Annotated in this window: 52 protein-coding genes and 1 pseudogene (2 of these 53 cut by a window edge); 28 read left to right on the forward strand and 25 right to left on the reverse strand. The window is 48.8% G+C overall.

Annotation, left to right across the window (positions count from 1 at the left end; all coding sequences use genetic code 11):
• The 5 genes from ET33_RS07275 to ET33_RS07295 form a co-directional block, all read left to right on the forward strand.
• Positions 1 to 442 carry the final stretch of a sensor histidine kinase gene (locus tag ET33_RS07275; protein WP_036678684.1) on the forward strand. The gene continues 926 nt to the left of window position 1, outside the view, so only the last 442 of its 1,368 coding nucleotides appear in the window; its start codon lies off the left edge, out of view; its stop codon occupies positions 440 to 442.
• A gap of 61 nt (positions 443 to 503) precedes the next feature.
• Positions 504 to 1,424 carry an ABC transporter ATP-binding protein gene (locus ET33_RS07280; protein ID WP_407668086.1) on the forward strand — a complete coding sequence of 307 codons (921 nt, stop codon included), beginning with the start codon at positions 504 to 506 and terminating at the stop codon, positions 1,422 to 1,424.
• Positions 1,421 to 2,134 (forward strand): ABC transporter permease, encoded by a 714-nt coding sequence (locus tag ET33_RS07285; RefSeq protein ID WP_036678688.1) that lies wholly within the window; start codon positions 1,421 to 1,423, stop codon positions 2,132 to 2,134. The genes ET33_RS07280 and ET33_RS07285 overlap by 4 nt, the downstream gene beginning before the upstream one ends.
• On the forward strand, positions 2,135 to 2,869 hold the full coding sequence (locus tag ET33_RS07290; RefSeq protein WP_036678690.1) for an ABC transporter permease: 735 nt from the start codon (positions 2,135 to 2,137) through the stop codon (positions 2,867 to 2,869).
• Positions 2,870 to 3,127: 258 nt separating this feature from the next.
• The gene (locus ET33_RS07295) at positions 3,128 to 4,609 is read left to right on the forward strand and encodes a DHA2 family efflux MFS transporter permease subunit (RefSeq protein WP_051775164.1); all 1,482 of its coding nucleotides are present in this window, start codon (positions 3,128 to 3,130) and stop codon (positions 4,607 to 4,609) included.
• A 106-nt stretch (positions 4,610 to 4,715) separates the two neighbouring features.
• Here the strand turns inward: ET33_RS07295 and ET33_RS07300 are convergent, their stop codons facing one another.
• From ET33_RS07300 to galU, 3 genes are read right to left on the reverse strand one after another with little or no spacing between them, the layout of a single operon-like run.
• Positions 4,716 to 6,089, reverse strand: coding sequence for a UDP-glucose dehydrogenase family protein (locus ET33_RS07300; protein WP_036678694.1), 1,374 nt, complete (start codon positions 6,087 to 6,089; stop codon positions 4,716 to 4,718).
• Positions 6,086 to 7,063 (reverse strand): UDP-glucuronic acid decarboxylase family protein, encoded by a 978-nt coding sequence (locus tag ET33_RS07305; protein WP_036678696.1) that lies wholly within the window; start codon positions 7,061 to 7,063, stop codon positions 6,086 to 6,088. Before ET33_RS07305 ends, ET33_RS07300 begins: the two co-directional genes overlap by 4 nt.
• A gap of 18 nt (positions 7,064 to 7,081) precedes the next feature.
• Positions 7,082 to 7,996 carry a UTP--glucose-1-phosphate uridylyltransferase GalU gene (galU, locus tag ET33_RS07310; RefSeq protein WP_051775165.1) on the reverse strand — a complete coding sequence of 305 codons (915 nt, stop codon included), beginning with the start codon at positions 7,994 to 7,996 and terminating at the stop codon, positions 7,082 to 7,084.
• A gap of 145 nt (positions 7,997 to 8,141) precedes the next feature.
• On the opposite strand from galU, the gene ET33_RS07315 reads away from it, so the two are divergent.
• Positions 8,142 to 9,332 (forward strand): glycosyltransferase family 2 protein, encoded by a 1,191-nt coding sequence (locus tag ET33_RS07315; protein ID WP_036678698.1) that lies wholly within the window; start codon positions 8,142 to 8,144, stop codon positions 9,330 to 9,332.
• Positions 9,333 to 9,345: 13 nt separating this feature from the next.
• Positions 9,346 to 10,335, forward strand: a complete 990-nt coding sequence (locus ET33_RS07320) for a glycosyltransferase family 2 protein (RefSeq protein WP_081890234.1) — start codon at positions 9,346 to 9,348, stop codon at positions 10,333 to 10,335.
• A 53-nt stretch (positions 10,336 to 10,388) separates the two neighbouring features.
• Here ET33_RS07320 and ET33_RS07325 read toward each other — a convergent pair whose 3' ends face one another.
• Both ET33_RS07325 and ET33_RS07330 read right to left on the reverse strand, forming a co-directional pair.
• Positions 10,389 to 11,459 carry an NAD-dependent epimerase/dehydratase family protein gene (locus tag ET33_RS07325; protein ID WP_036678702.1) on the reverse strand — a complete coding sequence of 357 codons (1,071 nt, stop codon included), beginning with the start codon at positions 11,457 to 11,459 and terminating at the stop codon, positions 10,389 to 10,391.
• Complete coding sequence (locus ET33_RS07330; protein ID WP_036678704.1) at positions 11,444 to 12,508, reverse strand: glycosyltransferase family 61 protein; 1,065 nt, start codon at positions 12,506 to 12,508, stop codon at positions 11,444 to 11,446. Before ET33_RS07330 ends, ET33_RS07325 begins: the two co-directional genes overlap by 16 nt.
• Before the next feature lie 182 nt (positions 12,509 to 12,690).
• Between ET33_RS07330 and ET33_RS07335 the strand changes: the two genes are divergently transcribed.
• Positions 12,691 to 13,389, forward strand: coding sequence for a class I SAM-dependent methyltransferase (locus tag ET33_RS07335; RefSeq protein WP_036678706.1), 699 nt, complete (start codon positions 12,691 to 12,693; stop codon positions 13,387 to 13,389).
• A 33-nt stretch (positions 13,390 to 13,422) separates the two neighbouring features.
• On the opposite strand, the gene ET33_RS07340 is transcribed toward ET33_RS07335, so the two are convergent.
• From ET33_RS07340 to ET33_RS07360, 5 genes are all read right to left on the reverse strand, one after another.
• A complete protein-coding gene (locus tag ET33_RS07340; RefSeq protein ID WP_036678709.1) occupies positions 13,423 to 14,343 on the reverse strand; it encodes an NAD-dependent epimerase/dehydratase family protein in 921 nt (306 codons plus the stop codon).
• 20 nt (positions 14,344 to 14,363) lie between these two features.
• Positions 14,364 to 15,515, reverse strand: a complete 1,152-nt coding sequence (locus ET33_RS07345; protein ID WP_051775166.1) for a glycosyltransferase family 61 protein — start codon at positions 15,513 to 15,515, stop codon at positions 14,364 to 14,366.
• Positions 15,516 to 15,688: 173 nt separating this feature from the next.
• Entirely contained in the window at positions 15,689 to 16,486 is a 798-nt protein-coding gene (locus ET33_RS37285; protein WP_051775167.1) for a copper amine oxidase N-terminal domain-containing protein, read from the reverse strand.
• Between the two features lie 56 nt (positions 16,487 to 16,542).
• Positions 16,543 to 18,561 (reverse strand): M56 family metallopeptidase, encoded by a 2,019-nt coding sequence (locus ET33_RS36270; RefSeq protein ID WP_051775168.1) that lies wholly within the window; start codon positions 18,559 to 18,561, stop codon positions 16,543 to 16,545.
• A gap of 62 nt (positions 18,562 to 18,623) precedes the next feature.
• Positions 18,624 to 19,031, reverse strand: coding sequence for a BlaI/MecI/CopY family transcriptional regulator (locus tag ET33_RS07360; RefSeq protein ID WP_036678711.1), 408 nt, complete (start codon positions 19,029 to 19,031; stop codon positions 18,624 to 18,626).
• Between the two features lie 891 nt (positions 19,032 to 19,922).
• Here ET33_RS07360 and ET33_RS37290 point away from each other — a divergent pair.
• Positions 19,923 to 20,519 carry an exosporium glycoprotein BclB-related protein gene (locus ET33_RS37290; RefSeq protein ID WP_200879190.1) on the forward strand — a complete coding sequence of 199 codons (597 nt, stop codon included), beginning with the start codon at positions 19,923 to 19,925 and terminating at the stop codon, positions 20,517 to 20,519.
• Between the two features lie 121 nt (positions 20,520 to 20,640).
• Here the strand turns inward: ET33_RS37290 and ET33_RS07375 are convergent, their stop codons facing one another.
• The 3 genes from ET33_RS07375 to ET33_RS07385 all read right to left on the reverse strand — a co-directional run bounded on the left by ET33_RS07375 (position 20,641) and on the right by ET33_RS07385 (position 22,958).
• A complete protein-coding gene (locus tag ET33_RS07375) occupies positions 20,641 to 21,093 on the reverse strand; it encodes an AbrB/MazE/SpoVT family DNA-binding domain-containing protein (RefSeq protein ID WP_036678714.1) in 453 nt (150 codons plus the stop codon).
• 24 nt (positions 21,094 to 21,117) lie between these two features.
• On the reverse strand, positions 21,118 to 21,339 hold the full coding sequence (locus ET33_RS07380; RefSeq protein ID WP_036678716.1) for a Spo0E family sporulation regulatory protein-aspartic acid phosphatase: 222 nt from the start codon (positions 21,337 to 21,339) through the stop codon (positions 21,118 to 21,120).
• 350 nt (positions 21,340 to 21,689) lie between these two features.
• The gene (locus ET33_RS07385; RefSeq protein ID WP_036678718.1) at positions 21,690 to 22,958 is read right to left on the reverse strand and encodes a helix-turn-helix domain-containing protein; all 1,269 of its coding nucleotides are present in this window, start codon (positions 22,956 to 22,958) and stop codon (positions 21,690 to 21,692) included.
• 332 nt (positions 22,959 to 23,290) lie between these two features.
• Between ET33_RS07385 and ET33_RS07390 the strand changes: the two genes are divergently transcribed.
• The 10 genes from ET33_RS07390 to ET33_RS07440 all read left to right on the forward strand — a co-directional run bounded on the left by ET33_RS07390 (position 23,291) and on the right by ET33_RS07440 (position 33,243).
• Positions 23,291 to 24,622 carry a tetratricopeptide repeat protein gene (locus tag ET33_RS07390; RefSeq protein ID WP_036678721.1) on the forward strand — a complete coding sequence of 444 codons (1,332 nt, stop codon included), beginning with the start codon at positions 23,291 to 23,293 and terminating at the stop codon, positions 24,620 to 24,622.
• 5 nt (positions 24,623 to 24,627) lie between these two features.
• Positions 24,628 to 24,753 (forward strand): hypothetical protein, encoded by a 126-nt coding sequence (locus tag ET33_RS40245; protein WP_268808313.1) that lies wholly within the window; start codon positions 24,628 to 24,630, stop codon positions 24,751 to 24,753.
• A 142-nt stretch (positions 24,754 to 24,895) separates the two neighbouring features.
• On the forward strand, positions 24,896 to 25,072 hold the full coding sequence (locus ET33_RS37295; protein ID WP_081890238.1) for an aspartyl-phosphate phosphatase Spo0E family protein: 177 nt from the start codon (positions 24,896 to 24,898) through the stop codon (positions 25,070 to 25,072).
• A complete protein-coding gene (locus ET33_RS07395) occupies positions 25,069 to 25,314 on the forward strand; it encodes a hypothetical protein (RefSeq protein ID WP_036678724.1) in 246 nt (81 codons plus the stop codon). Before ET33_RS37295 ends, ET33_RS07395 begins: the two co-directional genes overlap by 4 nt.
• Before the next feature lie 64 nt (positions 25,315 to 25,378).
• Positions 25,379 to 26,008, forward strand: a complete 630-nt coding sequence (locus ET33_RS07400) for a hypothetical protein (RefSeq protein WP_036678727.1) — start codon at positions 25,379 to 25,381, stop codon at positions 26,006 to 26,008.
• A 756-nt stretch (positions 26,009 to 26,764) separates the two neighbouring features.
• Complete coding sequence (locus ET33_RS07405; protein WP_036678730.1) at positions 26,765 to 27,238, forward strand: hypothetical protein; 474 nt, start codon at positions 26,765 to 26,767, stop codon at positions 27,236 to 27,238.
• Positions 27,239 to 28,822: 1,584 nt separating this feature from the next.
• A complete protein-coding gene (locus tag ET33_RS07420) occupies positions 28,823 to 29,173 on the forward strand; it encodes a hypothetical protein (protein WP_036678739.1) in 351 nt (116 codons plus the stop codon).
• Positions 29,174 to 30,909: 1,736 nt separating this feature from the next.
• Positions 30,910 to 31,920, forward strand: a complete 1,011-nt coding sequence (locus ET33_RS36275; RefSeq protein WP_051775169.1) for an S-layer homology domain-containing protein — start codon at positions 30,910 to 30,912, stop codon at positions 31,918 to 31,920.
• Between the two features lie 340 nt (positions 31,921 to 32,260).
• On the forward strand, positions 32,261 to 32,713 hold the full coding sequence (locus tag ET33_RS38355; RefSeq protein WP_152570602.1) for a hypothetical protein: 453 nt from the start codon (positions 32,261 to 32,263) through the stop codon (positions 32,711 to 32,713).
• 26 nt (positions 32,714 to 32,739) lie between these two features.
• The gene (locus ET33_RS07440; RefSeq protein ID WP_036678748.1) at positions 32,740 to 33,243 is read left to right on the forward strand and encodes a hypothetical protein; all 504 of its coding nucleotides are present in this window, start codon (positions 32,740 to 32,742) and stop codon (positions 33,241 to 33,243) included.
• 725 nt (positions 33,244 to 33,968) lie between these two features.
• Here the strand turns inward: ET33_RS07440 and ET33_RS07445 are convergent.
• The 5 genes from ET33_RS07445 to ET33_RS07465 all read right to left on the reverse strand — a co-directional run bounded on the left by ET33_RS07445 (position 33,969) and on the right by ET33_RS07465 (position 44,388).
• Positions 33,969 to 35,171 carry an MFS transporter gene (locus tag ET33_RS07445; RefSeq protein ID WP_036678749.1) on the reverse strand — a complete coding sequence of 401 codons (1,203 nt, stop codon included), beginning with the start codon at positions 35,169 to 35,171 and terminating at the stop codon, positions 33,969 to 33,971.
• On the reverse strand, positions 35,164 to 35,940 hold the full coding sequence (locus ET33_RS07450; protein ID WP_036678752.1) for a DeoR/GlpR family DNA-binding transcription regulator: 777 nt from the start codon (positions 35,938 to 35,940) through the stop codon (positions 35,164 to 35,166). Before ET33_RS07450 ends, ET33_RS07445 begins: the two co-directional genes overlap by 8 nt.
• A 214-nt stretch (positions 35,941 to 36,154) precedes the next feature.
• Entirely contained in the window at positions 36,155 to 36,424 is a 270-nt protein-coding gene (locus ET33_RS07455) for a DUF3951 domain-containing protein (RefSeq protein WP_235206661.1), read from the reverse strand.
• Between the two features lie 155 nt (positions 36,425 to 36,579).
• Positions 36,580 to 43,047 carry a WIAG-tail domain gene (locus ET33_RS07460; protein ID WP_036678758.1) on the reverse strand — a complete coding sequence of 2,156 codons (6,468 nt, stop codon included), beginning with the start codon at positions 43,045 to 43,047 and terminating at the stop codon, positions 36,580 to 36,582.
• 183 nt (positions 43,048 to 43,230) lie between these two features.
• Entirely contained in the window at positions 43,231 to 44,388 is a 1,158-nt protein-coding gene (locus ET33_RS07465; RefSeq protein WP_036678760.1) for a glycosyltransferase family 4 protein, read from the reverse strand.
• 154 nt (positions 44,389 to 44,542) lie between these two features.
• On the opposite strand from ET33_RS07465, the gene ET33_RS07470 reads away from it, so the two are divergent.
• The gene (locus tag ET33_RS07470) at positions 44,543 to 45,775 is read left to right on the forward strand and encodes an aminopeptidase (protein WP_036678763.1); all 1,233 of its coding nucleotides are present in this window, start codon (positions 44,543 to 44,545) and stop codon (positions 45,773 to 45,775) included.
• Here ET33_RS07470 and ET33_RS07475 read toward each other — a convergent pair.
• Positions 45,772 to 46,350 carry a DNA-3-methyladenine glycosylase I gene (locus tag ET33_RS07475; protein WP_036678767.1) on the reverse strand — a complete coding sequence of 193 codons (579 nt, stop codon included), beginning with the start codon at positions 46,348 to 46,350 and terminating at the stop codon, positions 45,772 to 45,774. The genes ET33_RS07470 and ET33_RS07475 overlap by 4 nt on opposite strands.
• Positions 46,351 to 46,557: 207 nt before the next feature.
• On the opposite strand from ET33_RS07475, the gene ET33_RS07480 reads away from it, so the two are divergent.
• From ET33_RS07480 to ET33_RS07490, 3 genes are all read left to right on the forward strand, one after another.
• Entirely contained in the window at positions 46,558 to 47,325 is a 768-nt protein-coding gene (locus tag ET33_RS07480; RefSeq protein WP_036678770.1) for an EcsC family protein, read from the forward strand.
• Positions 47,326 to 47,348: 23 nt separating this feature from the next.
• Positions 47,349 to 47,714 carry a cupin domain-containing protein gene (locus tag ET33_RS07485; protein ID WP_036678774.1) on the forward strand — a complete coding sequence of 122 codons (366 nt, stop codon included), beginning with the start codon at positions 47,349 to 47,351 and terminating at the stop codon, positions 47,712 to 47,714.
• Positions 47,715 to 47,802: 88 nt separating this feature from the next.
• Positions 47,803 to 48,567 carry a lipase family protein gene (locus ET33_RS07490; protein WP_036678777.1) on the forward strand — a complete coding sequence of 255 codons (765 nt, stop codon included), beginning with the start codon at positions 47,803 to 47,805 and terminating at the stop codon, positions 48,565 to 48,567.
• Positions 48,568 to 48,600: 33 nt separating this feature from the next.
• Here ET33_RS07490 and ET33_RS37305 read toward each other — a convergent pair whose 3' ends face one another.
• The 5 genes and pseudogenes from ET33_RS37305 to ET33_RS07510 all read right to left on the reverse strand — a co-directional run bounded on the left by ET33_RS37305 (position 48,601) and on the right by ET33_RS07510 (position 52,608).
• Positions 48,601 to 48,888: a VOC family protein gene (locus tag ET33_RS37305; RefSeq protein WP_327204054.1), complete on the reverse strand. Its 288-nt coding sequence runs from the start codon at positions 48,886 to 48,888 to the stop codon at positions 48,601 to 48,603.
• Between the two features lie 124 nt (positions 48,889 to 49,012).
• Positions 49,013 to 50,125: pseudogene (locus ET33_RS07495) on the reverse strand (RNA-guided endonuclease TnpB family protein).
• A gap of 5 nt (positions 50,126 to 50,130) precedes the next feature.
• The gene (gene tnpA / locus ET33_RS07500) at positions 50,131 to 50,529 is read right to left on the reverse strand and encodes an IS200/IS605 family transposase (RefSeq protein WP_036678781.1); all 399 of its coding nucleotides are present in this window, start codon (positions 50,527 to 50,529) and stop codon (positions 50,131 to 50,133) included.
• Positions 50,530 to 50,763: 234 nt separating this feature from the next.
• Complete coding sequence (locus ET33_RS07505) at positions 50,764 to 51,966, reverse strand: macrolide family glycosyltransferase (protein WP_036678786.1); 1,203 nt, start codon at positions 51,964 to 51,966, stop codon at positions 50,764 to 50,766.
• A 39-nt stretch (positions 51,967 to 52,005) separates the two neighbouring features.
• Positions 52,006 to 52,608 (reverse strand): PadR family transcriptional regulator, encoded by a 603-nt coding sequence (locus ET33_RS07510; RefSeq protein WP_036678790.1) that lies wholly within the window; start codon positions 52,606 to 52,608, stop codon positions 52,006 to 52,008.
• Between the two features lie 176 nt (positions 52,609 to 52,784).
• Here ET33_RS07510 and ET33_RS07515 point away from each other — a divergent pair, with 176 nt between their 5' ends.
• The 5 genes from ET33_RS07515 to ET33_RS07530 all read left to right on the forward strand — a co-directional run bounded on the left by ET33_RS07515 (position 52,785) and on the right by ET33_RS07530 (position 56,331).
• Entirely contained in the window at positions 52,785 to 53,411 is a 627-nt protein-coding gene (locus ET33_RS07515; RefSeq protein ID WP_036678793.1) for a nitroreductase family protein, read from the forward strand.
• A gap of 89 nt (positions 53,412 to 53,500) precedes the next feature.
• Positions 53,501 to 53,950 carry a MarR family winged helix-turn-helix transcriptional regulator gene (locus ET33_RS07520; protein ID WP_036678795.1) on the forward strand — a complete coding sequence of 150 codons (450 nt, stop codon included), beginning with the start codon at positions 53,501 to 53,503 and terminating at the stop codon, positions 53,948 to 53,950.
• 87 nt (positions 53,951 to 54,037) lie between these two features.
• The gene (locus ET33_RS07525) at positions 54,038 to 54,814 is read left to right on the forward strand and encodes a pirin family protein (RefSeq protein ID WP_036678798.1); all 777 of its coding nucleotides are present in this window, start codon (positions 54,038 to 54,040) and stop codon (positions 54,812 to 54,814) included.
• Positions 54,815 to 54,999: 185 nt separating this feature from the next.
• Positions 55,000 to 55,311 carry an ArsR/SmtB family transcription factor gene (locus ET33_RS37310; protein WP_081890241.1) on the forward strand — a complete coding sequence of 104 codons (312 nt, stop codon included), beginning with the start codon at positions 55,000 to 55,002 and terminating at the stop codon, positions 55,309 to 55,311.
• A 78-nt stretch (positions 55,312 to 55,389) separates the two neighbouring features.
• Positions 55,390 to 56,331 (forward strand): alpha/beta hydrolase, encoded by a 942-nt coding sequence (locus ET33_RS07530; protein WP_036678801.1) that lies wholly within the window; start codon positions 55,390 to 55,392, stop codon positions 56,329 to 56,331.
• 81 nt (positions 56,332 to 56,412) lie between these two features.
• On the opposite strand, the gene ET33_RS07535 is transcribed toward ET33_RS07530, so the two are convergent.
• Positions 56,413 to 57,671, reverse strand: partial view of a b(o/a)3-type cytochrome-c oxidase subunit 1 gene (locus ET33_RS07535; protein ID WP_036678802.1) — the 3' portion only. The gene runs 391 nt beyond the window's last position; 1,259 of the gene's 1,650 nt are visible here — the last part of the coding sequence; its start codon lies beyond the right edge, outside the window; the stop codon is at positions 56,413 to 56,415.

The following is a 57,671-nucleotide window of genomic DNA, read 5'->3' on the forward strand; positions in this document are numbered from 1 at the left end:
GTCCTATACCTTGCTGTCGGCGGGCAAATACCCGCTGCAGACCGCCCGGACGGACGTGCTCAGGCTGTGCCGGACTTCCGTCGCCTCCTGGTATCCGGTCTTCGAGAAAGAAGGCTTTGCCGTCGATGTTCGGCTGCCGGAATCGGCCTTGTATTGGGATGTCGACCCGCAATGGTTTACCCGCATTCTGGACAACCTGTTCCAGAACATCGTCCGCCATGCCAGTTCGGGAAAATACGTCTGCGTCCGGACCGAGGAGCGGAACGGAACCGCTGCCGTCGTCATCGCGGACAAGGGCCCGGGTATCCATGCGGAGTCGGACAACAAAGGGGCTGGCATCGGCTTGACCATCGTCGCTTTAATGATCAAGGAAATGAGCCTGAAGCAGGATATCGTCAGCTCCCGCGACGGAACGGCCATCTATATGTATCCGAAAATTTAAACGAATTTTAAACGAAAGCTCCCTTTCGTTTTAACCTTCGGCGTCTATCATGGAGGCTGAGGTGATTGAAGTGGAATCCATCATAACTACGCATAATTTATCCAAGCATTACCGTTCACGCAAAGCGGTCGACAAGGTCGATCTGGATATCCGCAAAGGCGATATCTACGGCTTCCTCGGCCCGAACGGCGCGGGGAAAACGACGACCATCCGCATGCTCCTCGGACTCATCAGGCCGACGGAAGGCACGATTCACATCTTCGGGAAGGACCTGAGAAAAGAGCAGCGGGCCATTCTCCACAAGGTCGGCTCACTGGTCGAGTATCCTTCCTATTACGGCCATTTGACCGCTTATGAAAATCTGGAGACGATCCGCCGTATTCTGGACGTGCCGAAATCGCGAATCGACGAAGTGCTCGCCATCGTCCGGCTGACCAAGGAAGCGAAGCGCCCGGTCAAGGGCTTCTCCCTCGGCATGAAGCAGCGGCTCGGCATCGCCTCCGCCCTGCTCGGCCGCCCGGAGCTGCTCATTCTGGACGAACCGACCAACGGCCTCGATCCGACGGGGATCTTGGAAATTCGCGAGCTGATCAAAGCGATGCCGAAGGAGCATGGCATTACCGTGCTCGTCTCCAGCCACCTGCTCAGCGAAATCGAGCTGATGGCTACCCGCGTCGGCATCATTCAGCAAGGCGCGATGATGTTCGAGGATACGATCGACAGGCTGCGCGAGCGGGCCCAGAGCAGCATCCGCATCGCGCTGTCGAACCCCGAGAGCGCCCAGCGCACGGTCGCACTGACCGGATGCCATGCCGAGCTCCGCGATTCCTCTCTGCTGATAGAGCATCTCTCTGACGATACGCTTGCGGAAATCGTCGTGCTGCTCGTTCAGTCAGGACACTCGATTTACCGCGTGGAGGAAGTGAAGAAATCGCTGGAAAATATTTTCCTTGAGATGGTCGGGGAGGGAACCAGCTTATGATGTTCCGGGTGCTGGCTGCCGACTTTCTGAAAATTCGCCGGAAAGCGATCTGGTTTCTGATCTTCCTCGGTCCGATCGGCGTCATTGCGCTGCAGGCGGCCAATTACGGACTGCGTTACGATTACTTGATGGAAAAATACGCGGCCAACCCCTGGGGCGCTTTCCTGGGCAACATTCAATTTCTCCTTCCCGTGACGATCCTGCTCGGCATCGCCATCATTGCGTCGATGATCGCGAGCATCGAGCACCAGATGAATTCGTGGAAGCAACTGCTGGCGCTGCCGATCACGAGAACTGCCGTATTCAGCGCCAAATTTACGTTATGCGTGCTAATGCTGCTCGTCTCGTGCATCCTGCTGGGCATCGGCATCGTCGGGCTGGGGCTCGGTCTGAAGCTCGGAACGGACATACCGCTGATTAACATCGTCAAACTGAGCTTCTATCCGGTGATTGCCGCCTTTCCGGCGTTGGCGCTGCAGCTGTGGCTGTCGGTGACATTAAGGAACCAAGCTCTTCCCTTGACGGTCGGCATTCTCGGAGGCGTCCTGTCGCTATATGCCGTCAAGATGCCCGACTGGTTTTTGTGGAAGCTTCCTTCGCTCATGAACGAAGCGGGCAAACCGGAATATTCGGTCTTTACCGGTCTTGCGGTCGGCATCGTCATTTTCACCATCGGATTACTTCACTTTACGAGACGGGATGTGAATTGAATGAGAACGTTTCTGAATGTGCTGCGCTCCGAGTGGCTCAAAATGCGCAAGACCAACATTTGGCTTCTCGTCTTCGTCAGTCCGGTCCTGGCAGGCCTCGCCGGCTTTGTACAGCCCATGGTTGCGGGCACGCCCGAATGGGAGTTGCTGTTTTCCATGGCGACCGCCGTGCACGCCCTGCTGTTCCTGCCGCTGCTGACCGGGGTGTTCGCCGCCTTCGTCTGCCGTTACGAGCATGCAGGAGGAGGCTGGAAGCAGGTGCTGGCGCTGCCCATTTCCCGCACGCAGCTTTACTTGGCCAAATTTGCGATCGTCCTCGCGCTGCTTGCCGTTACCCAGTTGCTGCTGCTCGCCGTCGTTCTGGGTGTCGGGACGGTCCGGGGCTTTACTTCGGCCGTGCCATGGGACGTTTTTTTGCGAAGCGTACTGGGAGGTTGGGTGGCGACCATGCCGCTGGCCTCCCTTCAAATGCTCGTATCGGTCGCTTGGTCCAGCTTTGCCGCGCCGCTTGCGATCAATGTCATCTTCACGGTTCCGAATCTGCTTATCGTCAATTCGAGCGACTACGGTCCGTATTACCCTTGGGCACAGCCCATCCTGTCCATGATGCCGAAGGGACAGGCGGACTACGGCGCATTTAACGTCCCGCTGGAGACGCTGCTGTTCGTTATTTTAGGAAGCTTCCTCGTCTTCTTCGCCGGCGGGCTTACTTATTTCCGCAGGAAAGAAATTTAATCGGAAGTGTAATAATAAGTAGACCGATCTTCTCATTGGAGGATTCGGTCTCTTCGCCGTTGCGATAGGTATTTTTTAGTTTTAATAGAAAAATCGCAATCGATAAGAAACAACGGCGTGTGATCCATGTTACAATAGAATGGCTGCTGAACATTCTTTTGCCCCTACTTACCGCAATGCAATTCGATGTCGCACGGGAGGAATTAGAGAGAAGTCGTCTAACAGACACCATGCTTTTACAAAGAGAGGAGTAACAACGTGGAGAACCATACAAAACCAAACGACAGCGGAGGGACATTCGGGAGCAGAGCCAACTTAATGGTCGTTTTGGTTATGATTCTTGGGGTATTTGTAGCTATCTTGAATGAGACGCTCCTTAATGTCGCTTTGTCCAAAATTATGGCGGATATCGGAATTTTGCCGAGCACCGCTCAATGGTTAACAACCGGATATTTGCTGGTTATCGGGGTGCTGATCCCGGTCACCGCTTTCTTAATTCAAAAGTTTACGACAAGAACCTTGTTCCTCACGGCCATGAGCTTGTTCACGTTGGGTACGCTGGCGGCGGCCGTCTCGTCGGGATTCGGCATGCTTCTGCTCGGCAGGATGTTGCAAGCGTCGGGAACCGGCCTGCTGTTTCCGCTGCTGACCAATGTCGTGCTGGCTACGGTCCCTCTGGAAAAAAGAGGCTCGGCCATGGGAACGATCGGCATCGTCATCACCTTTGCCCCGGCGATCGGACCGACGCTGTCCGGGATCATCGTCGAGCATTTCAGCTGGCGGGTGCTCTTTTACAGCGTCATCCCGATTGCGCTGGCGGTCATCGCCATCGCTTATCTGAAGCTTAAGAACGTCACCGAGACGAGAAATCCGAAAATCGACGTCTTGTCGCTTCTGCTCTCCACCTGTGGATTCGGAGGAATCGTATACGGCTTCAGCAGCGCCGGCGAAGGGCACGGGGGCTGGTCAAGCAGCGCAGTCCTGATTCCGGTGATCATCGGCGCCGTCGCTTTAGGCTTGTTCGTTTGGAGACAATTGACCTTGGCGGAACCGCTGCTGGATCTGAGAACGTTCAAATTCAACGTGTTCAGATTGTCGACGCTGATCATGATGATCGTTATGATGGCGATGTTCTCCGCCATGATGCTGCTGCCGATTTTCCTTCAGGGCGCGCTCGGTTACAGCCCGCTGCAAGCCGGTCTGGTCATGCTGCCGGGCGGGGTTCTGATGGGCATTATGTCGCCGATTACGGGGCGGCTGTTCGATAAATTCGGCGCCAAATGGCTGGCGGTCGTCGGGCTGGCGCTGATCGCCAATACGCTGTGGCAGTTTTCCTCGATCTCCCTGTCGACGCCGTACGCGATGATCATGATTTTGAATACGCTGTTGATGCTGGGGATTTCGATGCTGATGATGCCGGTCATGACCAACGCGTTGAACGAGCTTCCGCCGCGGTTATATCCGCACGGCACGGCCATTATCAGCACGCTTCAGCAGGTGTCGGGCGCGGTCGGAACGGCGCTGCTGGTCACGGTGATGACCAACGGCTCCAAGCATTTCCTGGAAAGCGCCGCGGGTACCAAAGCGGATGCCCCGCTGCCTATCCTCGCGATGATGGCCGGGATGAAGAGCGCGTTTCTGCTGGCCTTCGGCCTGGTCGTCGCCGCTTGGATCGTTTCGTTCTTCCTGAAACGGGCGCAGCCTTCGGGAGGCGGAGGCGAGCGGGTTTCCGCACATTAACAAGATTTAACTCCAGATTCGCTTTAAGCGATTGCGGACGCAAGAAGACAGCTCCTGCCGCATGCAGGGGCTGTCTTCTTTCATCAACAAGGAAGTTCAAACAACACTAGCTCGTACCAATACCTTCATAATCAAATCCAATATCGCGCAATTCGGTCGCCGGTAAAAAATTGCGTGTGTCCAAAATATAAGGATTTTTCATTGAATCGTACATTCGTTTCCAATCTAATTGCCGATAGTCCTTCCAATGCGTTAACAATATAAGCGCGTTTGCGCGATCAGCAGTCTCTTCGGCATGATTGCAGAAGTAAACCGGAAGTTCACCGTGCAAAGTCTGAAACATGTTCATCCCCTTCGGATCGTGGACTTTTATTCTGGCACCAAACTGTAGCAGTTTGTGAATGATCGGTATGGCTTGAGTTTGACGCGCGTCATCCGTATCCGGTTTGAACGTCAGTCCTAGAATCCCAATGGTCTTTCCGTTTAAGCTTTTTAATTTTTGTTGAATCTTGTGTATACAAAATTGGTACATCCGTTGGTTGGATTCGACAGCCGCTTTAACGATGGAGAGTTCCTCCCCATACTTTTGGCTAGTCGCCAATAACTCCCCCGTATCTTTTGGAAAACAGCTGCCGCTCCATCCGCTTGAAACCTGTAAAAACTTCTCTCCGATTCGGGAATCGAGTCCCATCCCTTTTGCAATATCCGAAACATTCGAACCAAGTGCTTCTGATAATCTTGCGATTTCATTAATATAGCTGATTTTAACCGCTAAAAAAGCATTTGAAGCATACTTGATCAATTCCGCGCTTTTTGCATCGGTTTCAAAATAGACGGTTTTCTGACGTTTCGTATTATGTTCATTCGGTAATATATCCCAAATTTTCCCATCGTCAACTAGCTGCTCCACGATCGGTCTATACAATTCCCTCATGATCGTTCTTGCTTTAAGATTTAGCGTGCCAATGACAATGCGGTCCGGGAAAAAAATATCTTCTAACGCAAAGCCTTCCCTCAAAAATTCAGGGTTACTGATGACGGCAAATTGTTCCTCAGATTTTAATCCTGACGCTTCCTCCAAGATCATGGCGACCAACTCGGCAGTGCCAACCGGAACCGTGGACTTGTTGACGATGACTGTGAACCGTTCAGCGTTCAGATTCTCTCCAATAGAACGGGCGGCAGCCTTCACAAAGCGCAAATCTGCCGTACCATCGGTGAGTGATGGCGTACCAACGCAAATAAAAACGACATCCGCATCGTGCACATCATGAAAAGAGACGGAAGCCTTCAATGATGTGCCCGCCTTATGCTGTATAAGCGAATCAAGGCCTGGTTCAAAGATTGGACTTTTCCCTGCGTTTATACAATTAACCTTGTGCAGATCAACGTCAATAACGGTTGTAGCGTGTCCTACCATCGCCAATGCGGCAGCCGTTACACTTCCGACATAGCCAGAACCAACGCATACCACATTCATGCCCCATCCCCTCCGGCGAGTTCGCTCAACTGCGAACGGTAGATCTCAATCGTTCGTAAAAGTCCTTCCTCTAACGTAATTTGAGGTTCCCACCCCAGTAGTTTTTTCGCTTTAACAATGACCGGACAACGCAGTTTGGGGTCATCCTTCGGGAGGTCATGAAACGTGATGCGGCTATTCGACTTCGTCAGCTTCTTTACAAGCTCCGCAACTTGCAATACCGTGTACTCCAGGGGGTTTCCAAGGTTAATGATTTCTCCGGTTGCCGCTTCCTTTTCCATCATGCGCATAAGTCCTTGTATCGTATCATCCACATAGCAAAAAGACCTCGTTTGACTCCCGTCCCCGTAGACGGTAATATCTTGTCCCCGTATGGCCTGGTTCACAAAATTCGATATTACTCGTCCGTCGTCGTTCCGCAGGTTTGCCGAATACGTGTTAAAAATACGCGCAACTTTGACTCGCACTTGAAATTGACGGTAATACTCATAACAGTATACTTCACCGAGTCGTTTGGCTTCATCATAACAAGCTCGGGGTCCCCATGTATTGACGTTACCCCGGTACATTTCTTGCTGCGGATGAACTTCCGGATCTCCATAGGCTTCGCTTGTACTGGTGTAAACCAATCTCGCTCCATTCGATTTCGCCAGCTCTAACATATTCTTAGTTCCAATGGTGTTGACAGCCATCGTATCAAGAGCGGCAGATTGATAAAATTTAGGGGAAGCCGGAGATGCTAAATGATAGATTTCATCAACCCCAGCCAACGGTTTCATACTAAGAATATGTTCCGATACGACATCCATTTGGATAAACATGAAGTTGGCATGGTTTCGTATTTCTGCAAGATTGCTTACTCTGCCGGTCATTAAATTATCGAGCCCGATGACCTGGTTTCCCTCAACCAACAGCTTTTTGGTCAGACACGAACCGAGAAATCCGGCGGCACCAGTCACAACGACTTTTTTCAATGAATACACTCCAATCGATCATTCTTCGGTACTTCCCATAAATTTGTGCAAAAAAAGTTTAAATTTCTCGCTTAAATTATCGTTTTTAACGGCAAATTCAACGTTTGCCTGAAGAAAACCTAATTTATCGCCAACATCATATAATTTTCCTTCGTACTGATATGCCCCTAACGGCTGTTCCTGTATGAGTTGCTGAAGGGCATCCGTCAGTTGAATCTCCCCGCCTATTCCGATCCGCATTTCCTCTAAAAATTCAAAAATCTTGGGTTCTAAAATATATCTTCCAATGATCGCCATATTTGAAGGAGGAGCCTCTTGAGGTTTTTCAACCAAATCCGTAACAAGGGTCAGCTTTTCGCTTACTTGCTTCCCTTGTACAATGCCGAACTTGCTTGTCTCCGACCAATCCACCCTTTGGACAGCGATAACCGACGACTGTGTTTCGTTGTATACATGGATTAATTGTTGTAAACAAGGCACTTGACTATCGATTACCATATCCCCTAGTAGGACTGCGAAAGGCTCATTGCCAATAAACTTGCGAGTGCACCAAATCGCATGACCGAGGCCGAGTGCCTGCTTCTGCACGACATAATGAATAGTGGCCAGTGAGCTAATCTCCTCGATGAGCCTTAACGATTCCAGCTTATGCCGCTCTCTCAAGATGATTTCAATCTCACTGTTTTTATCGAAATGTTGCTGAATCGATCGTTTGTTGTCTCCGATCACAATGTAAATGTCACGAATTCCCGATTGAACGGCTTCTTCCACGATATACTGAATCGCAGGTTTATCGACGATCGGCAGCATCTCTTTCGGTATTGCTTTCGTAGCGGGAAGAAATCGGGTTCCAAGCCCGGCTGCAGGAATGACGGCTTTGCGAATGGTTTTTATTTGAAACCCCCTCCTTTCTCGAGGCTCGGCTAATAACATCGTATGTAGGTAAGCAACGCTTCGCTATCAGCTAATGTACGCTCAAATATTGTTTAGATGAAATTGATGCATTTGCCGTGCCACGTCATATTGGCTAAGCATATATCTTGAATTAGCCTGATGTTGAGAAGGGAGATGACCTCCAATGAGTATTCAAGTAAGCGTCATTATGATTACCCACAATAAATATCCTCAAAATTTATATTCCTTATATGCATTGGAAAACCAAACCTTTGACCCGAAAAGAATGGAAGTTATTTTGGTAGACGATGCCTCAACGGATAAAACGCCAAAACTGCAAAAATATCGTCCTCCTTTTCATTTTCGATATATCCGTTGCGAACAAAATGTTGGAAGATCAAAGGCTAAAAATATCGGGATACAAGCAGCTACCGGGGAGGTCCTGATCATCATAGATGCCGAGATGATTCTGGACCCTACTTACGTGGGGCAGCATTATCATCTCCATCAAGCCAATCCCAATTTAGTGGTAACGGGCTGCTTAAGACATTACAATACGTTCACGGTATTGGATAAAAAATTTAATACGGAACAGTTCAAGCTGTTCAGACAGTTGAATCGTAAAAAAAACCCCCGCATCAGAAGATTGAGGATTCTGCGCATTTTCAAGAAATACTCGAAGATGAGGCTTTTTAAGAAGAGGAGCATTTTCAAGCAAAGATACAAGAAATATGCTTACCCCGCTCCCTTCTTTCAAGAGATCATTGACCGCCATGGCGTGCACTATGAAGGATTTCATATGCCGTATATTTTTGTCGTTACCCATAATATATCCGTCAGGAGAAGCACATTCGACGAAGTTGGACCGTTTGACGAAGGATTCCAAGGTTGGGGATGCGAAGATTGGGAGTTTGGCTACCGCCTATATAAACATGGGGCAACCATCATGGATAACCCCCATGTTAAGGTTTACCACCAAGAACATCCCCGTAGTATCGGTAACCAAAATAAGGAAGGCTTAATCAATTATAAATATTTCTTTACTCGGCACCCTGAATTTGAAGTGGGCGTCCAATCCTTGTGCTGGCTCGGTAAAAACTTGCTTGAAGCCAACGAACTGGTTGACGAATATAAAGCGATGGTTCATCACTATCCGCATCAATACCTACATCTTGTCCAAGCATTTCCTATTTTGTTTGACCAAATTTATACCTTACTGATTCACGACATGCCCGTAGTAAACCTGATGAACGAATCCGAGACCATGCGGGACGAACAGTGGAACAATGCTTTTCTATCGGAATTGAATCTTCTGAAATCTTCAGGGGAATATCCAAAATTGGCGGCTCACTTAGAGTGGCTGATAAGCAAATAAACAAGGAGGATTCATGATGTTCATCTCTGTTGTTATGGCCGTATACAACGGCGAGAAGTATATTGAGGAAGCTGTCCAAAGCATATTGCATCAAACGTATCCGCAATTTGAGCTTATTATCATCAATGATGGTTCTATGGATCGAACGCGTGAGATCCTGGACACGATTGAGGATGATCGAGTAAAAATCATTCATGCGGAAACGAATCAAGGGGCAGCTGCTTCTCTTAATTTAGGTATTTCGCATGCCGCGGGCGATTGGATCGCAATACATGACGCGGACGATATCAGCGAACCTACCCGGTTGGAGGAACAGGTAAATTATTTGCGGTCGCACCCTGAAAGTATTGGCGTAGGTTCTTTGATATTAGGCCGAATCGGAGATGAGACTGTAAGCAACAATTCTGAAGTCGAATATTATAATCAAATACTGGAAAAAGATCAAATCTATAAAAATCGGTTATTCATGTGCTATTTATGCCACGGCTCGGTTATGTTCTCGAAAAAAGCTTTCTACGCTGCCGGAAGGTATAATCCAAAATATAAGATTTCTTATGATTACGATCTATGGCTACGAATGTTTGAAATTTCCCCTATTCAGAAAATCCCTAAAGTCCTTTATCACTACAGGCTTCGCGAAGACTCCTTAGGAAAACAAAATACCGCCAATACGATTTCCGAATTAATGACGATATCATCTCTTCATATCTATAAAAAGCTTATTCGGAAGAAGAGAAGACAGCCTATCCTAACCGTTGTAGGCTCAAAAAAAGGATGTTTATTCTTTAAGACACATGTAGGGAAGAAGTACAAAAAATTAAATTATGTCTATGTCAGAACGATAAAAGACTCTAGAAAAATACGTTTACTGAATAAAAGAGGAAAGATTCATGCAGCAGTGGTATTAAACAACCGGCTATCAAACGCATTAACTCATCGTCTCTTACGTCGAGGTCCACGCTGGAGAAGAAAAGTATTTAAAATATGGAATTATCAATTTTAAACGATGATACTTTCCCGAACCACTAGTAAAGGGGTCCGGGACTTTTTATGAGTTCAGATATTCCAACGATCTTTATTTTCGTTATAAATCAATTCCATAATTTGAGCTACAGGGGTTTGAATGCTCCAATTCGGATAATGCTTCCGAAACTTTGATGTATCGGTAATATACCAAATGTGATCGCCCGTCCTGGGTTGATCACAATAGGAGAAGCTTAACTTTTTACCGGTAATTTGCCGAACCATTTCAATGGCTTCAAGAATGGATATGTTGGAATCGCGACCCCCGCCAAGATTGTAAACTTCCCCTCCCCGCTTTGGATTCTGAAAAAATTCATGAAAAGCAGAGATAACGTCACTCGCATGAATAATATCCCGAACTTGCTTTCCTTTGTATCCGAAGATGGTATATGGACTGTTTGTTATAGCGCATTTTAACAGGTAATTGATGAATCCATGCAGCTGCACCCCGGCTTGTTTAGAGCCGCTTAATACACCTCCGCGAAAACAAACCGTCTTCAACTGAAAATACCGGCCGTATTCCTGTACAATGATATCCGCCGCTAGTTTTGATGCTCCGAACAATGAATGCAAACATTGGTCTACGCTGAGCGTTTCCGGTATTCCATTATAGTAGGGATGGCCCGTATCAAGCTCCCAGCGGCTTTCTTGTTCCAAATATGGCAGATCGTTTGGACGGTCGCCATAAACTTTATTCGTTGAGGTAAAAATAAACACAGCTTCCGGACAATGCTGACGCATCATTTCAAGCAGATTCAATGTCCCGCTAGCATTAATATGGAAATCAGTGAGCGGCTCGCGGGCAGCCCAATCATGAGACGGCTGTGCTGCGGTATGAATGATGAGCTCAATATCCGGTCCGTAGTTTTGAAAGATTCTGCTGAGCGCGCTGTTATCCCGTATGTCCATGTCATAATGCACATAGTTCGTTCCTAAGTTGTTCTCAAGCCGGCTTCGGTTCCACCGTGTTGTTCCCTCCGCGCCAAAAAAGTCTTGGCGCATATCGTTATCAATGCCAATGACACGATAGCCCAGACTCGCATAATATTCGGTCGCTTCGGATCCGATCAGCCCCGCAGAACCTGTTATTACGACAACAGACATGACAGCACCTCCTCTAATTGTTTCGGATCAATTGACATATCGTCGAAACCACTCCAGTAATGATGCGGATTTTCTCTATTTCCAATAATCATGTTGTAATCTAAATGCATTAATCTGCTGAGCAACCAATAATGCGGCTCCATAAAGCTTGGTGTGAATAATTCGATTACGCTTGTATCCGGATTACAAAAAACGAGATTGGCGAGCCCGGCTCCATGCGGTGCAACGATCATTTTTGCGGAATAAAACAAACTGATTTGTCGATCCAACGGCAGCGATTCCAGCTCGACGCTTTTAAAACCGTACTTTTCTAGCAGACCGAATATTTCCTGTTCATTTATAACTCTTCGATAGGAATTCCGTCTGATGTAGATCCGCTCATACCCTGTTTCATTTTGAATGGCCCTACGTGGCAAAAGTAAATTTCTAACATAATGACAAGACCACGAATTTGGCAAATTAACATAGGATGGAACGATTAGCTGTCGTGCTTGCAGATGAAAAAGGTCATACGGTTGAATTATTTTTTCTGCAGGTATTCCGCATGCAACAAGCGTTTGAAGCTGAAATGGCAACCAGCGATGGTTAACGATATATTTGTCTATTTTGATATGGGTCATTTGCAGCAGATGAACGCGAGCTATCGCTTCTAATAACCAATGATAGTAATTTTTAGAGGCCGGATGGGTAAGCAAAGCCACTGTTTTATCGGTTCTGATCAGTGGCGGCAGCTTATTTTCCTGAAATACGGAATGTTCCGGCGGCATTTTCGCCCATTCCACCGAAACATCCCATAATAGTTTATGATCGGGTGAGATGACAGCCCGCTCTCCCAAGACCCGTCCGTTTGGCACAATGGCAACAAATGCCTTGTTGCTGAATCTGGGTTTATCGACGAGCAATTGCCATTCTTCATTTTTATTAACGTCGGGAATAGGAATTTCCGGATAAATAGAATATAACAATTGTTCGTTCTGTGACTGTTTGATCCAATCTAATGTTGATTCGTAAAAACCTGAAGGAGGCATCAATTCGCTTGAATCTGTCATGGTTTCTAGCAGCTCCTTTGGCGGTCAACAGCGTTTTCCTACATTTTATGAACACACCGTTTCAAGGACACGGCTATGGCATAACAGCGCTAGTTTGGGGAGTAAAATAGGTTCACCAAAAGATTGGAAGCATCATAAAGTACTACTACATTGTCCACCAAATTGGAGGGAGGAACAGAGTAATGAGGTTTACGAAATATATAAACGGGATCTCGTTCTCATGGCTGCAGCCGAACATGCATCCCAGCTCTCCTATTGACAACATGATTGATTTTGAGTTAGCGAATACGAAATTGCCAGAAGCAGATCAACAAACAAAAGAGAGTTTATACGAGCTGTGCAAAATACCAAGAATGTCAACCCTCGCCTTGGGGGCTATCATCAATAAAGGCGTATCTCAAATGGACAACCATCATGCTTTTGTCAACGTGGGGGTTTGGCATGGTTTCACATTTATTGCCGGAATAGTAAATAATCCGAATAAAACATGTATCGGTGTAGATAACTTCTCGGAATTTGGAGGGCCGCAGGAGGAATTCTCATCACGATTTTCAGATTATAAAAGCGAATCTCATTCCTTCAATAACATGGATTATGTTGACTATTTCATTCATACTCACACCGATCCGATTGGTTTTTACATTTATGATGGTGCTCACGACTACGACAATCAATTAAAAGGACTGCAGTTAGCTGAACCTTATTTCGCCAACAATTGCATGATTATGGTAGACGATACAAACTGGGAACAACCTCGCCGAGCTACGCTTGATTTTATGGCTAATAGTGTAAATGATTATAAAATACTCTTTGATGCGTCTACCGCTTATAACGGGCATCCTACCTTTTGGAATGGTGTGATCATTTTCCAAAAAATATAATGAAAAACAAACCACTTGACTTGCTTCAAGCAGTCAAGTGGTTTGTTCATTTCGGAACAGCTTTTCAATTCCCAATTCCAGTGTAATTTTTGGTGACCACCCTAATTTTTTTAACTTTTTATTACCAAGCACATTCCATCTCAAATCGCCGTCTTTCGCGGATACATATTCAGGCGGGATTGAACTGTGAGCAGCCTCCATCATGATTTGTAAAAGATCATTTAATGAAGTGCCGCACTGTGTTCCAACATTGAATATCTCATTCGCTATACTGTCCGGCTGCAGAAACAGCATATTGGCTTCGACGATATCGTCTACGTGAATGTAATCGCGCACCTGCTCCCCATCTCCGAATATAACGGGTCGCTCCCCTTTTCTTATTTGGTCCATAATAATCGAGACAATACCTGACTCGCCAAGCGGATTTTGACGGGGACCATAGACATTGGAGTAACGTAAAATGATCCATTCATATCCGCATATGTCCGAGTACATGCGAACGTATTGTTCGGCTGCAAGTTTATTAATTCCGTAGGGGGAGATCGGCTTGCAGGAATAAGATTCTGAGATGGCTTTTCGTGGCTTATCCCCATATATCGCTCCGCCGGAGGAAGCAAAAATTATTTTTTTCACTTTGGCACTACCGGCCGCGCGAAGTAAACGAACGGTATTCGTTACATTCGTTTCGATATCCATATAGGGTTCTTTTACAGACCATCTGACATTTGCTTGTGCAGCGTGGTGATTAATGAGATCAGGCCTCATATCGCAAAGGATCGCTTCTAACCGGGGATCGGAGAGGCTGAGCAAAATATATTCAGCACCGGGATTTCTGTAATCTTTGTTTCCTGTGGACAGATCATCCAAAACAATGACTTCATGGCCGTTATCTACATAGCGATCTACTAGATGCGAACCAATAAAGCCCGCTCCTCCAGTAACCAAAATTTTCAATCTCAGCCCTCCTACACACACTATAGACCGGCATAATGAACCAGCTCCAGCAATTGGCCTATGTTCACCTTATAATCGGATGCTGCCGAATTTAATTGCTCTGCTTCGTTAACTAAGTAATAATAATCCAAATGAACAAGATTGCTGATCATCCAGTAGTAGGAGGGCATATAATACGGGTTAAAGAGCTCGATTACCTTCGTCCCCGGTTTGCAGAATACCAGATTCGTAAGGCCGGCGCCATGTGGAGCAATGATCAATTTGGCACAAGAAAATAGTTGTACTTGCTGAGTAACCTTCATAGATTCCAACGTAACCTTTTTAAATCCAAATCCATTTAAATGATTGATAATTTCTTCCTCATTTATGACTTTACGGTACTTCGCATTTTCTCGGCTAATGTAGATATATTCGTTGTTCTCCGAACGATCGTTATCCTGTGGCAGAAGAAATTCTTTTCTTAGAAAATCGCAAGCCCATTTGGGAATGACGTCTGGTCTTACATTCGTGTGAGGATTTAAAGTGTAACGGGTAATTGACGAAGGAACTACGAGCTTTCTGGCTTGCAGGTCAATCGGACTATCGATTATTTTTTTGTTGGGGATCCCTAGAATAGCAAGCGTTTCCTCTTGGAACGGAAAAATTTCTTGACGATTCAAGACATATTTATCGATCCGTATACCGCTTAGCCGCAGCAAATGAATTCTTGGTAACACATCGAACATCCAATGATAAAAGTTGTCAGACGAGCAAAAAATAAGCACAGCGACAGTTTTGGGGTAATATTTTGAAGGGCGAGATTTCCATTCTCGGTAGGCGTCCTGTCTTTTTATTGGTTTAAGATGTTCTGCATTAAATTCAAAGGAAACGTCTTGCAGCAGTTTATATTTGGCGGTAAGAACGAAAGCGTTCTGCCTGCAAACACGACCGTTTGTCAGTACAGCGACAAATGAGGCAGGCGTCTCCACCGTGCGGGACCGAAAATTCTCGTGAACGTCATCATCTAATCGTCTCGCTTCATAATAATAATTGATTTCATTGCGATAATAAGTTTTATATTTTTCACGTACTCGCCGCAACTTTGAATACTTGACGGTAAGATATCTCCATGTTGTACGAAAAAACCAATATGGATTTCTCTTCTTGATTTTTTTTCTACGAATACCCACCACCCCACTAATCCCTTGCAGGCTGCTAAGATCATATGCAAATGGTTCTTAGGTTATTACAAATGAGAAGGCTTGCAGTTCGTGGCAGATTCAGAATATATTCTTGGCCTAAACGGTAAAAGGAACAAATTCTTGACGCTAAGACAAGAATCTGTTCCTTCCACAAGAAATTTTGATTATTGTTTGTCCACGATCACAATCGTCATCGATTTGGCGTCGTGCATGCGGACAAAAAGGGCGCAACCCAGAGCCTCCGACGCGTCGCGGAGCGGAATGAAGCTGGAGCCGTCCACGATTTGCGCGGGAACGCCAAATTGGATCGTTTGTCCGTTGATCGTCGAGGATTTCTGACCGATCTTAAAGGTCATGACATCGCTGCCTTTCGTCGCCTTCACCGTTTGGGTTTCGGGGTTCCATTCTACTTTCGCTCCGAGCGCTTCCAGCGTGGAACGAAGCGGCACAAGCATGCTTCCATCCTTAAGAAAAGGAGCCACCTCCGGGTTCAGCTTCCGGTTGTCGATGAAAATATGTACCCCCTCGCCGCGTCCGGCCCATTTCTCCGTCACGCAAGTCATATGATACGTAACATCGAGCGATTTCAAGTCCGCCCCTTGGACCGCACCGGGAAACGTAACATCCCATTTTTGGCTTTGGCCCGGCTCCAAGCTCAGACCCGTCAGGAACGCATCGTTGTCCCATTCCCGCGTCGCCAATTCGTTTCCGCTGCCGTCCTTCACGGAAAGCTTGAGCTTTTCTACCTTGTTGACTTTTACGTTGCTGACGTTGACGAATACTCCTTTGACGACCAGCGCGTCCTTTTCGTATTTGCCCGACAACACCGCGAAACTAAGTTCTCCGATTGACTGTATGGAAGCCGACGCCGGGGCGCCGAAGGCGAGCATCCATGTCATAACCATAACGGATAGCATGCTTAAAGCCAGAATCGATTTGAATCGTTGTTTCATCGTTTTCATAAAATGCGTCCTCCAATTCGTTGTCTTTAACTCGAATACTGCGAAGGGGCCGAAGCTTAATCGTTCATCGTCCCGTCCACAGGGTCAACCCAATAGTTCCAAAACTCGCCTGTTCTATCAACATCGGCGTGAACTGTCGGCTGTCCCTTCTTCGCAAAGGTATGTAAGTAGGAATTATCGGAGTCGAATTCAACCGAATAACCGGTCAGATCGATGCCGAACAGCTTGTTCACCGTCGGTTTGGCCGCGGCGATGGCTTCTTCTTTCGTATAGATCGGCTTTCTATCCTTAGCCAGGAGAAGGGGCAAATTGGCTTCATTGGCTACTTTCTTGCCGAACGCCGAGATCGATTGGATTGCGCCTGTCTTGGCGCCAATCACTACGACATAATTGCCGCCGTCGTCAAAAAACTTCCATGTATCGTATCTCCCGCTGGAATAATTGTGGTCTGCTTGTTTAAAAGCTACCGGATTTCCGATGTTCATTCGTTGAAATGCGTTCAGTGCGGCGTTCTTCGCTTTCTCGTCCCCCTGTGCGAAAGGATAGCTGATCAATATGCCTCTTTCGCTCAGCGTGTCCGCATCCAGGGTAACGATCATGTCCTTGCTTTGAAGCGTCCATTCATGCGTCGATTTACCGTCCGCAAAACGTTTCTGTCTCTCTACGCTCTCGGCGGTAAACGTTTTGTTCGCATCCACTTGACGAAAAGCTTCCGCAGCTGCCTTTCTCACGGCCGCATCCGTTTCGTCCCACGTATATTGGACATAAGCATTCACAATTTGCTTCGTATCCCGGTCGATAGCGACTTGTCCTTTTCCGTTTTTATTCAGCAGGATCCATCTCGTGGTGATATCAGGGTCCGCCACTTCGTAAAGCTCCGCTTTCGAATCTCCCAGAAAACGGCGCAGCTCTTCTTGGGCTGCTTCAACGACTTTCTTGTCTAACGGGATATCGTGAATCGTCAGCTTCTTTGTCGATTCCGAACTGCCGGACGATTCCGTCGCGATCACAGGGGGTGCCGACAAATTGCCGGATGCGGACTCCGGCGAAGCTTTGGCATTGACCAGCGTCACGGAAGAAAGGGCGATGAGGGAAGCCAACCCGAGCACCGACCAGCGGTAAGATTGTTTATGATAATTTTTGATCATGATGATTCTCCTTTTTATCTGCTGTTTTCCGCCCGATAAATTGGCCATACCCGGGGTCGGATACAAAGTGGCATAATGCTCCAACAGGCGTATGATCGTATGGCCGTAGCTTTCTTTTTGCTCCGCTCCGATATAGGACAGCGCAAGCGCGTCGGCAGCCATTTCCTGATCTTCGCGCATCCGGTAATAGGCATACCATAGGACCGGATTGAACCAGTGCAGGATTAGCAAGCCGTTCATCAGCCAGTTCATGGCGACGTCCTTGCGTTTCACATGGGCCAGCTCGTGGTAAAAAATAAACCGCAGCTGCCGATCGTCCAGCATGTTCATGAGCGAATCCGACAGCACGATGCGCGGACGCATAAACCCGAGCACGGCCGGGCTGGAAATCGGTCCCGCCGTGATCAACGGGATCGATTGCCGGATCGCCATCGTCTTCCGGCATTGTTCGAACAGCTCGACAATTCCGGGGTCCGTAATGATAGACTGCTTTGCGAGCCGGGCATAAACGCGCCGGTTTGCGGCTACAGTCAAGATCCCAAGACAAACCGCGCCCAGCAGCCACACGACAAACGCGAGCTTATACAGCGAAAAGCTTGCCGAAGGCTGCTTTTCTACCGGTTCGGCCGTTTGAACGGGCGGTTCCTGCTTGGTTTCCACGGATGCGGTCTTCACTGCCGCAGTGTTCGACACCTCCTGGTGAACAGTTGATGCTTCCGGCGGACGCGGCGAAGGCGCATCGGAAGTCCGCAGAGCTTCCTGGCCGTAGGAAAGCAGGTTATACACGCTGAAAGAGCTTTCGGGTGCCCACGGCAGAAGCAGCCTTGCCATAATGACCAGCCACAGCATGTAGTGCCATCTGGGAGACAGCTTGTTCCTCGCGATGATTTTGACTAACAAGACGAGCCCCACCAGCACACCGGCCATCAGCGAGGTCTCCAATATCCAGTCAAAAAAGCTCAATAGTGAAAGGCTTCGACCGTCCAATGTCATCTGTCCTTTCTTCGGTCGCGATCCGGCCCCTCTTCCGTCTTCTCGTCGAGAATCCGTTTGAGTTCGCTAATTTCGTCCGAAGACAGCTTCTGTTCCCGCAAGAAATGGACGAGCAGCGGTTTGACCGCTCCGCCGTACAGCCGCTTGAGAAAAGAATGCGTCTCGGTCTGCACATAATCGTCCTGCGAGACCAGAGGATAGTACAAGTAGGTTCTGCCTGTCTCTTGAAAGGCGATGGCATCTTTTTGCAGCAGCCGGCTGATCAGCGTCCGAACCGTTTTCGGCTTCCAGTCCATTTGCCCTTCGAGAGCCTCGATGACTTCATTGGCCGTTTGCGGGGACCGGGACCAGAGGATTTTCATCACTTCCCACTCGGCCTCGGATATTTTAGGCAGCTCTTTCATGAATCTTGCACTCTCCTTTCCGTTCATCTGGATTACCGATGTAATCCTTTATTAGACTACACGTGTAATCCAAAAATGTCAACTTCAAAAAAACGATGCAACCGAAAAAGGCATGCCCGCTCTCCCATTCGGAAGAAGCGGCATGCCTTTTTTTGCCGAAGCATCAATTCGCACAGCTGCGATGCCCGCAACGGAACGTTAAAATGCGGCGTAGCTGTTTTTCGCGCGAATTGGCGCAACGGCTATGCTTCGGATGCCGTGAACATTTTGCTCCTGCGGCATACTCCAATAATGCTTCTTGTACGCCAGTTGATTCCCCTTGGTTTGAAACAGAAGATTTCCTTTTTGAAGGGACCCGATCTAAAATAATTCTGAAGGAGCGGCTTCCTCCATCGTTTGTTCGGTACCATAATGCCAATCAAACGATTGTTTATTTTGGCTTTGTGACTTTTTTTCTTACGTCTCATTTTATCCCAAATTATCGCTCCTTTTTTCTGTATACCGTAATGTATTCATCGATAGGGTAATGAGTAGAGCGAAACTCTTAAGGGATTCACCTATTTTTACTATAAATAGATTTCAATCTAGTCCCTATTAGACACCCGTCCAACCCTCCCATAGATGCCAGACGTAAGATATATTGTTTAAAAGTCATGAGAGGTGCTTTGCGGATGGGTTGTTGGACGTTTGAATTAAACTTTATAGGGAGCGTGATTTTCAATGGGTAGAATTCCGGGACCGCCGGGACCGGCAGGACCTCCTGGACCTCCTGGACCTCCTGGACCTCCTGGACCTCCGGGGCCACCCGGACCGACTGGACTGACTGGACTGACTGGAGCTACGGGGCTTACTGGAGCAACTGGAATTACTGGAGCTACGGGAGCTACGGGGTTGACCGGCGCTACCGGTGCTACCGGTCCTACGGGACCAGCAGGACCAGCAGGACCAGCAGGACCAGCAGGTGGTGGTGCGATCATTCCATTCGCATCTGGTAATCCAATGGGAACTGTTGCTAATGGTGGTATTGGTATTTTTAGCGGCGATCAGGAGATAGTAGGACTCGTTGGATTTGGGTCTAATGATTTGGCCCTCCGTCAAGGTACACAAATAATTCTCGTCAATCCCCTTGTTATTCAATCAACAGCTATTGATTTCGCATTTTCAGTTCCGCGTGCCGGAACAATCACATCCATTGCTGCATTTTTTGCTGTCACAGCATCCCTAAATTTGGGTCCAGTATTAACTGCTACCGTTAGTGCACAATTGTATAAAGCCCCCGCCACTAACAACACTTATGACCCAATCGGACCTGTTATAACGCTATCTCCAACACTAACGGGCCTTATTAACGCTGGCTTCAGCCTCCACAATACAGCTACTGGGTTGTCGATTCCTGTAGCTGCGGAAGATCGATTGATGATGGTATACTCGTCGACGGTACCAAGTGGAGTGCTTGGAGTGGCAAGTGCGGGTGTGAATATCGTTTAATAACATGGGTTCAGCCTGTTGATTTACCTCAACAGGTTTTTTCTGTTTCATGAGTTCTTGAAGGTGTGTAGGGTTTGACGCTTACGTTGCGTCGCAATCAATTTTCGAAAAAGACCGACATCTATAGGTTCCTAATCAATTGACTAACCCAGGATTGGGAAATTCCTAAGATTTCGGCTATTTTTTTCTGCGAAGCTTCTGGATTTTCCTTCATCGCTTTATGGAGTCGATCCAATACATCTTTTCTTCTTTTGGTAAGTTTTTTCTTTTTTTTCTCGTTGGCTCGTTCACGTTCTACCCGCGCTAAGAACACTTGAAGCGCTGGAAGGCTTTGAATACAGGGCATGCAAATATAAAATTTTTTGAAGTAAATGGTTTGTTCCTTACCTGAGCAAAACAAACATTCATTGCAGTGATATCGATAAACAATAATCGCCTTTCTCTTGTCATCACAGAAATACTCCGTCTTAACGTTGGGATTAAGATTCAACTCACGCCTAATCTCTGTGGGAATCACAATTCTCCCTAAATTGTCTAACACTCTAACAATTCCAGTTCTTCTATCCTCTTGCATCAACACACCTCAAACAAAACGATTCTAGTTTATACATCGCATTTTTCGAATTTGAGCAATCAACACGTATGTATCTAATTGCTGACTCAATTGGACCATATATTCGCTCGTTAAACCCTCGCCTTGCTGTAACGCTTCTTTCATTTGGTTCAGGATACTATTCATTGTGTTCTGCAATGCTTGATCATTTAGATGATCAATTTTATACTGTGTGGGAGCCTCCTCTCCAAATGCTTGTGGCGTCATGTAAATTTCTCCTTTACCGTTTAATTTGAATTACTGATTTGAGTATACTTTCCTGTATCGCAACTTTATTTTTTGGGCAATTGTTGATACAGGAAATAAGTTAAATATAGAAAAAACCCGAACACTAGGTCCGGGCGTTTTATAAGCACTATTATGAAACTAAATGAATATTCAAACTAACTTCAAGTATTTGTTAATGTCCAGGATCAACATCTGCATTTTGGACTACAGTACCGGGGTGTGGCTGTGGAGGAAAATTAGGAACAGTTCCGATTAGAATGAAAGACAGAACTGCCATCAAGACGAACTTTTTCATATCACTCACCTCCAATTGGGTTAAATTGGGATCACTATATATTATACACCTCCTGCAACATGCTTACATACTGTAAATCAAATTGTTTATTCGATTTCAAAAAATAGGCAAAAATTTGATTCATACACTTATCTCTCTCTTTATTCCCATTAATTTTCCCAAAAGCGTTCATGCTAAGAACAAAGCTTTGTATCCCCTCATAAACCATTCCAATTTCAAGATGATAAGCCCCTTTTTGACGGTAATACAATCCAATGACATAGTTTGTGTGCGGGCTTTCAGGATTGTCAGGCAAAAACTCTCGTTCTTTTTCTAGCAATTCAGCAATCGATTTCATATCTTTAGTTTGCAGATAAATTTCAATAAGCTCGGTTGCAATGCTTATTTTATAGTTATTGCTTAGTTCATTCATGTAGCTTCGGAGCAGGGGAATGGCAATATCATATTCTTTTTTTCTTGCTTTGGTTATGGCACGTGTAATTTTAGCTGCTTCGGAAACAAAAGCATACTCAAACCGTTCGAACACATCCAAACATCTTTCTACCGCATCATATTGCTTTAATTGAGAGTGTGAATTAATCATAGCCAGATAAGCTCTAGCTTTTAGCTCAGTTTCTCTATCTTCTAAGTTAATACCTGTAATGCAATGTTTAATACAGTCCGTATATTTCTTTGTATTATGAGCATGTAATCCCATTCTAAAATAAAAAGCTATTTTTTCCTCTCTGGACAAAAAATCCGTGTAATGTAGTATCTCTTGCCCTTCTTGATACGTTTGCTCCAGCCGTTTAAAATCAAGCCGTTCTATTAAATATTTCTGTAACATTCCTTTAGCCAAATAGACCATAACGCCATGTCCTCTGGAATATTGAATTATAACCTCAAATAGTGTTACCTTCAGGGAATTATCCTTTATCGCTTGTGTAAAATTAAACAATCGTTCTAAAGAAACTTCCGTCCCCTTGTTTGGAGATTCAAGTAAGCGTAATGCTACCTTGGTTACAAGGCTAACGGTTTCCTCACATGAAATAACTTCAGCCAGAACTTCTAACAAAGTATCGACTCGGTTTTCATTTTCAATGTAGCGTTCAATGACTTGAAAATATGGAACGAGTAGTACAGGGGAAATTGCCTTCACTGTCTTAAATTCTGGATGTTTCGTTTCTCCAGTTTCAATCTTATGAAGAACTCCTCTGCTAAGTCCAGTAAGCTCCTCAAGGTCAGAATAAGACAAGTTTCTCTCTTTTCTAAGTTGGAAGATGAAATCTGCGATGGTGTTATTCCGATATTTAATATCCACCATAATACATACCTTCCCTTTAACCAAAAATTTACACTGGTTAATTATAGCAAATTAAGATTCGTCTTACAATTCATCGACTCTTCCCTGTTTTTGAAAATAACTAACCGAGGTAGTTAAGAAATTCATCGCCATCGAAAGGGGGATGGAAAAACTATACTGTTTTGTTGATACGCGGTGGCCGTGAAAACTGGGAAAAATCCCGAACAATCAAGGAAAGAATAGGACTGTTTTTTTAATTTTATAGGAATAATGTCCTTGTTTTTTGGCTTTTCGTTTCACAAAAAGGATTATTATGGTAGTATTTCTTTATATTTTTAGGGGAGGTTTTTTTTGTGCGGGTCATTAATCGTTCTTTGCGCTGGGAAATTGAAGCCCAAATGAAGCTGCATAAGTACAATATGCATCATTTGGCTGAACTGACTGGAATTAACCAAGGTAATCTAAGCATGGCCTTGAATGGCATTTCCCGATCAATGTCGATCAACCAACTGGACGCCTTGGGCAAAGTTTTCGGAAAAGTGCCTGGATGGTTGTATGAGCTGTACACAGAAGAATGCATCTCCGAAGAAAAAGTGTCTCGGCCACGGTTAATTTCTTACTTGGTACGATGTGCCGAAGTAGGCCGAAATGATTGTATTGATGCGGTCCTCCCAAAGATTCTTGATAACTCAAAAAACGTGCAAATCATCTTTGCTTCGGCGGAGAAACTATTCAATAAAGGAAAACAAAAAGAATCGGAACGCTTCTATGAACTGGTCGTGGAGAACGTCAAAGACAGCTTTTCCGAAATGCTGGCGATCAGTCACTACAGGCTATTTACGGTCACGCAGGGTACGGATGCGGAAAAGAATTGGAAGGCTGTGATCCGGTTTGATCCGTTTCGAAACCGGTTACCAGAGAGTTATCGCTTGGACGCGCTGTATCAGTTAGCGAGAGCTTGTTACTCGTTAAAAAAGTGGAGCGAGGTCAAGGAATATGCGGGCGAACTGGTGGAGCTAAGCACGCTTCTATGCGGCGATGAAATGGTAGCACATAAGCGGCATCCCGTGTATTATTATGGTAAGGGACTTTTGTATTTAGGGTCTGTGTTGGAAAGACAGGGGTTATATGAGCAGTCAAAAAAATATGTACGAAGCTATGCTGATCTGGAATGGCCAGAGCCCCTTGATGAATCTGGCCAGAAAGAAGTGGAGCAGTTTAGGATCTGGGGAAAAGCGAATTTATACACACTTGAAGTGTTAACCGGGAACGAGGGCATTATTGACGAATATGCCGATTATTTGGCGAGTTTAAACCAGTTAAACGACATTGTGGCCGGACTGATTGCTATCGTTTCATCAGCGAATACTCATGGATTCAATATTGATCATGTGCTGGCGCGTTTTTCCGGCTTCATTGAACAATTCGATATATTTAATCGGCACCTGATTCTTGCGGATCGACATCTTCAATATAGGTATCATAAAGCTATTTATGCGTTCAGGAACGGCCGTATTGAAGAAGGACTCGATGAGACGTTGCATTGTCTTTCCTTGGCAAAAGATATGAAAAAGTATGAAGATGGTTTTCAATGCGTTACGTTATTTGAATCGTACCGAGACCGAGCATCGGCGCAGCAATTGAAAAATTATCGGTTAGCTATGGGGGTGAGAAAGGAGGTGTAATTAGAATGAAAGCTTACTTCCTCGCTCTGGTCATCGCCTTGGGGCTATTTGGCGGTACAGTTGGACCTTTTGTGCCGGGTCCAAATGACGGCCCAATAGTTAAGCCGCTTGACCAACACGGCACAGAATAACATTTTGAACAATCAACACCCATCCCTTGAAGCATTCTGCCCAAAGCAGAATGCTTTTGTTATGCCCATAAAATATTTCAAGAACACTCAAACCCTTAATTTGGAAATAAAGCATTATAATTGAATTCGGGGGATGGGTGATATGAATAAAAAGCTAAAGCGGAAAATCAGAAAACTACAGCAGCAATTGGTGCGGTTGGTTGAGAAAAAAGGTTCGTTTTCTGTTAAGGAGGTGGTGCAGCTCAGCCAGCGATTAGATCAGTATATTCTGATGGCTCAAAAGTCTTCTTCTAAGCTGAAGCTGAAGGTGTGTGGATGATGCAGTATGAAAAGTTATTGGTCGGAGAAAGTCAGGAACGCATTCAATACCTTGCCCGGATCGGCGCCATCTTTGAAAAGCTTTACGGCATTAAGGATTTACATGACGCGGTATACAGGGCATCGACAGGTGCCGGGTTTGCTGCCCGAAGATTGGCCGAGCTTGGCTATACCGATGAGGAAGTAGAAAAATTGTTACGCGAACGATTCTTTTTTTATCGAGCGAACAACATGGGCCACTAGAATCATACTTCGGACATTTGTTCCAAGTTATACAAAATTATGTTATATTTAGGAGGAAACGCAAATGAAAAAGATTTCGATTATGTTCCTTGCTTTTTGTCTCTGCCTTGTTTTTAGTGTTCCCATGGCTTCAGCAGCAGCTCCGGAGAACGGAAAAGTGGTACCTGTCCCCAATGAGCGAGTTGTAAAGGTACTAAAAGACAACAAGATCGATTTTTCAATTGTCGCTGGCAATATTAAGTTGAACCAACCAACTCCGGAAGCTGTAACGAAAGCCAATAATTTGTTGAGTTCGCGGTTTCAATTAGCTACTTCTTATCCGACTTCATGGGTTCACATGAGAAATTATGACAGAGTGGGCTCGAAAAAATTTGACGCAGCTACGAAAACTGCTTTTGGCGCGGCCTTTGCAGCATGGGCGAAAAACATAACAACGTCTTGGCAAGAGCTTGTTGGTGTCGCAGTTGCCGGGTACGGCATGTATTACTACATCAATTCGGAAACAGAGGACTTGTATACGTTTATTGAATACAGCTACCGAGAGTGGGGACCAGGTCGTTTTGATCACAATGGTACTTTCATTGGTGACTACGAGATCTTGAAAGAGATGAGAGTCACGAAAAATTCCAATCGTACTGACGGTTCATATGGTACTGATGCTAGAAGATCCACAATTCTAGAACCTTGGTTCTAAGAAATAGGACGGTTAAAACTACATGAATAACATCATGAAATACTTACTTTTTTTCATAGCCAACTGTGTGCTAACTTACTACTACATTTTCCCTGAACCAAGCTTAGCTAGGTCTTTGTTGTACTCTGTTATTATGACAATATTTGTTGCTATTTTAGATGCGATAAAGAAAAAGCCAAAGCTATGATTGCTTGAAACAATGCAGAAAACGGCCCTTGTTCGCATACGTGAACTATGACCCGCAAGATGGATACTTTGAAAAAAGTGACCCTCTTGTGGGTCATAGTTCAATTCAACGGCAAGAGCCGTTTTTTGTTTTTCTTCAGATTTATTTTTGGTGGTCCTTGGCTTCTCAAACGAAAGGCATTCAAAAGCAAACAACCCGCGTGAAAACGGGCGGTAAGGGTAGTTGGATGAGGCCATGCCTACCAGTATTTAATCATCATGACGATTGAGTTTTCATAAAATGTCGGTCCGTATTGGGCAAAATCGGAGTGATCTTTGAACCGTTATACGGCATCAAGGATTTACAGGACGCGGTCTATAGAGCATCATCAGGTGCCGGATTTGCCGCCCGAAGATTGGCCGAGCTGGGCTATACCGATGAGGAAGTTGAGAAATTGTTGCGTGAGCGATTGTTCTTTTATCGTGTGAACGAAATGGGACACTAGGACTCTATCTATTTCAATTTATAATAAAAAACCAAATATAGTATTATATGTATATTGTTATATATTTCCATTTCAAGGGATTATTTTGCAAAAGAAAATTGTATCCGCTGTTGTAGGTACTGCAATGGTTTGTTCCTTCGCTGGTTCTGCTTTTGCTAATGCAGCTCCGAGCAATGCACCTGTATCGACTTCTGTACCTCTCGGTGGAAAAATCACTCCAACGGACGGCACCAATGAGCAAAGCAAATATCCCACAGTAACAGTAGCAAGTAATCAATTAACTAAAGATATCATCGCAGCAGGTAATTCAATTACCCAATACATCAAACTGGGTCAAGATAATTTATTTCACCTCGACCCCACAGCAAAAGCATTGTTTAGCAGTGAGGTATATCAGGCCTATTCCAATTCAGTTGACAGTGTAAATCAAGGACTCCAACAAAAATTATTGAAAATCGAAAATGGTAAACCTGTTGCTAATGCATCTTCATTCGCAAATTCAGGGGGGGGGGTCATACAGACCATTATGCAAATTCTTATTGGTGGGGAGTTGCGATAACTTTCAACGAACAAGAAACTCAAGATGAAATTTACTGGTTAAATCAATCTGGGCAAGTATGGCAACTTGTAGCAGTTGTTGGTGCGGCTATCGCTGTCATTAACGCTCCTGCGGGTGCGTCTGTATCAGCAGCAGCAGTAATTGTGTCTGTCGGGTCATTTATGATTGCAAATTCAATGGCACGCAACGATAAAGGAAATGGTGTAACGTTGAACTTGCATTGGCTTCCGGTTACTTACTTTGAATCTACTCCAAATTAAAAGGTTGTTGAAGGCATGCTATTAGCAAATATACTTATCTATCTATTCTTAATTTTTTTCGTTGCAGTCTTTTTTATAATCACACAAATTATAAAAAAGAGAACAAATAAGAATATAGAGTATATTAGTCTGTGGTATTTAGGCGTTATACTAGTGTTATTATGTCTGTGTATATGGTTACTGATAGATGGTAGTAACAAAGGAATCGTTACTCTTATCTCAATCTTGATGATTTCTGCTATAGTTGTTCTTAAGCTGATATCTACAAAATGAAACTTCCCCGGCTCTTGTTCGCATCTTTGCGGCAAGGGCCGATCGCATATTCAGGATTAAAACCAAGCATTTAGGTTGATATAACAAAAATTGATAGTGATGAAAGAATTCCCAATACGAAGAGAGTTAACATTACCCAATATACAGGGCATCAACAGATGTCGGGATTGTCGCCCGAAGATTGGCCTTAACCATAGCTGGATATGGTGGCATGGCTAATCTTTGTTACTTGGTCCTACAGTCAAAATCTAGTGGACAAAACGGAGTTTATTTCGGAATCAATTGGAATGGGGTTTGGCCAAATCTAACACAAGGAACATGGTAATATGAAACGAGATTACAGTGAACTGAATAATTCAGAACGAAAATTACAAAAATTTTCAATAATTTCGTTCGGATTATTATATGGTCCACTATTTGGATATTCCCTCAACAAGGACGCATTTTATTTCTGGCTAATACTTGCATTCATTGGGAGTATATCTTTACTATTTAAATTAAGGTTGATCAAACCGGAAATTAGAATCAAAATTGGTCTTTATGAGATAATTCTCACCGTAGTGTTGATCGTATGGATTTTCTCCGAAGCAATCAGTGTTCCTATGATCATAAAACAATTTGTATTTTTTGTTATAATCGGCGTAGCAGGTTATAAATACTTTAAGTTGATGTATGATGGTAAACTTGCAATAGAATCAAAGTAATACACAAAGCCGCAACCTATAACGCACTCACGGGGCAACAGGATGAAGCCTGGTGAATATATTCGCAGGTCCAAATCTATTAGAATCGGAGACGTATCAATGAGAAAATCGAAGATTTTTGCACTTCTGTTAGCTCTATTCTTGACTGTTTTTGCTGTATTTCCATTCTCGGTTTCTGCTTCGGATGTTAATGTTGCTGCTCAGCCTGCACCACCTAAGAACTCGACTTTCGCTATCATGGATCCTACTCCAGGAAGTTATATAATAATATAATAGAGCAGGCTCGAACATCTTGATTTCAATAGGTGTTCGTTGCCTGCATTTCTTATTGGAGGAGGGACTTCGTATTGAAAAAAGTTATTATATTTGGCATTATCATACTCGTTATTATTTGTGGGGTGCTAATAAATATGTTCCTACCTAAAATAGTAAGCCTTGATAGGATTGCGATTTCGGATATTCTAAATGAAGAAAAAGATATGATTGTGAAAGGTACTTTCACAGATAGCGCGATTGGCTTTTCAGGCTACAACGCCAGCAGTAGTGAAGGGAAGGTATTCCTGGAGATTTCGGGAAAATTTTCATTGGGTAAGATGGATGGAAATTTTAGTATCACTTTAAATAAAGAGAAATACGGTGAGCCCAAAGAAATCTATTTAAAAGATGGAAAAAACAGCGTGAAAATTTGGCCCAAATAGCTTCAAATGGCTTAGTTTTCAAATTGGCATTTAAGTATTGATCCGTGAGTATCGTGGATTTTATTAATATCAATTTCTTCGTAACGATCATACCGTACCGTTTTATCAAAAAAGGCCGTATTAGCCCACAGAAGGTCTTTAACGGTCTTTTCGCTATTTTTTGGTCCCGTCGAATTTAAAATAGCAGACTTCACGGAAAAATCGTGCTTTTTTCAGCGCTCTGCCATCGCACAAATTGCGACATTTCCTGTTAACCTGGGTTGAGCTTGCTATCACCGATGCCCCAGCAGGAATATAGCGAGGTCATCAATAAATTCCCCATTTAATTACATCTACTTTGCTGGTGGTGTCAGCTTCACTGGTACTACCCCATCTTGGCTGTACCCGAGTAAATGACGGCTCTTTTCTCAGACATGGACATATCTATAATGCCTCTGTCTACAGTCCGAGCTGGTACTCTTTGATGGACCCCTCCGTGGTTGTTCACGAAGAGAAAAAAGGAACTCCAATTGAAATCTCCAAGATAACCGTCTATCCGATGGCAAACTACCATGATTACTATGTAGATATTAATTTGAATATATATCATAAGAAAAAAAGTAAAGCACCCACTGCCGCTTAGCTCCTTTATTCATTCAACGATTCACCTTTTTTACCATGCGAGACTGTCCCACAGATTCTAAAATAGTTACTTTTGGGACAGCCTCTTTTTATGGGCCCTCAACGTAAAGTGCGATCCAAATAACAAGTGCGACCGATAAGGGACCAAGAATAGCGCCTATTAAAACTGACAACCAGAAGCCTTTTGAAGTAACGAAGTTTATTAAAGATTTCACCACACCCTTATTGTATTTTTTTAAGAAAAATAATATTGCTAGGGTAATAGCAGCTCCAATTAATATGAAAAGTATCAGCACCAAAATAAGCTCGAACCAGTAAACAGACAATGGATTTCTCCTTTCATTCTTTTCTTACAAATTGTAACAAACCATAAATTTACATTCAAGTTTATATTCTCCCCTAGATTCAGCTTTGAGCGGCGATTTTCATTTCGTGGAACAATGCAAAAAAACGGCTCTTGTTCGAGTTTTCAGCCTCGCGCTGAAGCTCTCTTTTTTCTATGGGTCCCCCGGTTCACCGGCCCTAAATCCCAAGCGCCCCCGGAACAGCACCGATAGGAAGACAAAATTTCACCCGCGAGAGCTACTGCACATGGACCATATTATAACGCTGACGCAAGAAGCGGATTTAACCAAGTAACTCATTGGGTTGATCTACCCTGAGTTTATAGCCGTACTCCTAAAGGAATTATTCCTTATGTCCTTGGAGGGAAATACGTTACAAATTGGAATAATTCAGTATATTTTGGTGGCGCTGATGTAGGTAACGTAGAAATGGCTACAGGTTTCTCAATGGCGTATAAATATGTGAACTCAGTAACTGACGCTCTTATCTCAGAGGTGAACATATCTCTCATGCCTATGTGTACAGTCCAAATAGTACTCGTCAGATGGATGAATCCGTAGTCGTTCATGCGCAGAAAAAAGGCACCCCATTAGAACAAAGTAAGATAAGCGTCTATACGAATTTGAAATACTTCGATTACTATGTAGATATTAATTTGAACTAAGTTTATGGACATATACCCCCATTTTTTAGGTTTCTTCTCAATTTTTGTGAAACAAATTAACTTAAATCGCGTCTAATTTCATATCAAAAGTATAAGGAGCTTATGTATGTGTCATAAGAAAAAAAGTAAAGCACTCACCGTTGTATTAGGCGCGTTATTACTTTTTAATGTAATGCCGGTAGGCGCTTCCGCAAACGAAAGTGGATTTAAGGATGTGACTCCGGATCATTGGGGATATGAAACCATTTCGTGGGCAAAAGAAAATGGCATTGTTGACGGATACCCTGATGGTACATTTAAACCCGAGCAATCCGTAGGACAGACTGAATTTCTTGCCATGCTTATTCGGGCGTACAAACCGAAAGGATTTTCTGAACAATCCAGTGACAGCGATTGGAGAACACCCTATATTCAATATGGTTTTAAAATGGGCTGGGCTGGGAGCTATATCACACCTCCAGCAAGTAAATTATCCTCTTTCCCCAAACCTGAAATTTCGGAACCGCGTATGTACGTTGCGAAACTCATCACAAATGCAAGCGGTAGAAGCTACGATTTTGATGATTCCATACGTTTTCTTTTGGATAGCGGACTATCCAACGGTAAAACAGACAATACTGTTTCGGGATTCCAAGGAAACGAGTTGCTAACACGAGCAGAAGCCGTCACATTTATAAAAAACGTGAAGTCAAAGTTAGATATGCTATATCCAGCGCCAGAATTTATAACTACGTACGATCCAAAAACCTTAACACTCAGTCCTTTTGAAGCCTTTCCTCTTTTCGTTCAGCAACCGGTTATATACGGGGATTATAGTCACATTACTCTTGCGATACCTTCTTCAGGCTACAATTTAATCCATGATCCCTCCTATACAATTTCCGGTACAGTTCAAAAAGCGGTTGGCGAAGAACTTACAACGTCAGTGGAGTATTGGGATAAAGGAGAATTTATTTCGGAAACAAGTTTGAAAACCCCTATCACAAAGGGCGACTTTAAAACAACAATTGAGTTACCTAAACAGGGAATTTTTCGAATTGTTATCTATTCAAAGCAGGAAAAAGCTACTCCGAACACGTCTTTAACAAAGTTTTACGTTGAGTATAAATCTAAGTGAGCCGTTGCTAGTTCACTTTCACGCAGTATCCAACAAGATTCACTATTAATTATAGAACCTTGGTTCTAAGAATAGGACGGTTAAACCTACATGAATATCATCATGAGTTACTTAATTTTTTTCCTGACTAACTTTGTAGCTACCTACTTTATTTTTCCTGAACCAAGCTATGCGAAGTCTCTATTGTACTCTGTTTTTATAACAATTTTTGTTGTAATTCTAGATGCAATAAAGAAAAAAACAAAATTATGATTGCTTGAAACCATGCAGAAAGCGGTCCTCGTTTGCATTACGGCAAGAGCTGTTTTTTGTTTTTTCTTCGGATTTATTTTGGCGGTCCTTGGCTTCTCAAACGAAAGGCATTCAAAAGCAAACAACCCGCGTGAAAACGGGCGTTAAGGGTAGTTGGATGAGGCCATGCCTACCAGTTTGGACAGGAGCGCATCAGTATCGTACCTTCTGGGGGGATACGGACAATGGAAATGGCCGGCACGCCTATTCGGTGGTAAAATATAGTATAAAAGATGCTTATGATCATTTTGATGAACTCAATGCTGACCTCTGGCTTGGGGATCAAGTTCAATTTGCGGATAGTAGCGGCCATACAACTCATACCGTAACGGTAGATTCCTATGGGGGCGGCAATCTGTATGTATCCCAACACTCGACCAATGATAATAACTATGCTTATTGGTTCAGTGGTAAAAGTCTTAAGGATATAATTCAATCAAGAATGGAGAACGGCACTTCATCTTATGTCTATTCCATTAAAATCAAATACAATTCAAACTAATTTGAGTGGAATCGGAGGAAAATACAATGAATAAAAAATTCGTTGTAACAGCAACTGTTTTATGTTGCGTAGTTGCAGGTGCTATCGGCACTTCCGCAATCGCAAAGATTGACCCATTTGCGAAATCCGCGAGAATGATGGAACTCGAATCTGAATATGATGCTAAAGTAAGTCAGTTCAATGCGATGCCAAATCAAACCAAAGAGGAACAGGATGCCGTTGTTGCGGAAGGAAAAAGGATCAAACAGCTTGATATTGAAAAAGAAAAATTAAGACGAGAAACGGACCCAGATGATGAAGCTCATTTCTTAAACGATCTGACTTCATCCATTCACGCTATGGGCACGGGAGTTGTTGAACTGAAAGCACGCGCGGAAAGAGAACAAAATTCGGAGTTTCTAAAACAAGCCGAAAAGATCAAAAAAGACATTGAAAGGTTTGAAAAAGAAAAACAAGCCTATTTAGACGAAAAAAAAACAGTTAAAGAATTACGTAAAGAGCTCGATATTCCCGCAAATGATCTTAAATAAAAAGAAAGCAAATCGTTTCCACAAAAAAAACGGCCCTTGTTCGCATCCGAGCAAGAGCCGTTCTTTATCTGTTTCCCTCAGCAAATTGCCGGGGGCTTTTTTATTTGCCCGGCGCGCCGTTCAGGTACCTGTACCCGGGGCGGGGCGACACGCATGGTGATCGAGCAGACAAAAATAAAAAAATGAAACCTTTTAGGAAATGGTTCAGGTGATTGTCTTTTACCTGAATATTTCTTAGAAGTTTTTTTGTATATGCAGCGAATACAGCATTACGGCCTTGATAGCCGATTCATCGGTTTGCCCTGCCAATCGCACCTCATCGCCAAGCGGCCATGGAAGAGGAATGCGCGTTAAGATGACGGCCATTTCTTCCCGAGTTATCGTGCGATCCGGTTCAAATCGGCCTCCGGGCTCCTCCCCCAACCAATGATGCTAGGCCGCTGCCTGTATCTCTTTGACCGCAAAATGGTGTTCGATATCTGTGTAACCGGATTTCGATTTGGAGGGATTATTTCCCCATACAGTCTTCCGTCTAATTCATTACCTAGCCTAAGGTCAAGCAAAAAAGGATCAGACCGCAGCAGCGACCTGATCCTTTGCACTATTGTTTTCAATAACTTGTACTACGGATAAACACGGCCCTGCTCAAGCGCCCTCAGAAGCACATAGCGCGTGCCTACATCGCCAACGACAAGGTAAGGCATTCATGCGTGTGCCTGTAGGGTCTATTCCATGCTGCGGCCGGCGTGCAAAGGTGCGCTTTGCGTTTGAGGGCGTCTTCTCGAAACCGTAAGCACGACCAGCATGACGAGCATCACGGCCGGGTAGAGCCACATGGCCGTTTGAATCGGGAAAGCGTCCATTACCCGTCCGACGCCCAGCGGCAGCAGCGAACCGCCGAGCCCGTTAGCCGCAAGCAAAATACTGGTCGTCCTCTCGGTCATGCCCGGCAGCGATTGATTGGCGTAAATGAGCGCCACTGCAAACATCCCGGACATGCCCAATCCAAGCAGGAAGCTGATTACGAAGCCTCCCCATGCGTAGTGGCTGAACGGCAGGACGAGCAGCGACGCTAAACTCAGCAGCGTTGCCGCCCGCAAAAAACGGAAGTAGGTCCACCGGTCGCCGAGAATGCCGGTCAAGATTCGCCCGATCACCATTGCCGTCCAGTAGACGGTGACGGTTAACGTCGCAAGCGAGCTGTCGATCCCCCACCGCTCCATAAAGATCGAGGGGAAGAAATGGACGACCGCCACTTCGCTGCCGCCGTACAGGAAAAAGAAACCGGCGCACAACGCCAGAAACGGAATGCCCGATCTCGCATACGCCGGGCGCTGCACCTGTCCTCCGCCGGACTCCGCCTCTTTGCGGGTCAGCATGCCGTCCATTTCCCCGAAGGATAGCCGGCTCCAAACGAGCGCCGTCGCGAGCGCGCCGATGCCGAGCAGAAAAAACGAATACGTCCACAGCCCTTTGGCGATCAGAAAGCTGGCGAGCGAAGGCATGGCGAGCGCGCCGACACCGAACGTCACCTCAAGCTTGCTCATAGCCGCCGCCTGCTTCTGCTTCACGGCCAGAAGAATGATCGTGCCGATGCACGATTCGACCAAGCCGGTGCCGAATCCGGCCAGCCCCGCCAGCAGGACGACCGCCGGCCAGGGAGGAAGCAAACCGGCGAACAGCTCCATCCCGACCAACCCGAGACCGAGCATAACCGCAGATTTACGGCCGAGCTTGCGGGAGATCGCCGGCATCGAGAGCACCCCGCTGAGCAAGCCGACAAACTGTACGAAAATGAGCATGCCCCCGCTGCCGTAGCTTTGCGAATAATGCTTAAGCAGCTCAGGCAGCACCGAGCCGACGATGACCATGCTCACGCCGGTGATGACATAACACAAGCATCCCATCCAAATCAACCGGTTAATCATGATGTTCTCCTTCGCCGGCGATCAACAGCTCCACTTGATGCTTATGAAGCTCTTCCTTCATTTCGTCGCTCGGCTCCCGGTCCGTTATGATCATGTCGATCCCTTCCAGCCCGGCGACGCGGTGAAACAGCTTCTTGCCGAATTTCGTATGATCGGCCAGCACGATCACTTGATCCGACTTGCGCATAACCTGCCGGATCAAATAGCTCTCCTCCTCGAACATGGTCGTCAGACCATGCGGCGCGATGCCGCATGTGCCCAGCAGCGCTTTGTCCACCTGATATTCCGACAGCATTTCCAGCGTCCGCGCCCCGTAAACCAGCCGCTGCTCGTTATCGAGCAGGCCGCCGAGAAGATGGATGCGGATTTCATCCTTCTGCGTCAGCATACCCGCGAGATCGATCGAGTTGGTGACGACCACATTGCGCCGGGTCCGCATCGCCTCCATCGCGCACCGCACCGTAGTGGAGGAATCGGTGTACAAATAATCGCCGTCGTGAATCAGCGTCGCCGCCATCTTGCCGATCGCCTGCTTGGATGGAGTGTCCAGCTGCAGCCGCTGCTCGTAGTTCGGCACCTCCTTGGAGATCGACGGCAGCATGGCGCCTCCGCGGGTACGGATAATGCTCCCCTGCTCCTCCAGCTTGATCAGATCGCGCCGGGCGGTATCCCACGAGATTTGCAGCCACTCGCAAATTTCCGTGACGGTGATGCGTTGTTTTTCATTTAACTTCTGTAAAATCGCAATCAGTCTTTCTTCTTGAAACATGCGTATTCCCCCTTCGAATACATCGCCTTTAATTAAGTTTTCATAAGTTATATTAAGCAATTTCAAGTGATATTCTTGATTATAAACCAAAATCCGCAGATTACAAGCGTTTGTACGGAAAACTACTTCGCGTTTGCGCCCATAATAAAAAGGACGGGGAAGGATCGTAATTCCTTCGCCCGCCGCTTAGAAAGGGTGTTCCCCGAAAAGGCCTTTAATACGGAGCTTTTCTTCTATTTTTGTCCTTATCGTCGCCCTGCTCGTCTTTTTCTTCCTTCTCTTGCTTTTCTTCATGAAATTCGATCGGCGTATTTCCCGTAATCTGATCGAAAGGAGTGTAGTCGCTGTTCGGGATTGCCTTGCCGGCAATCATCTTGCAGATAATGATCGTAAGTAAAACGATGATCGGAACGATCAAGGAAAGCATCGTATATAAGGCAAAATCGTTCATATTCCAGGCCCGCCCTTCTCCTTTAATAACCATACTTGTCCGTCCATTCAACTTTTATACGAAGGGGGCCGAAAAATAGTTTCGCAGACCGGGTGTCAGGTCAAAAAAATATCCCCGCAAAGCTTCGGCCTCAAAGCCGCTGCTCTACGGGGATGTACTGCCTTTTCGAGGAAACATGACCGTTTCAATTACGCGTTCGCCGCGCCGATTGCAATCCAGTTGACGATTCCTTGCAGCTCCGGCGAAAATTTGGAACGGACCACTCCTATAATAGCGCCGTCGGACTCCTTCTGTTGAATGACCGCATACGTGTTCGTTTGATTTGTGGAAGCTACCAGTACATAGTTGTTGTCTGCAAAAGGCCGATCAAATACCAGCACCACTTCCGTCAGTTCGTCTTCGAGATTTAGCAGGAACGGACTAATCCCGAACTGCTGCACCGTCGTCAGGACTCCAACCGTCTGCACCGGCTGGAAGGACAAATGCTCCGGAGTGACCGCTCCTGCCGCCAAATGCTCCGACCTGATGCTTTCCGGCTGCAGCCTGCTGCCCGCTGCGGCGTCGGCTTCCGATATTTGCGCAGTTACGGCGTCCAACAAGAGATTCAGCGCACTAATATGGACCTCCGCCAGCTCCGGCTCGAGCTCAGCAAGCAGTCCCTCCCCTGGTTCCAAACCAACTGCTGCTTCTTCCGTTTCCGGTGTCTCGATTTCGCTCTGGATGCCGGGGTCTTCCGTTTCGCCGCTTGGATCGAATCGCTCCGGATCGACGGCTGCCGTGTCGGCGGGATCGTCCTGTGCTTCCTCAGTCGGCCGCCTGTTCAGTAGTGCCTGCAGCGACGGTTCCAAATGAATGAAGGAAATCGTGCCCGGCACCAGATGGTAGCCTGAGATCGTCTCCTGCTTGATGTGCAGCCCGTCGACCGACTCGACGCACAAATGATCCGCCGTCACCGAACGATTCGCCAGCTTCTCCGACGTCACAGCCTCCGCCTGCAACTGCGCTTCGCCTACGGCTTCCGCCGCGAGCTGCTCTGCACCCACCGCGCCTTCGGCCAGATGCCGGCTGCGTACAGCTCCTTCCGCAAGGTGCAGGGCCATCACCGCGCTCTCGGTCAGATGTCGGCTTCGCACCGACTCCTCCGCAAGGTGCAGGGGCGTCACTGCGCCTTCGGCAAGCTTCTCCGACGTCACCGACTGCGCCTGCAAGTGCGCTCCGCCTACGGCTTCCGCCGCCAGCTGCTCTGCCCCTACCGCGCCTTCGGCCAGATGCCGGCCGTGAACCGCTCCTTCGGACAGGTGCTGCTCCGTCACCGCGCCTTCCGCGAGCTTCTCCGACGTCACGGACTCCGCTTGCAAATGCGCTTCGCCTACGGCTTCCGCCGCCAGCTGCTCCACGCCCACTGCGCCTTCGGCCAAATGCTGTCCGTGAATCGCTCCTTCGGACAAATGCAGCGCCGTTACCGTGCCTTTGGACAAATGCCGTCCGTGAACGGCTCCTTCGGACAGGTGCTGCTCCGTCACTGCTCCTTCCGCCAGCTTTTCCGACGTTACCGCTTGCGCCTGCAAGTGTGCTTCGCCTACGGCTTCCGCCGCCAGCTGCTCCACGCCTACAGCGCCTTCGACCAGATGCCGGCCGTGAATCGCTCCTTCGGCTAGGTGCTGCTCCGTCACTGCTCCTTCCGCCAGCTTCTCCGACGTCACCGCCTGCGCCAGCAAGTGCGTTTCGCCTACGGCTTCCGCTGCCAGCTGTTCTGCGCCCACCGCGCCTTCGGACAGATGCCGGGCGTAAACCGCTCCTTCGGCTAGGTGCTGCTCCGTCACCGCTCCTTCCGCCAGCTTCTCCGACGTCACCGACTGCGCCTGCAAGTGCGCTTCGCCTACGGCTTCCGCCGCCAGCTGCTCTGCGCCTACCGCGCCTTCGGTCAGATGATGGCCGTAAACGGCTCCTTCGGACAGGTGCAGCTCCGTCACCGCGCCTGCCGCCAGCTTTTCCGACGTCACCGCTTGCGCCTGCAACTGCGCTTCGCCTACAGCTTCCGCCGCGAGCTGTTCCGTGCCCACCGCGCCTTCGGCAAGCTTCTCCGATGTCACGGACTCCGCCTGCAATTGCACCTCGCCTACGGCTTCCGCCGCGAGTTGCTCCGTGCCCACCGCGCCGGGCGCCAGATGTTGGCCGTGAACCACTCCTTCGGACAAATGCAGCGCCGTCACTGCGCCTTCCGCCAGCTTCTCCGACGTCACGGACTCCGCCTGCAGTTGCGCTTCGCCTACGGCTTCCGCCGCGAGCTGCTCCGCGCTCACCGCGCCCGGCGCCAGATGCCGGTCGTGAACCGCTCCTTCGGACAGGTGCCGTTCCGTCACCGCGCCTGCCGCCAGCTTCCCCGACGTCACGGACTCCGCCTGCAAGTGCGCTTCCCTTACGGCTTCCGCCGCGAGCTGCTCTGCGCCTACCGCGCCTTCGGCCAAATGCCGGCCGTGAACCGCTCCTTCGGCCAAGTGCTGCTCCGTCACCGCGCCTTCCGCCAGCTTCTCCGACGTCACTGCTTGCGCCCGCAATTGCGCTTCGCCTACGGCTTCCGCCGCCAGCTGTTCCTCGCCGATCGTGCCTTCGGCCAAATGCTGGCTGCGTACAGCCCCTTCCGCAATGTGCAGGGCCATCACCGCGCCTCCAGCAAGATGTCGGCTTCGCACCGACTCTTCCGCAAGGTGCAGAGGCGTCACCGCGCCTTCGGCCAAACGGATGCCGTCAACGGCTCCTTCGGCAAGGTTCAGCGTCGTGACCGCACCTTCCTCCAGATGCCAGCCGTGAACCGCTCCTTCCGCGAGGTGCAGCGCCGTTACCGCGCCTTCCGCCAGCTTCTCCGACGTCACCGCCTGCGCTTGAAGCTGTACCGGGCCTACGGCCTCCGCCGCCAGCTGCTCCACGCCCACGGCGCCGGGCGCCAGATGCGCCGTCGTCACCACGCCCTGCGCCAAGCGGCTGCCGTCAACCGCACCCTCTGCGAGGTGCTCCGTTGTGATCGCGCCTTCCGCCAAATGACGGGTGCGCACAGCCCTTTCCTCAAGATGCAGTGCCGTGACTGCGCCTTCGGCCAGATGCAAGCCGCGAACCGCCTCTTCCGCAAGGTGCCTCGCCGTCACCGCGCTTTCCGCCAGCTTCTCCGACGTCACAGCCTCCGCCTGCAATTGCGCTTCACCTACGGATTCCGTTGCCAACTGCTCCGCGCCTACCGCGCCCGGCGCCAGATGCGCCGTCGTTACGGCTTCCTCCGCCAAGCTACTTGCGCCTACGGCTCCCTCTGCGAGGTGCCTCACCGTCACCGCGCCTTCCGCCAGCTTTTCTGACGTCACGGACTCCGCCTGCAAGTGCGCTTCGCCTACGGACTCCGCCGCCAACTGCTCCGCGCCCACCGCGCCCGGCGTTAGATGCGCCGTCGTTACCGATTCTTCCGCCAAACGGCTGCCGTTGACCGCGCCCTCTGCGAGGTGCCTCGTTGTCACCGCGTTTTCCGCCAGCTTTCCCGACGTCACCGCTTGCGCCTGCAGCTGCGTTTCGCCTACGGCTTCCGCCGCCAGCTGCTCCGTGCCTACGGCGCCCGGCGCCAGATGCTGCGCCGTCACGGACTCCGCTGCCAGCTTTCCCGACGTCACCGCCTGCTCCTGAAGCTGCGCTTCGCCTACGGCTTCCGCCGCTAGATGCTCCGCGCCCACCGCGCCCGGCGTTAGATGCGCCATCGTCACGGAGCCCTCCGCCAAGCGGCTGCTGTCGACCGCCCCTTCTGTGAGATGCAGCACCGTGACTGCGCCTGCCGCCAGCTTCTCTGACGTTACCGCCTGCGCCTGCAGCTGCGTTTCGCCTACGGACTCCGCCGCCAACTGCTCCGAGCCGACGGCGCCCGGAATCAGATGCCGCCCCGTCACCGAACGCAACGACAGCTTTCCCGACGTCACCGCCTGCTCCTGAAGCTGCGCTTCCCCCACGGCTTCCGCCGCAAGCTGCACCACACCGACAGCGCCTGCCGCCAGGTGCAGCGCCGTCACGGACTCCTCCGCCAAGCAACTGCCGTCGACCGTGCCTTCCGCCAGATGACGGCCGCGTACCGATCCATCCGCAAGATGCAGCGCCGTCACCGCACCTTCCGCAAGCTTCTCCGACGTCACCGCGGCCGCCGCTACATGTCTGCCGCTCACCGCGCCATCCACCATATGCGGACCGCGCACCGAGCCTTCCATCAGGTGCTGTGTCATGACTGCACCTTCTGCTAGCTTATCCGACGTTACCGACTGCGCCTGCAGTTGGTCTTCGCCTACAGCTTCCGCCATCAGATGCTGCGCACCGACCGCATTCGGCGTCAGATGCGCCGTCGTCACGGACCCTGCCGCCAAGCGGCTGCCGTCGACTGCGTTTTCCGCCAAATGCAGCCCGCGTACCGATCCCTCCGCCAGATGCTGCGCCGTGACTGCGCCTTCCGCCAGCTTTTCCGTCGTGACGGCCTGCGCCTGCAACTGCGCTTCGCCTACAGCTCCGGTCCTCAGATTCTCCACACCGACCGCACCGGGCGTCAGATGCACTGCCGTGACTGCCCCTTCCGCCAGATGACTGCCGCTCACCACGCCTTCTGCCAGATGCTGGCCTCGCACTGCTCGTTCCGCTAAATGCGGCGCTGTCACCGCACCGGGCACTAAGTGCTTCGCCGTCACTACGCCCGCCGCCAAACGGCTGCCGTCGACCGCTCCCTCTATCAAATGAGAACCACGTACCGAGCCTTCCGTCAGGTGAAGCGCCATTACCGCGTTTTCCGCCAGCTTCTCCGACGTTACCGCCCCGTCTTCCAGCTTATCGCGAGTGACGGCGCCGGTAACCAGCTGGTGCGTCTTCACGGACGCTTTGCCGAGATGCGCATGTTGAATCGCGCCAAAGGCCACATGATCCGCCTGCACCGATTCCTTGCCCAGCTTCTCCGACGTTACGCTTGCGGAAGCCAGCTTCGCCGTCGTCACGGCCAAATTGGTCAGCTTGTCGGTCGACACCGATTCACCGGACAGCTTGGAGGTGGTGACACTGTGTTTCGCCAGATGCGTGGTTTGTACGGCCCCCTCATTCAAATGCTGGGCCTGCACCGCCGCCCCGGCCAGCTTATCGGAGGTGACAGCCCGGTCCTGCAGCTTCTCCATCGCGATCGAGCGCTCCTGCAAATGATCGGTACCGACTGCCGACGATGCAATGTGCACGGCCTGCACGGCTTTGTCAGCCAGATGCAGCGAACTGATGGCGTCTTCCGTCAAATGCTCGCCGGATACCGATTTTTTCGCCAGCTTTCGCGAGGTAACGGCTTGCTCGCCCAATTTCTCGGAGGTGACGGTAGAGTCCGCCAGCTGTTGCGTGCCGACGCTATAAAGCGCCAATTTATCCGCTGTCACCGCGTGGGCAGCCAAGTGACGGCCTTCCACCGCTCCTTGCTGCAAATGCCGGCTTTCAATCGCTCTTTCCTGTACATGCAGCCCCTGTACCGCTTCCTTGGACAATTTGCCGGAAGTCACGGCTCCGTCCTTCAGATGAACGTTCTGCACCGCATCTTCCGTCAGATGGCTCGCGTCGATCTGCTTTGGCGAAATGTTAACGCCCCGGATCAACCCCGCCGTCAAATGATCGTGCAGCACCGAATTCAGCTTCAAATGCTCGGAAGCCACACTCCAAGGCGCCAGCTTCTCCTCCGTAACCGACTGGGGAGCCAGCTTCTCGGCGCCAATGTCTCCATTGGCCAGCTTGACGGAGGTCACTGCAAAATCGCGCAGCTTTTCCGTCGTCACCGCGCCTTCCAATAGCTTTGACGAATTGACCACGCCATTGGCCAAATGAATCGAATGAATGGCGCCGCTTCGGATTTTATCCGACGTGATCGACTGATGCTGAATCAGCTCGCCGGTAATCGCCTCGTCAGCAAAATGCTTCGTGTAAATCGATTTTTCAGCAATTTTCATCCCGTCGATTGTCTTATCCGCCAGCTTCTCCGAAGTAATGCTGTTGTCCTGAAGCTTCTCCCCGCTGATCGCCCGGTCTTGAATTTTTTCCGTCGAGACCGAAGCCTTGGCAAGATGCTCCGCCGTTACCGACTGCAAACCGAGCTTTTGCGTCGTCACGCTCCGGTCCGCCAGCTTGGTGCTGTCGACCGCATAGTCGGTCAGATTGTCCCGACCAACGCTATTGGGTTTGATCCGAGTGCCGTCGACGGCATAACGCGCGATTTTCTCCGTCGTAACGGACTCTTCGGCCAAGTCGTCCGTATACACGGTGGTTCCCTGCGTAAACCGCGGTCTGACCGGCTCTTCAACTGCACGGATAACCGGCTTTTCAACTGCTTGGGTGACCGGCTCTTCAACTGTCCGGGTAACCGGCTTTTCAACTGCACGGGTGACCGGCTCTTCAACTGCCCGTGGAGTGTCCGGAACCGCCTGCGATTCGGCAGCCTCCTGTTCTTCTTCTCCTTCCTCAAAGTCGAGTTGACCGATGCTGATATCATCATCTAAGTCGGCTTGCGGCCTCAAAATTCGCGGCTTGTCATCCAGCCACTTAAGCTCATTAACGTACGAGTCTAAGCGCTTGTTGCGCACCTGACGTCGCGTACCGGAAACCCGGCGGTTTTCTCGTTTCATGCTAGGTCCTCCCATATGGTGTAGTGCCTAGTTGGCCATGCTGGAAATGAATGCAAGTAGACACTTTTAGCATATGCATTTACCTAGAAGGTGGTCATTTGCCCGGTTAAAAATGGGCATACGCACAAGAAAGCCGAATCCGTTTTCCATCGAACCGCAAAACGCAAAAACAGGCGGTCTCGTTCACCGCCCGTCGTAAAACGTAAGCCACCGCTCCGCCATCCGTTCCCATGTAAATAGCCGCTGTACCCGCTCCACGCTTCGTTTCCCCATGCAGCGAGCTTCGTCCTCATTTTGCAGCAGGGAGATTATCGCCGGCGCAAGGCCGCTCTCCAGAGCTTCCGGCTCCACGGTCAGCCCGGTAACGCCCTCCTCTACAATTTCCGACATTCCTCCGGCGCGAGTGGCGACGACCGGGACGCCTGCAGCCATCGCTTCCACGTTGACGAGACCGAACGCCTCGCGGCGGGCGGACGGAACGACGAGGACATCGGCCAAGCGAAACCAATCGTCCACTTCGCCGTGCGAAACATACGGAACGAAGTGGACATGGTTTCTTAGCGGCGCACTCGCGCTCGTCCTCTGAAGCCGCCTCACGTAGGGAGTAAGCCGTCTCGAACCGTAAAAGGCTCCTCCCACCACAAGCAGCAGCGCTTCCGGCACCTTGCCCACAATTTCGGGCATCGCCGCCAGCAAGTGATGCACGCCCTTGGTCGGAATCAGGCGTCCGACATACAGAATGATTTTACGGTCCTGCAGGTCGAGTCTGTGAAGCAGCGCCTCCCGCTTGGCTGCCCCTTCCGGAGACCATCGGGAAATAAAACGGTCCGGATCGACCCCGAGATGATTAACAATAATTTTGGCTTGGACACGCGGGTCTCTGCGCACCATTTCGTTCTTCAGGTAATGGCTGTTTACCACGATCCGGTCCGCTGCAGCGAGACAACGCCGCAGCTCGGGCCGACGGATATGGGGCTTGGAGACGAACGAAACGGAATGCAGCGATAGCCACACCTGCGCGCCCGGATGCCTTCGCTTGAGAAACCGGGCGAAGCGCGGGCGGTTCTCCACCTGAATGACCTTCGGCCGCAGCTTTCTCAGCTTGCGGCTGACGCCCTCCACATAGCGGCGTGGCGAAGCGGCGGGCACGCGCTCATAGCGGACGCCTTCGCGAATATCGGTCCGGCGGAGCGTCCGGCCCCGCCGCCCGATCACCGCCAGCCGGACGTGCCTCCGCAGGCGGTGGACGACTTGTTCCACGACCAATTCGACGGAGCTGCTGTTGCCTGAAGGAATGACGAACGAACCCGGCGTCACGAAGACGACATCATGCTCTTTCATGGAGCTGCCTCCCCGCGATCTTTTTGGCAGTATATTCTTGGCGCAGCGGATGTGGATAGGCTATAGTTGTCCGGGCCGTAGTTTGGGCCGTTTGAATTTTATCATGCAGGGCCTCATAATAAAAGAACGAATATCCCGAGAGGAAGTGCAGATCGTGAGCCGATTGGAAACGTATATCGAACATTATGCGGAGCTCGCCGTAAAGGTGGGTGTCAACGTACAGCAGGGGCAGACGCTTGTGATAACCTCGCCCGTATCAGCTGCGGATTTCGTCCGCATCGTCGCGCGCAAAGCGTACGAGGCCGGAGCGAAGCACGTCTATGTCGAATGGGACGACGACGAGCTGAAACGACTGAAGTACGAGCAGGCCCCCGACGAAGCGTTCCATGAATATCCGCAATGGAAAGCGGACGGCTTCCGTCAATTGGCGGAAGAAGGGGCGGCGTTCCTGCAGGTCCACTCCCCTACGCCCGACCTGCTCAAACACGCGAAGCCCGAGCGAATCGCCGCGGCAAGCAAAGCGTACGGCACCGCCATGCTGGAATACCGCCGCATGATGCAGGCCGGCCGAATCAGTTGGTCCATCGTATCCGTGCCATCGGCAGCTTGGGCAGCCAAAGTGTTCCCGGAGGCAAACGAAGAAGAGGCGGTTCGCTCGCTATGGGAACGAATCGTGCAAGCGGCGCGAGCCGACCAAGACCTTCCTGTGGAAGCCTGGCGGGAGCATCTGGCAGCGCTGCGCGCGAAGGTGGAGCGGATGAATGCGAAGAAGTACGCCCGGCTGATCTACCGCGCGCCGGGAACAGAGCTGGACGTGGAGCTGCCCCCGGAGCACCAATGGGTCGCAGGCGGGATACATAATGCCCAAGGCGTGTTTTTCGTACCGAATATTCCGACGGAAGAAATGTTCACGCTGCCTCGCGCCGACGGCGTCAACGGAACCGTACGCAGCACGATGCCGCTGAATTGGAACGGGACGCTGATCGACGGCTTCAGCTTGACGTTCGAGCATGGGAAAGTCGTGAAGTGTACGGCGGAGCAAGGACTGGAGGCGTTGCAGCGGCTCCTCGCGACCGACGAGGGCGCGGCCCGGCTCGGCGAAGTGGCGCTGGTGCCGCAGAACTCGCCGATTGCCGCGATGAACGTACTGTTTTATAATACGGGGCTTGACGAGAACGCCTCCTGCCACCTGGCGTTAGGCAACGCGTATCCGCTATGTCTGGAAGGCGGCACCGCCATGACCAGGGAGCAGTTGGCGCAGCACGGAGCCAACCACAGTTTGGTGCACGTCGACTTCATGATCGGGTCGAACGAGCTCGATATCGACGGAGAGCTGCCGGACGGGACGGTGGAGCCGGTGTTCCGGCGGGGCTGCTGGGCGGATTAATCCGCCCGGGCTCCGGAAAGCTCCGCAAACCGGAAGCAATCGACCGTATGGTCCATCACCATGCCGGTCGCCTGCATAAACGCATAACAGATCGTCGAGCCGACGAAGGTGAAGCCGCGCTTCTTCAGCGCTTTGCTCATCGCATCCGATTCCGGCGTGCTGGCCGGCACTTCCTTCAGGCTCTGCCAGCGGTTGCGGATCGTATCGCCGCCGACGAACTGCCAAATGTAGCGGTCGAAGCTGCCGAATTCCTCCTGCACCGCGAGAAAAGCCTTCGCGTTCGTCACGGCGCCGCGCATTTTGAGCCGGTTGCGGATCAGGCCCGGATCGCCGAGCAGCTCGTCCAATTTGGCATCGTCATAAGCGGCTACCGCCTTGGGATCGAAACCGTCGAACGCCTCCCGGTACCGGTCTCTTTTTTTGAGCACCGTATACCAGCTCAGCCCTGCCTGTGCTCCTTCCAGGATCAGCATCTCGAACAGCTTCCCGTCGTCATGAACGGGAACTCCCCATTCCTTATCGTGATAGTCGATATATAAAGGGTCTTCGTTACACCAGCCACAGCGGCATTCCATAGGACGTCTCCTCTCCTTTTTTCTCTAACTATACCACATTATTGCGACACCGTTTGTCACCGTTTTTCAATTCGGCGATTTATCTTTCGATCCTGGCACGTATCAAGTATAATAGCGGATAATACCCTAGCACAGACGCTTCGCGCACGGCATATCCGAACCCGGCACAGTCAAGCCGAACGATTCCAAACATCAGGCGGGGATTCTATGAATCATTCATTTACGGTATACGAGCAGCAGATTCGGAAGCAGTTGATCGGATGGGAGAAGGAGCTGCTCAAGCCGCCCGGCATGTTCGAAAAAACGTCCAGGGCACTGCAAACGCGAATCAATCAAGCCATACCCGAGAAAGTGCATACGGCCATTACCGCAGCGGTCAAAGGCATTGTTCAGACTGCGCTGTTCAGCCTGGACTATATTCCGAAAAGCGAACCGCTCCAAGGCATGACCTTGGCGTCGCGCGATCACAAAGCCGAGGAGCTGATCGACTTTTACAAAAAACTGGCAGCGGCGGAAGGCGCGGGGACGGGAGCTGGAGGAATTTTGCTCGGGCTCGCGGATTTTCCGATCCTGATCGGCATCAAGATGAAGTTCTTGTTCGAGCTCGCCCACATTTACGGGCATTCGACGCTTGATTATCGCGAACGTTTGTACATTTTGCATGTATTTCAGGTCGCTTTCTCCAGCCAGAACAAAAAGCCCGAGCTGTACCGCGCCGTCGTGAATTGGCCGCAAACCGCCAAAACGCTGCCTTCTGCAGACTCATACGCCCAGCATATCGATTGGAGGCAGCTGCAGCAGGAATACCGCGATACGATCGATTTCCGCAAATTGCTGCAGCTTGTCCCCGGCATCGGCGCCGTCGTGGGAGCATGGGCCAACTACGGCCTGCTTGAGGAGCTGGGGCAAGCCGGCATGAACTGCTACCGCCGGCGCTGGCTGGATGAGGCGGAGGAGAACGGCAGGACAACTTAAGTCGAGGGAGAGAAACCATAACCATGAAAATCAGCAAAGCGAATGCACCGCATTATATTTGGGGCGGCCAGTGCGATGGCTGGCATCTGGTTCAGCAGCCCGAGCTGAGCGTCATTCACGAGCGGATGCCCCCGCATACGGCCGAGGTCCGGCATTACCATGAGCAGGCGCGCCAATTGTTTTTCGTGCTGACGGGGACGGCCGAGCTGGAGGTGGACGGCGAGCTCCATACCCTCGGTCCGCAGGAAGGCTGCGAGGTACCGCCGGGTGTGCCGCATCAGATGAAGAACGTTTCCTCCGGGGACGTTGAGTTCCTTGTCGTCTCGCACCCGCAGACCCGGGGAGACCGGGTGGAAGCGCCGCCCTTGGCGGAGCCAAAGAGGGACTAGCCCACGGCCCTCGCTTCGCTCTCCCATTTCACTGCCGGAGGTGCCGGAATACACTATACGACCAATTCCAATGTTAGGAGCATGTCGTATGACCATAGCTTTCAACCGGGCCATTCTGCTGGCCGGTATCGTATACCAGGCCATCCGGCAGTACAACAATAACGGATCGTTCGAGCTGCCCCTCGGATATAAGCTGGCCGCCGTCTTGGGCAATAAGGAGTTTCCATACCTCGGATTCATTCTCGAGTCCAAGCAATCGATCGTCATCGCGCTCCGCGGCACGGCGGCCGTATCCGAAATGAAGAAAGATTTGGAGTTCGATCAAATTCCGTTCCCTTTTGTCCGCAACGCCGGACTGACGCACCGCGGTTTCACGGAGCTGTACGCATCTGCGCTCCGCGGTCCAATTATGAGTTATTTGAACAAAGCTTCCCCCCAAAAAAGGCTGTATTTGGCCGGCCACAGCATCGGCGGCTCGCTAGTTACACTCTGCGCGCTCGACCTCGTCTATCATACGCCCTTCAAACAGCCCGTAGTCTACACGTTCGGAGCCCCGAAGGTCGGTAATCCTCATTTTGTCCGCCGGTTTAACAGACGAATTAAACACAGCACCCACATTGCCAACCGATACGATCTCGTGCCGCTGCTGCCGCCCTCCTTCGACAAAACCGTATACCGGCATGTCCGGTACCGCTACGTGATCCGCTTCCAAAACAAAGGCCTGAAGGGAAGCCATTCGATCAAAAGCTATTACAAAGAGCTGATGCGCCGGCGCGCAGGCCGCAGCCGTCCAAACTACAGCGGCAGTCCGAAAGGCCTTCTGCCCATCCCTTCCGTCCGCTTGGCCCGATAGTTTTGCAGCATCCTTATAAAACATGCACATGACTTAACGATTACAAATCAAGTAAAGAGGATTGCCATCAGGATCACTGAAGTGCGCGAGTCGAGTTCCATTGTTTTCCGCAATATGTTGGAATTCAACACCACGAGATTTCAGTACCTCGATTGCTGACTCTAACTCTTGTACTTCAAATCCAATCGAAATGCTTTCTGGCTTTCCCTGTTGAAAACCTTGTTCTCCGGCAGGATGCAGCAGCCCAATTGTCAATCCCGGTGCTTCAACCTGTGCAAAATGCCCCTCTACTTGGTGTTGTAATTTTAATAGTAGTAAAATTGTACTGCTTTAGTGAACTACTCGCCACCTACGCTTTGCTTAGAGGTGGGGGCTTCTAAGGTAATCGTACCTAGCGGTACGAAATTGACTTAGCTATCGAGCCTGTTCCATGCTCTATATATGATTATGCTAAACATCGCAATCCTTCACGCTTGATATTGATCGAAGCATTCCAGTCTCGATCTGCAACAAAACCACAATCGCAGTGGAATATACGCTCAGAAAGAGATAGAGACTCCTTCACTCGACCGCAACATGAACATGTTTTGGATGATGGAAACCACTTATCTATTTTGATGAGCCTTTTCCCTTGCTCCTCTAACTTGTATTGGAGAAATGTTGTGAACATGCCCCATGCATTATCGGCAACGCTTTTGCCGAAGTTAAGGGTTCGTGACATTCCCTTCATGTTGAGATCTTCGATAACAACGCAATCATACCGTTTCGCTAATTTGTGCGATTCCTTATGTAGAAAGTCTTTTCTTTGATTTGCTACTCTTTCGTGCAGTTTTGCAATGTTCAATCGTTGCTTATGCCAACGATTAGAACCTTTCTTTCTGCGTGATAGAATACGCTGTTCCTTTGCTAATTTTTCCAAGGATTGTCGATAGAAACGAAGGGAATTGGCTGTCTTACCCTCTTCGCTATCAACAAATAAGCCGTTCATGGAAAAATCCAAGCCAACAACCGCTTGTACTTCTTTTTGTACAGGTTGATGTTCGTATTCGATGAGGATAGAAATATAGTGTTTTCCTGTTTTTGTTCGAGAAACCGTACAAGACTTGATGATGTGATGTGACGGAATTTCTCGATGCTGCTTCATTTTTACAAGTTTCAGTTTCGGTAATTTGATATAGCCATCAAAGAGCAAGATGTTTCCGTTGACCACGTTCGTTGTATAGGACTGCCTTGCTTTGCGACTTTTGAACTTCGGAAAATCAGCACGTCCGGAAAAGAAGTTTTGGTATGCCTTTTGCAGATGGAGTTGGGCGTTTGCTAACGCAAGGCTGTCTACTTCCTTTAGTCAAGGATACTCACTCTTGTATTTTGCAGGTGTAGGTAACTTTTGTTTCTTCAATGCATCTTGATCATCCTTGAATTGCTCATAGGTTTCCTTTCGTTCAGCCAACATTTTGTTGTAAACAAAACGAACGCAACCGAAGGTTCTTGCAAGCAGTTGTTCTTGTTGCGGCGTTGGGTACAAACGGAACTTATAGGCCTTGTTTGCTATACCCAGTCACCTCACTTCATTCCCTGACTTTCGATATATTTCTTGATTACTTCCATAGGTGCGCCACCTGTTGTAAGTAAGCAAAAACTTCTTGACCAAAAGTATTCTTTCCAAAGCTTCTTTCTTACTTGTGGAAACTCTTTTTTGACCAATCTCGAACTTGCGCTTTTATACGCATTGATGAACTTTGACAATTCGGTGTTCGGGTGTGCTTTGAACAAAATATGCACATGGTCCATATCATGATTCCATTCGACTAAGGATATATTGTAGTTTTCACCCAAACGAACAAACATATCTTTCGCATAGTCAGATATGGTGTCATCCATCACTTTTCTGCGATATTTCACAACCAAAACAAGATGATAATACAAAAGGAACACTGAATGATTATTATTGTCTAATTTCATTAATATAATAGCCTTTCTTTTATCTAAGACTGATTATATCGCATCATACAAAAATATGGCAACAAAAAGACTTTAGGCTTTGCCTACCGAAATTCATCTCCCACTTTCATCAAGCTTCGCAAGATTTAGAAGTGGGAGACTTCTTTCGGAGGGACGTTAAAATCAGATACCATTACAGCTACGTTGCCACTCTTGAACATTGTATATTCCCTCCATTTGAAAATAAATCTTATGTTAATTATTCAATCCTAGACTTCGTTTATATGCGAAGATCTCCTCGACGGCTCGACGATACCCACCCGCAGCTCGGAACGAATCGCCAATTTCAACGCATACCTTTCGAATTGATGCATCCTTGAGCGCGCGTTCCGCCGCTTCTTTGAGACCTCCAGCGGTTAACCCTTCTTGACTCAGATGGAGGCCTGCACCGATTTCAGCCACACGTCGCGCTATTATAGGTTGGTCGGCGCTTTGGGGAAGTACAATCAGCGGTACACCATAATAAAGACCTTCACTGGTACTATTCATGCCTCCGTGAGTGATAAATAACTTCGCGCGTTGAAGTACTTCGAGTTGCGGCACGTAGTTGCGGACGATAAAATTCGCTGGAATGTCTCCCAATTCCGCAATCCGGGTTTGCCTGCCAACGGATAGAATCACGGTGTACTCCGTTTCGGCGAACGCCGCAAAGCATAGCTTGTAAAAATCCAATGCTTGATTAAAAACTGTGCCGAATGAAATGTAAATCAGGCGATCCGTGTCCACATGAGAGAAATCAAAATGATCGTCCGAGCGCGGCACGACAGACGGCCCTACGAACTTGTACGTCTCGTCGAAGCTTTCTCCACCGGGTTGGAAGTGTTTCGACGTGTAGACGATGGTCAACGGCGCTGGATTGCAGAAGACCTCGTAGGCGGAGCCCAATTGTACCTTGTATTTCGCTTGCACGCTCCTGACCAGCTGTTGAAACTCCTGTTGTGCACGTTCATTCACATCTACCGGAAAATGGAGCGCGAGGTGATCTTGCATTCTGTCAAAGCTGTTTTGTTGAATGGCAAAACTCGTACACGAGTTGATTGCCGGTACGTCAAGTATTTGCGCGAGCAAACGCCCACAGCCGAACATCGAGTCATGAATGATGTAATCGAAACGTTCTCCTTTTGTTTGCTCCAGGACACTCGGAATGACGATGTCGGCGGTGCGCAACAGTCCACCCACTCGTCCCCAAGGACTTCTTCCACCGGCAAGGAACGCCTCCACAAATTTGCCGCCATCGAACGTGATCACCTCTGCACCCGTTGGCTCGACGCGATCACGAAATTGATCCATTATAAAGTAAACTACCTCTTCGCCACGACGGATAAGTTCTTGAACAACACCGAGGGTTGGATTGATATGTCCTTCGGAACCTCCGTTGATAAATAAAACGCGTGCCATATTCATCACCTTTCGTCATGAAGTACACAGCTCCAAGCGCTAGCCGTCGCTTAGACTCTCCCAAATTCGCTCACCCTCAATCCCTTCTCCATTTATTCGAAGATTATTGATTAACTGAAGAACCCACTCTTCGTCATAACGGAGTTTGTCCAACCGATGCCGGAACCAGATCAGATTGTATTGTCGTTCCTCATCGGGCATCATTTCGTCTTTGCTCACATACTCCACCCGTTCTTCCTCATGGCGGAGTTCAAATCGCAGGTAATCCTTGTACTGGTGCAAAATCAAAAACTGCAGCTCTCTGCTGATCATGTCAAAATTCGAAAACTTGGAATAAAATTGCAACTCATAATCCGTTGAGTATGGAATCGGTTCTTCCATCAGCCGAAAAAAGCGGCGTCTGCCATCCTCCGTTATTCTGTACATTTTTTTCTTTTTTCCTCTTCCCTGCCGTTCACCTTCCTGTTGTTCATCGGGAACCTGCTCGATCAACCCATCTGCAAGCAGGCTATGAATGAGCGGATAAAGCACCCCCCAGCTGATTTTTCGCGTAGGTCCAATAATTCCGTTCAAGATCGTGTGCAGCAAATAGCCATGCATCGGAGATCCTGTCAATTCGCCGAGAATAAACAATTCAAACATAATGCCTCCCTAAAGGTTTATCTGATTTTATTATATCGAAAAGATATATTAAATCAATATATTTATTCGTTATAAAACTGAATTGTAATCCATGTAAAGCTTTCCTTGACAATCATCTTAAAAAGTATTATCTTAAATTTAAGACAAAATAGTAACTATCGACGGAGGTCCTCCCTATGAACGACTTTACAGCCCTGCTAAAATCTCGAAGATCGGCAACCAAATTCATCCCGAATACGGACATCCCGGACAAAGAGCTTGAAGAGATGTTCGGGCTGGTCAAATTCGCCCCTTCCGCTTTCAACTTGCAGCATGCGCATTACGTCGTCGTCAAAGACCCGGACTTAAAAACGAAAGTACACGAAGCGGCCAGCAAGCAATACAAAGTGCTGATGGCTTCCGCGGCCATTCTGGTGCTGGGCGATACGGAGGCGTACAAAGACGCGGCGAAAATCAACGAAGGCTTCCTCCATCTCGGCGTGATGAGCAAGCAGGAATACGACCAAACGGTCGAATACGTCAATGCTTTCTATGAAAACCGCGGCGAAACGTTCAAGCGCGAAGAAGCGATCCGCAACGCCAGCTTGTCGGCCATGCTGTTCATGCTGATCGCCAAAGACCGCGGCTGGGATACGTGCCCGATGATCGGCTTCGACCCGGATGCGATGCGCGCTGTCCTGAACATTCCAGACCGTTACGTGCCCGCTATGTTGATTACGATCGGCAAAGAAGATGTGTCGGGACAACGGCCGCGCGGCTACCGCAAGCCGACCGGAGAATTTGTCACCTATAACCAATTCTAAAACAATCTAACTCAGGTATGTATTGCCGCTCAGGAATGAGGAATACTGATTGCAGGCTCATCGTGCGGCAGCGAAAGGAGTTGCGAACGTTGAACGCAGAGAACAACCGGGACGAATCGCTGCATTTGTTCATTGTGCTTTCCAGGGCGTGCGAATGGGTCACGGCCCATGCCCACCGGGACATCCGCCGGTACGGTTTGAATCCGACCGAATATGCGGTGCTGGAGCTGCTGTATCATAAGGGCTCCCAGCCTTTGCAGCAGATCGGCGGCAAAATTTTGATGACAAGCGGTAACATCACCTATGTCGTAGACAAGCTGGAGCAAAAGGGGCTTGTCGTACGAAAGCCGTGCCCGGAAGACCGCCGGGTCAGCTTCGCCGAAATTACGGAGAAAGGCACAGCCTTTCTGGACGAGGCGTTCCCGCAGCACCGCCAAGCGATCGAAGCCGCGGTCGCCGGCTTGACCGCCGAGGAGAAGCGCCAGGCGATCGGCCTGCTTAAGAAACTCGGGGTCGCGGCGCAGGAAAGCTTCAAATAGCGGGACGCCTCCGGCGATCCCGCAGCTCATATCTTAATATTGAGATGTTTTCAAAACCAAACTATTCTTATCTAGGAGGTTATTTTGATGCAAATCATGATCTATCCCCCCACGATGCAAGGAACCGGAGCCTTTGACGGAGGCCGGATTACGGAGCAGAAGCCGATCGGATTTCCCGGCGAACGGTCGGTGGTTAAGCGGGTCGGGCCGCTGTTTTATTGGGCGTGGGCTTTCGCCGCGGAGGAAGGCTATATCGGGTCTCATCCTCATCAAGCGTTCGAGATCATCACGTATGTTCTTGCCGGCAAAGCGGAGCATGGCGACTCGCTCGGCACGCGAAGCGTCGTCGGGCCCGGCGGCGCGCAGGTGATGCAGACCGGATCGGGCGTGTCCCACGAAGAGCGGTTTATCGGTCCGGATATGGAAGGCTTCCAAATCTGGTTCGAGCCGGAGCTGAATGAAGCGTTGAAACGGAAGCCGACATATCGCCAGTTCGACCATGAGGCGTTTCCGGAGGAAGCCGGAGAAGGGTTCATACGCAAAACGGTCATCGGCGACAGATCGCCGGTCGAGCTCGTCGCAGACGCCAAAATGTGGGATTTGACGCTAGAGCCCGGCGCCGTCTACCGGCACGTCATTCCGGCAGGCCATACGTTAACGGCGCTTGCCGTCCGCGGACACGGAGCCTGGACGAACGCTTCGGCCGAAGACGCGGTCACTCCGTTCCGGCATAAAGATTTCATGCTGCTCGGGGCAGCCGCCGACACGAACGTCTCGCTTCAAGCCGCTGACGGCGAAACGCTGCGGATCATGCTGATCGAGGTTCCTACCACCGTCGATTACCCGCTTTACCCAAAACGATAATCGCACGTTAAGCCCCGCGGATAACCGTGGGGCTTTTTGCGCAAAAAAGGGGTCTTCCGATTTTGTGGTGGATTCGACTTCACATACTGCAAAGATTGAGGTATGAAAATTTGACAATTACAGTATTGAAGTTTTATACTAAAAAAGTGTTTAAACGTTCGAACGATTAGACAGGGAGAAGGATCATGAGTCAACATACAATAGACATATTAAGAGAATGTACACCTATTTTTTCAATATTGCAGGATCATAATCGTCAAGACATATTGGTGCTACTTTATGATGAAGGAGAAATGTCAGTAAGTCAGATAGCAGAACGTCTTACTCTTTCTAGACCAGCTATTTCACACCATTTGAAGCACCTTTTAGACGCAAAAGTAGTTACTGTTCAAAAGCGTGCTACGGAAAGATATTATGCTCTTTCTCTTGATCACTCCATTAAGTTATTAAAACAACTACTTCAATCATTGGAAACCGATGACCAATCGAAAAAATAATCAACAAAAAATAAATTTTTTTACACAAAACGTTCGTGAGTTCGAACAAATGAACCAAATTTTAAGGGAGGAAATAAAATGACATACAGTAAACAAAGAGAATGGCTTGAGATACAACAGTATTTACCAAACAGCTACCAATTTACAGAAAATTATCAACCAACAGAAGAATGGTGGAACTGGAAAGGACACAAGGTACATTTAGATTGCTTCCGTAATAAAAAAGCTCCAGTTAAAATAATTTTATTTCATGGAGTAGGTACAAATGGTAGACAGATGTCCATGATTGTAGGCGGTCCTCTTTCGAAAGACGGCCTCGAAACGGTTGCTATTGACATGCCTACCTATGGAGTAACAAAAGTAAGAAAAGGTGCGGTTGTAAAATACGATGACTGGGTTAATTTAGCATGCGATTATATCGTTTATGAATTACAACGTGATGACAGACCCATTGTACTCTATGGTTTAAGTGCAGGTGGTATGGAAACTTACCATGTTGCTGCTAAAAATAAGAAAGTAAAAGGAATCATTGGTATGACATTCTTGGATCAAAGAAATCAACAAGTTCGTGATGAAACAGCTAGAAACCTCTTTATGAGTCGTGTTGGAAGTCCAATGGTAGGAATTGCTTGTAAAATCGGACTAGGAAACTTCAAGATGAAGATGAGTACGGCTTCCAAAATGAGCGCTTTATGCAACGATATGAAAGTAATGGAGGTATTTAATCGCGATAAAACTTCTGCTGCCAATAAGGCAAGTATGGAATTTATTAACAGTTACAGCAATTACCATCCAGCAATGGAACCAGAAAATTTTGATGTATGTCCTATTCTTTTAACGCAACCTGATCAGGATAGATGGACACCGTTACATTTAAGCACACCATTCTTAGATAAAATAAAAAAGGTAGATGTGAAAGTAGTTATGCTAGAAAACGGAGGTCATTACCCAGTGGAGCAACCTGCGTTAGATCAAATGCATGATGCCATCCTAGAATTCATTCATAAGGTTACAAAATAATCTACAAAAAAAAGGGCCTCCGCCGGCCCATGGCCCGTTCGGAGGCAAAAGAGAGAAAATGGAGGAATAGAGTATCGAATATTACCAGGTCTTGAATCCTTTCGAGCCAACGCTGGCATTCGAAATAATATCCATGACCGGTACGGAGTAAGCTACAAGAATAAGGACAACCAGCACACCGACCCATACGCCCCAGCGCTCGAAGATGGCCGGCGATTTTTCCGCCGCTTCGCTCGCTTCCGCGATCGGGAACTCGGTTTCCCCTTTCGGCGCGCTGAGCAGCATGACGACGTTAATGATCATCATGACGACGCCGATGAACAAGATCGTGCCGCCGATGGCCATCGCCACATGGTACGGCATCCAGCCTACCGCATCCGCGCTGTCCTGATACGTGGTAAAGGCGGTCCGGCGAGGCGATCCAAGCAGACCGACCGTATGCATCGCGCCCGACATGAAGAACATGCCGACCATCCATACGATCGTTTGGATAATCCCCATCCGGTGCATGAGCGGAGTCATTTCCCGCCCCAGCATCGCCGGGATCAACCAATAGGTAATGCCGAAGAAGGTCAACGCCACGCTCGTTGCCACCGTCAGATGGAAGTGGCCGGTTACCCACAGCGTGTTGTGAACGATAGCGTTCAACTCGTGGCTCGCGTTAATCAATCCCCCGGCTCCGGCCGGGATGAAGATCAGCATCCCCATGAACGGAGCGAAGAAGCGGACGTCCTTCCAAGGCAGCTTTTTCAGCCAGCCGAACAGTCCTTTCGCACCGACGGAGCGGCCGTGCATCTCGAAGGAGGCGAACAACGAGAACGCCGTCATCAGCGACGGAATAACGACCATGAACGTCAGAACGACCTGCACGAATTTCCAGACGTTCGAGATCCCCGGCTCCATGAGCTGATGGTGGAAGCCGACCGGAATCGAGAAGAGCAGGAACATGATGAACGACAGGCGGGCAAGCGCATCACTGAACATTTTGCCGCCGATCACCTTCGGAATGACAACATACCAGCACATATAAGCAGGCAATAGCCAGAAGTAAACAAGCGGATGGCCGAAATACCAGAACAGCGTCCGGCTCAATACGACGTTGACCGTATCGACCCAACCAAGCGACCACGGGATAAGCTGGAACAATACCTCGATCGCGACGCCCAGCGTTGCGATAATCCACATCAGCATCGTCACGACGGCCATAAACGTAAAGATCGGGGTCGTTTCACCGCGGTGCGTTTTTTTCCAATAGCGGTAGTTGATGAAGATGCCGAAGCCGCTCATCCAGCTCCCGACGACGACGAACACTAACGCGATGTAAAACGCAGGCGATGCTT

It is taken from the genome of Paenibacillus tyrphae (genome assembly GCF_000722545.1).
Taxonomy (GTDB): domain Bacteria; phylum Bacillota; class Bacilli; order Paenibacillales; family NBRC-103111; genus Paenibacillus_G; species Paenibacillus_G tyrfis.

What these genes read in the sequence shown, in the direction of transcription:
- ET33_RS07515 (WP_036678793.1), top strand. Translation starts at nt 52,785, where the DNA reads ATGAACGACTTTACAGCCCTGCTAAAATCTCGAAGATCGGCAACCAAA.
- ET33_RS07530 (WP_036678801.1), top strand. Translation starts at nt 55,390, where the DNA reads ATGACATACAGTAAACAAAGAGAATGGCTTGAGATACAACAGTATTTA.
- ET33_RS07480 (WP_036678770.1), top strand. Translation starts at nt 46,558, where the DNA reads ATGAATCATTCATTTACGGTATACGAGCAGCAGATTCGGAAGCAGTTG.
- ET33_RS07525 (WP_036678798.1), top strand. Translation starts at nt 54,038, where the DNA reads ATGCAAATCATGATCTATCCCCCCACGATGCAAGGAACCGGAGCCTTT.
- ET33_RS37295 (WP_081890238.1), top strand. Translation starts at nt 24,896, where the DNA reads ATGAATAAAAAGCTAAAGCGGAAAATCAGAAAACTACAGCAGCAATTG.
- ET33_RS40245 (WP_268808313.1), top strand. Translation starts at nt 24,628, where the DNA reads ATGAAAGCTTACTTCCTCGCTCTGGTCATCGCCTTGGGGCTATTTGGC.
- ET33_RS37310 (WP_081890241.1), top strand. Translation starts at nt 55,000, where the DNA reads ATGAGTCAACATACAATAGACATATTAAGAGAATGTACACCTATTTTT.
- ET33_RS07325 (WP_036678702.1), bottom strand. Translation starts at nt 11,459, where the DNA reads ATGTCTGTTGTCGTAATAACAGGTTCTGCGGGGCTGATCGGATCCGAA.
- ET33_RS07330 (WP_036678704.1), bottom strand. Translation starts at nt 12,508, where the DNA reads ATGACAGATTCAAGCGAATTGATGCCTCCTTCAGGTTTTTACGAATCA.
- ET33_RS07315 (WP_036678698.1), top strand. Translation starts at nt 8,142, where the DNA reads ATGAGTATTCAAGTAAGCGTCATTATGATTACCCACAATAAATATCCT.
- ET33_RS07450 (WP_036678752.1), bottom strand. Translation starts at nt 35,940, where the DNA reads ATGTTTCAAGAAGAAAGACTGATTGCGATTTTACAGAAGTTAAATGAA.
- ET33_RS37285 (WP_051775167.1), bottom strand. Translation starts at nt 16,486, where the DNA reads ATGAAAACGATGAAACAACGATTCAAATCGATTCTGGCTTTAAGCATG.
- ET33_RS07475 (WP_036678767.1), bottom strand. Translation starts at nt 46,350, where the DNA reads ATGGAATGCCGCTGTGGCTGGTGTAACGAAGACCCTTTATATATCGAC.
- ET33_RS07300 (WP_036678694.1), bottom strand. Translation starts at nt 6,089, where the DNA reads ATGAATGTGGTATGCGTTGGTTCTGGCTATGTCGGAAGTGTAACGGCT.
- ET33_RS07460 (WP_036678758.1), bottom strand. Translation starts at nt 43,047, where the DNA reads ATGAAACGAGAAAACCGCCGGGTTTCCGGTACGCGACGTCAGGTGCGC.
- ET33_RS07485 (WP_036678774.1), top strand. Translation starts at nt 47,349, where the DNA reads ATGAAAATCAGCAAAGCGAATGCACCGCATTATATTTGGGGCGGCCAG.
- ET33_RS07385 (WP_036678718.1), bottom strand. Translation starts at nt 22,958, where the DNA reads ATGGTGGATATTAAATATCGGAATAACACCATCGCAGATTTCATCTTC.
- ET33_RS07285 (WP_036678688.1), top strand. Translation starts at nt 1,421, where the DNA reads ATGATGTTCCGGGTGCTGGCTGCCGACTTTCTGAAAATTCGCCGGAAA.
- ET33_RS07510 (WP_036678790.1), bottom strand. Translation starts at nt 52,608, where the DNA reads ATGTTTGAATTGTTTATTCTCGGCGAATTGACAGGATCTCCGATGCAT.
- ET33_RS36275 (WP_051775169.1), top strand. Translation starts at nt 30,910, where the DNA reads ATGTGTCATAAGAAAAAAAGTAAAGCACTCACCGTTGTATTAGGCGCG.
- ET33_RS07455 (WP_235206661.1), bottom strand. Translation starts at nt 36,424, where the DNA reads ATGGTTATTAAAGGAGAAGGGCGGGCCTGGAATATGAACGATTTTGCC.
- ET33_RS07465 (WP_036678760.1), bottom strand. Translation starts at nt 44,388, where the DNA reads ATGAAAGAGCATGATGTCGTCTTCGTGACGCCGGGTTCGTTCGTCATT.
- ET33_RS07335 (WP_036678706.1), top strand. Translation starts at nt 12,691, where the DNA reads ATGAGGTTTACGAAATATATAAACGGGATCTCGTTCTCATGGCTGCAG.
- ET33_RS07395 (WP_036678724.1), top strand. Translation starts at nt 25,069, where the DNA reads ATGATGCAGTATGAAAAGTTATTGGTCGGAGAAAGTCAGGAACGCATT.
- ET33_RS07505 (WP_036678786.1), bottom strand. Translation starts at nt 51,966, where the DNA reads ATGGCACGCGTTTTATTTATCAACGGAGGTTCCGAAGGACATATCAAT.
- ET33_RS07440 (WP_036678748.1), top strand. Translation starts at nt 32,740, where the DNA reads ATGAATAAAAAATTCGTTGTAACAGCAACTGTTTTATGTTGCGTAGTT.
- ET33_RS07320 (WP_081890234.1), top strand. Translation starts at nt 9,346, where the DNA reads ATGATGTTCATCTCTGTTGTTATGGCCGTATACAACGGCGAGAAGTAT.
- galU (WP_051775165.1), bottom strand. Translation starts at nt 7,996, where the DNA reads ATGTTATTAGCCGAGCCTCGAGAAAGGAGGGGGTTTCAAATAAAAACC.
- ET33_RS07375 (WP_036678714.1), bottom strand. Translation starts at nt 21,093, where the DNA reads ATGCAAGAGGATAGAAGAACTGGAATTGTTAGAGTGTTAGACAATTTA.
- ET33_RS07445 (WP_036678749.1), bottom strand. Translation starts at nt 35,171, where the DNA reads ATGATTAACCGGTTGATTTGGATGGGATGCTTGTGTTATGTCATCACC.
- ET33_RS36270 (WP_051775168.1), bottom strand. Translation starts at nt 18,561, where the DNA reads ATGGCCGGTGTGCTGGTGGGGCTCGTCTTGTTAGTCAAAATCATCGCG.
- ET33_RS07400 (WP_036678727.1), top strand. Translation starts at nt 25,379, where the DNA reads ATGAAAAAGATTTCGATTATGTTCCTTGCTTTTTGTCTCTGCCTTGTT.
- ET33_RS07380 (WP_036678716.1), bottom strand. Translation starts at nt 21,339, where the DNA reads ATGACGCCACAAGCATTTGGAGAGGAGGCTCCCACACAGTATAAAATT.
- ET33_RS07360 (WP_036678711.1), bottom strand. Translation starts at nt 19,031, where the DNA reads ATGAAAGAGCTGCCTAAAATATCCGAGGCCGAGTGGGAAGTGATGAAA.
- ET33_RS07290 (WP_036678690.1), top strand. Translation starts at nt 2,135, where the DNA reads ATGAGAACGTTTCTGAATGTGCTGCGCTCCGAGTGGCTCAAAATGCGC.
- tnpA (WP_036678781.1), bottom strand. Translation starts at nt 50,529, where the DNA reads ATGAAATTAGACAATAATAATCATTCAGTGTTCCTTTTGTATTATCAT.
- ET33_RS07490 (WP_036678777.1), top strand. Translation starts at nt 47,803, where the DNA reads ATGACCATAGCTTTCAACCGGGCCATTCTGCTGGCCGGTATCGTATAC.